Annotated in this window: 55 protein-coding genes, 1 tRNA gene, 1 pseudogene, 1 CRISPR repeat array and 5 riboswitches (2 of these 63 running past the window's edge); of the genes and pseudogenes, 36 read left to right on the forward strand and 21 right to left on the reverse strand. The window is 26.8% G+C overall.

Translation table 11 applies throughout. From position 1 onward, the window contains the following. Window positions 1-738, forward strand: partial view of a cysteine protease StiP family protein gene (locus ACTG44_RS08665; protein WP_479918620.1) — the 3' portion only. 351 nt of this gene lie to the left of the window's left edge; only the last 738 of its 1,089 coding nucleotides appear in the window; the start codon falls outside the window, past its left edge; the stop codon is at window positions 736-738. 27 nt (window positions 739-765) lie between these two features. After that, window positions 766-1,557 carry an HAD family hydrolase gene (locus tag ACTG44_RS08670; protein ID WP_479921591.1) on the forward strand — a complete coding sequence of 264 codons (792 nt, stop codon included), beginning with the start codon at window positions 766-768 and terminating at the stop codon, window positions 1,555-1,557. 116 nt (window positions 1,558-1,673) lie between these two features. Here ACTG44_RS08670 and ACTG44_RS08675 read toward each other — a convergent pair whose 3' ends face one another. After that, entirely contained in the window at window positions 1,674-2,228 is a 555-nt protein-coding gene (locus ACTG44_RS08675) for a cupin domain-containing protein (RefSeq protein ID WP_021384394.1), read from the reverse strand. A gap of 193 nt (window positions 2,229-2,421) precedes the next feature. Between ACTG44_RS08675 and ACTG44_RS08680 the strand changes: the two genes are divergently transcribed. The 7 genes from ACTG44_RS08680 to ACTG44_RS08710 all read left to right on the forward strand — a co-directional run bounded on the left by ACTG44_RS08680 (window position 2,422) and on the right by ACTG44_RS08710 (window position 10,948). Next, complete coding sequence (locus ACTG44_RS08680) at window positions 2,422-3,624, forward strand: DUF819 family protein (protein WP_021384389.1); 1,203 nt, start codon at window positions 2,422-2,424, stop codon at window positions 3,622-3,624. 58 nt (window positions 3,625-3,682) lie between these two features. Continuing rightward, entirely contained in the window at window positions 3,683-4,663 is a 981-nt protein-coding gene (locus ACTG44_RS08685) for a dipeptidase (RefSeq protein ID WP_479918622.1), read from the forward strand. Between the two features lie 255 nt (window positions 4,664-4,918). Beyond that, the gene (locus ACTG44_RS08690) at window positions 4,919-5,872 is read left to right on the forward strand and encodes an ABC transporter permease (RefSeq protein ID WP_021384424.1); all 954 of its coding nucleotides are present in this window, start codon (window positions 4,919-4,921) and stop codon (window positions 5,870-5,872) included. Continuing rightward, window positions 5,862-6,818, forward strand: a complete 957-nt coding sequence (locus ACTG44_RS08695; RefSeq protein WP_021384417.1) for an iron chelate uptake ABC transporter family permease subunit — start codon at window positions 5,862-5,864, stop codon at window positions 6,816-6,818. The genes ACTG44_RS08690 and ACTG44_RS08695 overlap by 11 nt, the downstream gene beginning before the upstream one ends. Beyond that, complete coding sequence (locus tag ACTG44_RS08700) at window positions 6,815-7,570, forward strand: iron ABC transporter ATP-binding protein (RefSeq protein WP_021384418.1); 756 nt, start codon at window positions 6,815-6,817, stop codon at window positions 7,568-7,570. The genes ACTG44_RS08695 and ACTG44_RS08700 overlap by 4 nt, the downstream gene beginning before the upstream one ends. Window positions 7,571-7,651: 81 nt before the next feature. Then, window positions 7,652-8,620 carry a siderophore ABC transporter substrate-binding protein gene (locus ACTG44_RS08705; protein WP_479918623.1) on the forward strand — a complete coding sequence of 323 codons (969 nt, stop codon included), beginning with the start codon at window positions 7,652-7,654 and terminating at the stop codon, window positions 8,618-8,620. A gap of 468 nt (window positions 8,621-9,088) precedes the next feature. After that, window positions 9,089-10,948 carry a putative bifunctional diguanylate cyclase/phosphodiesterase gene (locus ACTG44_RS08710; RefSeq protein WP_479921592.1) on the forward strand — a complete coding sequence of 620 codons (1,860 nt, stop codon included), beginning with the start codon at window positions 9,089-9,091 and terminating at the stop codon, window positions 10,946-10,948. A gap of 65 nt (window positions 10,949-11,013) precedes the next feature. Here the strand turns inward: ACTG44_RS08710 and ACTG44_RS08715 are convergent, their stop codons facing one another. The 3 genes from ACTG44_RS08715 to lplA form a co-directional block, all read right to left on the reverse strand. After that, entirely contained in the window at window positions 11,014-11,613 is a 600-nt protein-coding gene (locus ACTG44_RS08715; RefSeq protein ID WP_479918625.1) for a TerD family protein, read from the reverse strand. A 102-nt stretch (window positions 11,614-11,715) separates the two neighbouring features. Next, entirely contained in the window at window positions 11,716-12,513 is a 798-nt protein-coding gene (locus ACTG44_RS08720) for a MetQ/NlpA family ABC transporter substrate-binding protein (protein ID WP_021384416.1), read from the reverse strand. A 111-nt stretch (window positions 12,514-12,624) separates the two neighbouring features. Further along, window positions 12,625-12,730: riboswitch (SAM riboswitch) on the reverse strand. Between the two features lie 90 nt (window positions 12,731-12,820). Continuing rightward, entirely contained in the window at window positions 12,821-13,807 is a 987-nt protein-coding gene (gene lplA / locus ACTG44_RS08725; RefSeq protein WP_021384423.1) for a lipoate--protein ligase, read from the reverse strand. Between the two features lie 259 nt (window positions 13,808-14,066). Continuing rightward, window positions 14,067-14,243, forward strand: a riboswitch (Lysine riboswitch). Window positions 14,244-14,379: 136 nt separating this feature from the next. Here lplA and ACTG44_RS08730 point away from each other — a divergent pair. From ACTG44_RS08730 to ACTG44_RS08750, 5 genes are all read left to right on the forward strand, one after another. Continuing rightward, entirely contained in the window at window positions 14,380-16,110 is a 1,731-nt protein-coding gene (locus ACTG44_RS08730; protein ID WP_479918626.1) for a Na+/H+ antiporter NhaC family protein, read from the forward strand. A 109-nt stretch (window positions 16,111-16,219) separates the two neighbouring features. After that, window positions 16,220-16,300: transfer RNA gene (locus ACTG44_RS08735), tRNA-Leu, on the forward strand. 650 nt (window positions 16,301-16,950) lie between these two features. Continuing rightward, a riboswitch (glycine riboswitch) is annotated at window positions 16,951-17,055 on the forward strand. A gap of 3 nt (window positions 17,056-17,058) precedes the next feature. Next, a riboswitch (glycine riboswitch) is annotated at window positions 17,059-17,147 on the forward strand. 117 nt (window positions 17,148-17,264) lie between these two features. Next, window positions 17,265-19,739: an aminomethyl-transferring glycine dehydrogenase subunit GcvPA gene (gene gcvPA / locus ACTG44_RS08740; RefSeq protein WP_479921593.1), complete on the forward strand. Its 2,475-nt coding sequence runs from the start codon at window positions 17,265-17,267 to the stop codon at window positions 19,737-19,739. Then, entirely contained in the window at window positions 19,739-21,196 is a 1,458-nt protein-coding gene (gene gcvPB / locus ACTG44_RS08745; protein WP_479918628.1) for an aminomethyl-transferring glycine dehydrogenase subunit GcvPB, read from the forward strand. The genes gcvPA and gcvPB overlap by 1 nt, the downstream gene beginning before the upstream one ends. 413 nt (window positions 21,197-21,609) lie before the next feature. Continuing rightward, on the forward strand, window positions 21,610-23,967 hold the full coding sequence (locus ACTG44_RS08750) for an HAD-IC family P-type ATPase (protein ID WP_479918629.1): 2,358 nt from the start codon (window positions 21,610-21,612) through the stop codon (window positions 23,965-23,967). Between the two features lie 86 nt (window positions 23,968-24,053). Here the strand turns inward: ACTG44_RS08750 and ppnP are convergent, their stop codons facing one another. Then, the gene (ppnP, locus tag ACTG44_RS08755; protein ID WP_021384444.1) at window positions 24,054-24,371 is read right to left on the reverse strand and encodes a pyrimidine/purine nucleoside phosphorylase; all 318 of its coding nucleotides are present in this window, start codon (window positions 24,369-24,371) and stop codon (window positions 24,054-24,056) included. A gap of 305 nt (window positions 24,372-24,676) precedes the next feature. On the opposite strand from ppnP, the gene ACTG44_RS08760 reads away from it, so the two are divergent. After that, complete coding sequence (locus ACTG44_RS08760) at window positions 24,677-24,913, forward strand: response regulator (protein ID WP_021384475.1); 237 nt, start codon at window positions 24,677-24,679, stop codon at window positions 24,911-24,913. Window positions 24,914-25,077: 164 nt separating this feature from the next. Further along, window positions 25,078-25,338 carry a hypothetical protein gene (locus ACTG44_RS08765; RefSeq protein ID WP_479921594.1) on the forward strand — a complete coding sequence of 87 codons (261 nt, stop codon included), beginning with the start codon at window positions 25,078-25,080 and terminating at the stop codon, window positions 25,336-25,338. A gap of 274 nt (window positions 25,339-25,612) precedes the next feature. Here ACTG44_RS08765 and ACTG44_RS08770 read toward each other — a convergent pair whose 3' ends face one another. Then, on the reverse strand, window positions 25,613-26,890 hold the full coding sequence (locus ACTG44_RS08770; RefSeq protein ID WP_479921595.1) for an amidohydrolase family protein: 1,278 nt from the start codon (window positions 26,888-26,890) through the stop codon (window positions 25,613-25,615). Window positions 26,891-27,634: 744 nt separating this feature from the next. After that, window positions 27,635-28,319: a CRISPR direct-repeat array (repeat unit 29 nt; unit sequence GTTTTATATTAACTAAGTGGTATGTAAAG). Window positions 28,320-28,343: 24 nt separating this feature from the next. Here ACTG44_RS08770 and ACTG44_RS08775 point away from each other — a divergent pair. From ACTG44_RS08775 to ACTG44_RS08795, 5 genes and pseudogenes are all read left to right on the forward strand, one after another. Next, window positions 28,344-28,526, forward strand: a pseudogene (locus ACTG44_RS08775) (hypothetical protein); the annotation flags it as partial. Window positions 28,527-28,948: 422 nt separating this feature from the next. Then, window positions 28,949-29,083 carry a hypothetical protein gene (locus tag ACTG44_RS08780; protein WP_479918631.1) on the forward strand — a complete coding sequence of 45 codons (135 nt, stop codon included), beginning with the start codon at window positions 28,949-28,951 and terminating at the stop codon, window positions 29,081-29,083. A 51-nt stretch (window positions 29,084-29,134) separates the two neighbouring features. Beyond that, a complete protein-coding gene (locus ACTG44_RS08785) occupies window positions 29,135-29,323 on the forward strand; it encodes a phage holin family protein (RefSeq protein WP_234781106.1) in 189 nt (62 codons plus the stop codon). 62 nt (window positions 29,324-29,385) lie between these two features. Further along, window positions 29,386-30,204 (forward strand): N-acetylmuramoyl-L-alanine amidase, encoded by an 819-nt coding sequence (locus ACTG44_RS08790; RefSeq protein ID WP_021384432.1) that lies wholly within the window; start codon window positions 29,386-29,388, stop codon window positions 30,202-30,204. A gap of 273 nt (window positions 30,205-30,477) precedes the next feature. Further along, window positions 30,478-32,094 carry a DUF6765 family protein gene (locus tag ACTG44_RS08795; protein WP_479921596.1) on the forward strand — a complete coding sequence of 539 codons (1,617 nt, stop codon included), beginning with the start codon at window positions 30,478-30,480 and terminating at the stop codon, window positions 32,092-32,094. 382 nt (window positions 32,095-32,476) lie between these two features. On the opposite strand, the gene ACTG44_RS08800 is transcribed toward ACTG44_RS08795, so the two are convergent. The 3 genes from ACTG44_RS08800 to ACTG44_RS08810 form a co-directional block, all read right to left on the reverse strand. Beyond that, a complete protein-coding gene (locus ACTG44_RS08800) occupies window positions 32,477-32,680 on the reverse strand; it encodes a helix-turn-helix transcriptional regulator (protein ID WP_021384460.1) in 204 nt (67 codons plus the stop codon). Continuing rightward, a complete protein-coding gene (locus ACTG44_RS08805; RefSeq protein WP_021384471.1) occupies window positions 32,680-33,039 on the reverse strand; it encodes a DUF3796 domain-containing protein in 360 nt (119 codons plus the stop codon). Before ACTG44_RS08805 ends, ACTG44_RS08800 begins: the two co-directional genes overlap by 1 nt. A gap of 982 nt (window positions 33,040-34,021) precedes the next feature. Then, on the reverse strand, window positions 34,022-34,573 hold the full coding sequence (locus ACTG44_RS08810) for a helix-turn-helix domain-containing protein (RefSeq protein WP_021384451.1): 552 nt from the start codon (window positions 34,571-34,573) through the stop codon (window positions 34,022-34,024). A gap of 190 nt (window positions 34,574-34,763) precedes the next feature. Between ACTG44_RS08810 and ACTG44_RS08815 the strand changes: the two genes are divergently transcribed. Continuing rightward, window positions 34,764-35,726 carry a PLP-dependent cysteine synthase family protein gene (locus ACTG44_RS08815; RefSeq protein ID WP_021384445.1) on the forward strand — a complete coding sequence of 321 codons (963 nt, stop codon included), beginning with the start codon at window positions 34,764-34,766 and terminating at the stop codon, window positions 35,724-35,726. Window positions 35,727-36,464: 738 nt separating this feature from the next. Here the strand turns inward: ACTG44_RS08815 and ACTG44_RS08820 are convergent. From ACTG44_RS08820 to ACTG44_RS08835, 4 genes are all read right to left on the reverse strand, one after another. Then, window positions 36,465-36,785: a TIGR04076 family protein gene (locus ACTG44_RS08820; protein ID WP_021384470.1), complete on the reverse strand. Its 321-nt coding sequence runs from the start codon at window positions 36,783-36,785 to the stop codon at window positions 36,465-36,467. 415 nt (window positions 36,786-37,200) lie between these two features. Further along, a complete protein-coding gene (locus ACTG44_RS08825) occupies window positions 37,201-37,509 on the reverse strand; it encodes a hypothetical protein (protein ID WP_479918634.1) in 309 nt (102 codons plus the stop codon). Between the two features lie 1,276 nt (window positions 37,510-38,785). Beyond that, window positions 38,786-38,962: a hypothetical protein gene (locus ACTG44_RS08830; protein ID WP_009889562.1), complete on the reverse strand. Its 177-nt coding sequence runs from the start codon at window positions 38,960-38,962 to the stop codon at window positions 38,786-38,788. 574 nt (window positions 38,963-39,536) lie between these two features. Further along, a complete protein-coding gene (locus ACTG44_RS08835; protein WP_021384454.1) occupies window positions 39,537-39,785 on the reverse strand; it encodes a hypothetical protein in 249 nt (82 codons plus the stop codon). Between the two features lie 261 nt (window positions 39,786-40,046). On the opposite strand from ACTG44_RS08835, the gene ACTG44_RS08840 reads away from it, so the two are divergent. The 6 genes from ACTG44_RS08840 (at window position 40,047) to ACTG44_RS08865 (ending at window position 45,819) form a co-directional block, all read left to right on the forward strand. Beyond that, window positions 40,047-41,069, forward strand: coding sequence for an ABC-2 transporter family protein (locus ACTG44_RS08840; protein WP_021384468.1), 1,023 nt, complete (start codon window positions 40,047-40,049; stop codon window positions 41,067-41,069). 12 nt (window positions 41,070-41,081) lie between these two features. Further along, entirely contained in the window at window positions 41,082-41,969 is an 888-nt protein-coding gene (locus tag ACTG44_RS08845) for an ABC transporter ATP-binding protein (RefSeq protein ID WP_021384439.1), read from the forward strand. Between the two features lie 5 nt (window positions 41,970-41,974). Beyond that, on the forward strand, window positions 41,975-42,748 hold the full coding sequence (locus ACTG44_RS08850; RefSeq protein WP_021384442.1) for an ABC-2 transporter family protein: 774 nt from the start codon (window positions 41,975-41,977) through the stop codon (window positions 42,746-42,748). Window positions 42,749-42,859: 111 nt separating this feature from the next. Continuing rightward, the gene (locus tag ACTG44_RS08855) at window positions 42,860-43,585 is read left to right on the forward strand and encodes a response regulator transcription factor (protein ID WP_021384466.1); all 726 of its coding nucleotides are present in this window, start codon (window positions 42,860-42,862) and stop codon (window positions 43,583-43,585) included. 3 nt (window positions 43,586-43,588) lie between these two features. Beyond that, a complete protein-coding gene (locus tag ACTG44_RS08860; RefSeq protein WP_479921597.1) occupies window positions 43,589-44,992 on the forward strand; it encodes a sensor histidine kinase in 1,404 nt (467 codons plus the stop codon). A gap of 11 nt (window positions 44,993-45,003) precedes the next feature. Next, window positions 45,004-45,819 carry a TraX family protein gene (locus ACTG44_RS08865; RefSeq protein WP_479921598.1) on the forward strand — a complete coding sequence of 272 codons (816 nt, stop codon included), beginning with the start codon at window positions 45,004-45,006 and terminating at the stop codon, window positions 45,817-45,819. Between the two features lie 220 nt (window positions 45,820-46,039). Here ACTG44_RS08865 and ACTG44_RS08870 read toward each other — a convergent pair whose 3' ends face one another. Further along, window positions 46,040-46,660, reverse strand: coding sequence for a flavodoxin family protein (locus ACTG44_RS08870; RefSeq protein ID WP_479921599.1), 621 nt, complete (start codon window positions 46,658-46,660; stop codon window positions 46,040-46,042). A gap of 266 nt (window positions 46,661-46,926) precedes the next feature. Between ACTG44_RS08870 and ACTG44_RS08875 the strand changes: the two genes are divergently transcribed. Further along, complete coding sequence (locus tag ACTG44_RS08875) at window positions 46,927-47,259, forward strand: winged helix-turn-helix transcriptional regulator (RefSeq protein WP_021384459.1); 333 nt, start codon at window positions 46,927-46,929, stop codon at window positions 47,257-47,259. Window positions 47,260-47,373: 114 nt separating this feature from the next. Here the strand turns inward: ACTG44_RS08875 and pcp are convergent, their stop codons facing one another. From pcp to ACTG44_RS08910, 7 genes are all read right to left on the reverse strand, one after another. Further along, window positions 47,374-48,015 carry a pyroglutamyl-peptidase I gene (gene pcp / locus ACTG44_RS08880; protein WP_021384434.1) on the reverse strand — a complete coding sequence of 214 codons (642 nt, stop codon included), beginning with the start codon at window positions 48,013-48,015 and terminating at the stop codon, window positions 47,374-47,376. Window positions 48,016-48,035: 20 nt separating this feature from the next. Continuing rightward, window positions 48,036-48,968 carry a DUF979 domain-containing protein gene (locus ACTG44_RS08885; protein WP_479921600.1) on the reverse strand — a complete coding sequence of 311 codons (933 nt, stop codon included), beginning with the start codon at window positions 48,966-48,968 and terminating at the stop codon, window positions 48,036-48,038. Between the two features lie 21 nt (window positions 48,969-48,989). Next, window positions 48,990-49,655 carry a DUF969 domain-containing protein gene (locus tag ACTG44_RS08890; RefSeq protein ID WP_021384476.1) on the reverse strand — a complete coding sequence of 222 codons (666 nt, stop codon included), beginning with the start codon at window positions 49,653-49,655 and terminating at the stop codon, window positions 48,990-48,992. 213 nt (window positions 49,656-49,868) lie between these two features. Further along, window positions 49,869-50,465, reverse strand: coding sequence for an N-acetyltransferase family protein (locus ACTG44_RS08895; RefSeq protein WP_479918638.1), 597 nt, complete (start codon window positions 50,463-50,465; stop codon window positions 49,869-49,871). Between the two features lie 204 nt (window positions 50,466-50,669). After that, window positions 50,670-51,146: a flavodoxin domain-containing protein gene (locus ACTG44_RS08900; protein WP_479921601.1), complete on the reverse strand. Its 477-nt coding sequence runs from the start codon at window positions 51,144-51,146 to the stop codon at window positions 50,670-50,672. Between the two features lie 2 nt (window positions 51,147-51,148). Continuing rightward, on the reverse strand, window positions 51,149-51,559 hold the full coding sequence (locus ACTG44_RS08905; protein WP_479921602.1) for an FMN-binding protein: 411 nt from the start codon (window positions 51,557-51,559) through the stop codon (window positions 51,149-51,151). After that, entirely contained in the window at window positions 51,543-52,163 is a 621-nt protein-coding gene (locus ACTG44_RS08910) for a TetR/AcrR family transcriptional regulator (RefSeq protein ID WP_479921603.1), read from the reverse strand. The genes ACTG44_RS08905 and ACTG44_RS08910 overlap by 17 nt, the downstream gene beginning before the upstream one ends. A 342-nt stretch (window positions 52,164-52,505) precedes the next feature. After that, a riboswitch (PreQ1 riboswitch) is annotated at window positions 52,506-52,549 on the forward strand. A 101-nt stretch (window positions 52,550-52,650) separates the two neighbouring features. Between ACTG44_RS08910 and ACTG44_RS08915 the strand changes: the two genes are divergently transcribed. The 7 genes from ACTG44_RS08915 to ACTG44_RS08945 all read left to right on the forward strand — a co-directional run. Beyond that, the gene (locus tag ACTG44_RS08915; protein ID WP_479921604.1) at window positions 52,651-53,619 is read left to right on the forward strand and encodes a nucleoside hydrolase; all 969 of its coding nucleotides are present in this window, start codon (window positions 52,651-52,653) and stop codon (window positions 53,617-53,619) included. A 1-nt stretch (window position 53,620) separates the two neighbouring features. Next, window positions 53,621-54,184, forward strand: coding sequence for a hypothetical protein (locus tag ACTG44_RS08920; protein WP_021384441.1), 564 nt, complete (start codon window positions 53,621-53,623; stop codon window positions 54,182-54,184). Between the two features lie 6 nt (window positions 54,185-54,190). Beyond that, the gene (locus ACTG44_RS08925) at window positions 54,191-54,880 is read left to right on the forward strand and encodes a radical SAM protein (protein ID WP_479918640.1); all 690 of its coding nucleotides are present in this window, start codon (window positions 54,191-54,193) and stop codon (window positions 54,878-54,880) included. Window positions 54,881-55,041: 161 nt separating this feature from the next. Continuing rightward, entirely contained in the window at window positions 55,042-55,770 is a 729-nt protein-coding gene (locus tag ACTG44_RS08930; protein WP_479921605.1) for a DNA alkylation repair protein, read from the forward strand. 13 nt (window positions 55,771-55,783) lie between these two features. Continuing rightward, a complete protein-coding gene (locus ACTG44_RS08935) occupies window positions 55,784-56,437 on the forward strand; it encodes a DNA-binding protein (protein ID WP_479918642.1) in 654 nt (217 codons plus the stop codon). 25 nt (window positions 56,438-56,462) lie between these two features. Further along, complete coding sequence (locus ACTG44_RS08940) at window positions 56,463-57,332, forward strand: hypothetical protein (RefSeq protein ID WP_021384455.1); 870 nt, start codon at window positions 56,463-56,465, stop codon at window positions 57,330-57,332. A gap of 15 nt (window positions 57,333-57,347) precedes the next feature. Then, window positions 57,348-57,671, forward strand: the beginning of a protein-coding gene (locus tag ACTG44_RS08945; RefSeq protein WP_479918643.1) for a response regulator transcription factor. The gene runs 348 nt beyond the window's last position; only the first 324 of its 672 coding nucleotides appear in the window; it begins with the start codon at window positions 57,348-57,350; its stop codon lies off the right edge, out of view.

Genomic DNA, 57,671 nt, shown 5'->3' on the forward strand with positions numbered 1-57,671 from the left:
CCTCACTATACAATCTCTATAATAAGAGATAAAGGAATAGATATGAATGCAATTGAATATATAGTAAAGAATCATCCAAACTCAGAAATTCAATTCTTAGATGGGTGGACTGGAAAGGGAACTATATCAAAAGAACTTGAAAAAGCATGTGATGAGCTTAATGCTAAATTTAAAAAGCCTTTTGACTCAACTCTTGCTGTATTAGCTGACCCTGCTGGATATTCAGGACTTTATGGAATTAGAGAAGACTTCTTAATACCAAGTGCATGTTTAAATTCAACAGTTTCTGGATTAATAAGCAGAACTGTATTAAGAGAAGATTTAATTGGTAAAGATGATTTTCACGGAGCTAAATTCTATAAACATTTAAAAGACAAAGACGAATCTATAAATTATATAGAGACTATAGAAGCATGTTTTAAAAATCAATTTAAGAACATATCTGATGAAGTTGATAAATGGCAAAGTGATAATATAACAAAAGATGGATATTTTGATGTTTTAAATATAAAGGAAAAGTACAGTATAACAGACATTAACTTTATCAAACCAGGTGTTGGAGAAACAACAAGAGTTTTACTTAGAAGAGTTCCATATAAGATTTTAGTTAAAGACTTAAATGACAAATCTTTAGACCACATACTTATATTAGCTAAAGAGAAAAATGTTGAAGTTGAACAAATGAACTTAAAGGCTTATAAATGTTGTGGAATAATAAAAAATATGAAAGATATTTAAAAAATATATTAGACAGGAGAATACTGAATGATTGTTTTTTCAGATTTAGACAGGAGTATTATTTACTCTGATAAATTTTTAGATACTGATAAGGAATATACTAATATAGAAATTTATAGAGAAAAAGAAATATCTTATATATCTTTAGATACTATAAATCTAATAAAGCAAATACAATATTATGGTATGTTTATACCGACAACTACTAGAACAGTGGAGCAATTTAGGCGTATAGAATTTAATAAATATGGGATTCATTTTCCTTTTAGTATAACTTCAAATGGAGCAATTATACTTAAAGATAATAAAATATTAAAATCGTGGAGTGAAGAAATAGATAAATTAAAATCTAATTATGAACCTATTGAAAGTATGATTGAAAAATTTAAAGATTATTTAGATATAGAAGGAATAACTAACTTTAAAGTTGCAGAAAATACATTTTTTTATATAGTTGTGGATTTTGCAAAATTTAATTTGGATTCAATCAAAGAATATCTAAATATATTGGAATCAAAAAATTGGAAGTTCTATGTGAGTGGTAGAAAAATCTACTTTATACCAAAAGAAATCTCAAAAGAAAATGCTATAAAATACTTAACCAAAGAATTACAAATAGAGTCTTTTTATGCAATTGGAGACTCTGTTATGGACTATGGTATGCTCAATATTTCAAATAAAGCATATGTATTAAAGCATGGTGATATAAATAAAAATGAAACAGAAAACTCATTTATATCAAGTACTTTTAATGGAATGAGTGGAACTGAAGAGATACTATCTAATATTTTAGATGAAAGTTGTCTACTTAATATATAATGACAAATATATATAATTAATAAACCAGAAAAATCTGAAATAAATTAGAATAAAATTTATCATACTAATTTATTTCAGATTTTTATTAATTTATATTTAAGTGAGAATTTAATATATTAAAATGAAGGTGGAGTCATTGCCCAGACTGATATACATATATCATCGTCATAATTTTCATATACATGTGGAATGGTACTGTTAAAATAAAAACTATCTCCTTCTTCCAATACATATTCCTTATTTCCAAGTATTATCTTCATTTTTCCCTTTATTATATATCCACATTCCTCGCCTTCATGCGTTACAAATTCACTACTTTTTTTTGTATGACCATCTAGTGTAACAAGTAAAAATTCTATTTTCTTGCCAGATAAATTAGGAACAAGAAGTTCATAAAATTTTGTAGAATCATTAGTTACTATTTTTTTTCTATTGTTTTTCTTTACTATTATATTAGAGTCTTCTTTTTCAATCTCATCAAAGAAATAACCTATATTTATATCAAGAGCTTTTGATATTTTCCACATTGCTACAATTGACGGAACAACCATATTTCGCTCAATTTGACTTATTAAACCCGTACTTAAATCTGAGTTTTTTGCTAAAGTAGATATACTGATATTTTTAGATTTTCTAAGAGCTCTAATTTTGCTTCCGACATCTATATTCATTAGATACAAACCCCCTCAGACATGATTATAACATATAATTTGTAAAGAGTAGTAAAATAAAAAAAGTTTTATTATACATGTATTTTCCCTGTTTTATTGAATTTTCTGAAAAGATGAATTATAATAGTATTAATATTCAATATATTGAATATTAATATAGATATTTTAATTTAATGAAATGGAGGTAGTTAAGATGAAGAGTTTTGTAAGTCCTGATAATATTTGGGTATTATGGGCAGTTATAACTGGATGGGCAGCATTTAGTATTTATTTGGAACAAAAGTACAATTGGGCATCGAAAATATCAGGAGCAATAATAGCTCTTGTAGGAGCTATGTTACTATCAAATCTAAATATCATACCAGTAGAGTCTGTTGTGTATGACCAAGTATGGGGATATGTTGTTCCTTTAGCTATAGCTTTACTGTTATATCAATGTAACATTAAAAAGATATGGAAAGAAAGTGGAAGATTACTCGTAATATTTCTTGTAGGCTCTGTCGGAACTGTGATTGGGGCTATGGTTGGATTTTTACTATTAAAAAATGCAGTACCAGATTTAAATGTTGTTGCAGCTATGATGACAGGTTCCTATATAGGTGGAAATGTAAACTTCGCAGCCATGTCAGGAGCATTTAATGCACCTGGAGAATTGGTATCAGCAACAGTTGTAGCAGACAATCTTTTAATGGCATTATATTTCTTTGTTTTAATAGCTATCCCATCAATTGGATTTTTTAGAAAACATTTTAAACATCCACATGTAGATGAGATGGAAAGTATGGATGTAACTGAAGGAGAAACAATAGCAGCAAATTATTGGGGAAGAAAAGAAATATCTTTAAAAGATATAGCAATAGCTATTGGTAGTGCCTTTATAATCGTTGCAGTATCTGTAGAATTATCAACTTGGTTTAAAGCTATAATACCAACATCAAATCCTTTTTTAGCAATGTTAAATACTCTATTTGGTAATCAATATTTAATAATAACTACTTTGACTATGTTATTTGCTACATTTATGCCTAAATTCTTTAGTGATATAAAAGGAGCACAAGAGATAGGTACATTTTTAATCTATATATTCTTTGTGGTAGTAGGTGTTCCTGCTTCTATAACATTAATAATCCAAAAATCACCATTATTGCTTTTATATTGTGGAATAATGGTACTGATAAACATGTTAGTTACATTTATAGTTGCCAAAATATTTAAGTTTACTTTAGAAGAAGCTATTCTTGCATCTAATGCAAACATTGGTGGGCCTACAACAGCAGCAGCTATGGCAATATCAAAAGGATGGTCTAAACTAGTAGGACCAATACTTATAGTTGGAACATTTGGATATATAGTTGGCAATTATTTTGGCCTTTTAGTAGGAAATATTTTAATATAATTCTATACGAACTAAAAAGTTTATTTTAAGAAAGACTTTTATTTAACTGGAGGTTGTTATGATTTTCGATGGACATTCAGATACTTGGGCAGATGTAACAATAAGAAGACTCAACGGGGAGAAAGATGTATTTAGAAGAATTCATCTTGATAATTTTAAAAAAGCAAATATAGAAGGAGCTATTTTTGTAATATGGATAGACCCTCCATATGATAAAGAACCTGAAAAAAGAGTTAAACAAATTATAAGCTCTATAAAAGATGAAATTGAAGATATGAAAGATATTGTAAATATAGTAAAAAGATATTCTGATATAAACAAAGGTATAAGTGAAAATAAAATAAATATTTTAATTGGAATTGAAGGATTAAGTCATATTGGAAAAAATATAGATTTGATAGATTATTTTTATAAGGATGTCGGTGCAAGACATGCATCATTAACTTGGAATGAGCAAAATGAACTTGCTACAGGTTGTTTAGGAGATAAAAACAGAGGTTTAACTCAGATAGGGAAAAAAGCAGTAAATAAGATGGAAGAATTGGGAATGATAGTAGATGTATCACATTTAAATGAGAAGTCATTTTGGGATTTGATGTCTATTGTAAGTAAACCAGTAATAGCCTCTCATTCTAATGCAAGAAACTTATGTGATGCTAAAAGAAATCTTACCGATAATCAATTAAAAGAAATTTCAAAGACAGGTGGATTAGTAGGAATAAATAGTTTTAGAGGGTTTACTAATAGTAATCCAAAGAAGCAAGATTTGATACACTTAGTTGACCATATAGATTACATGGTAAATCTCATAGGTATAGAGCATGTATCTTTTGGTTTTGATTTTAGTGATTACTTAGGAGTAGAGACTATAGGTTCTTTTACTGAAAATGCCAGTATCCCAAGTGTAGATGGTCTTGAAAGTACACATACAGCACATAACATAATAATAGAACTTGAAAATAGAGGTTATAAAAAAAGAGATATAGATTTAATTTCTAGTGGTAATTTTTATAGACTCTTTAGAAATATATTAAAATAATATAATAAATAACTTAAATTTACAAAATATTTATTATATTTAATGGGAATACTTACATATTTAAATTAGCATTTATAATTTATTTTATTAAATTAAATTTTAATGTTACTAGGAGTTTCAATTCTAGTAACATTTTTTATGTAAAAAACAAATATATATACATATTGACAATGATAATTATTATTGATAAACTATAAAAGTAAAAAATGATAATAATTATCATTTTAAATGAAGAATAGTTTTTGAGGAGGGAGAATGAAAAAAAGGTATTTAGTCATAGGAATAATAATTTTGTCTTATTTTTCTTTATTTATAGGAGCCGAAGATATAAATATAATGCATATATTTGCAAAAAATCAGCATAAACTTATGATATTTATCATGAGTAGAATACCAAGATTGATAAGTATATTGATTGCAGGTGTAGGGATGAGTATAGCGGGTCTTATAATGCAACAGATAAGTAAAAATAAATTTGTATCACCTACAACAGGAGCTACAATAGATGCAGCTCAATTTGGTATAGTAATCTGTATGCTTTTAATACCAACTGCATCTATTTTTACAAAGACCATAATAGCATTTATATTTTCTCTTATAGGTACTTTTATGTTTATGAGAATAATAAGAAAGTTGCAATTTAAAAATATAATATTCGTGCCATTAGTAGGTATAATGTTTGGAAATATAATAGGCTCTATGACTGATTTTATTGCATATAAATATGATTTGAGTCAAAATGTAAGTTCTTGGATGCAAGGCGATTTTTCTATGATACTTAAAGGCAATTATGAAGTATTATATATTACAATACCTCTTATAATATTAGCATATATTTATGCAAACAGATTTACTGTTGTTGGTATGGGTATGGATTTTGCAACAAATTTAGGTCTGAGCTATAAAAAAGTTGTTAATATAGGTTTGGTAATAGTGGCACTTGTCACAGTATGTGTAGTAGTTACAGCTGGTAATATACCTTTTATAGGTCTAATAGTTCCAAATATTGTGTCCTTATATATGGGAGATAATATAAGAGCGAACATATGGTATACTGGTTTATTTGGAGCTATATTTGTGCTTATATGTGATATTTTTGGAAGAATAGTTATTTATCCATATGAAATATCTATAGGACTTACAGTTGGAGTTATAGGAAGTATGCTATTCCTTTATTTAATACTAAGGAGGAATATAAATGAAGCTTAGTCTTAATCAAAAAATTTATTTTATTAGCACATTATTATTAATATCAATAGCACTTTTTATAATTTATGGTATAGACATGAATAATGTAGATTATGCACTATCACAGAGGATACCAAAGATACTTGCTATGATATTAGGTGGAGGATGTATAGCATTTACCACTGTAGTGTTTCAAACAATTACAAATAATCAAATATTGACACCAAGTGTACTGGGATTGGATTCATTGTATGTAATGATTCAAACTATAATAGTATTCATATTTGGCTCAACTAGTAGTTTAATTATTAATGAGAATTATAATTTTATTATTAATGTTACTATGATGATTGGAGCTTCAATGTTATTATATAAGACATTGTTTGAGAAAAATAAACATAATATTTTCTTTTTAGTCCTAGTAGGGATGATATTTGGAACATTATTTAAAAGTGCAACAACATTTATCCAAGTAATGATAGACCCAAATGAATTTCTAGCTTTACAAACTAGCATAATGGCAAGTTTAAATAATATAAATACTAATGTACTTTTAATAGCATTTATAATAATTATTGCCATAATACCTTTTATATATGACGAAATAAAGTATTTGGATGTATTATCTTTAGGTAGAGAGCAGGCAATTAATTTAGGTGTAGATTTTGATAAAGTAGTTAAAAAGATGATAATACTAATAGCAATTTTAGTTTCAATATCAACAGCACTTATTGGTCCAATGACATTTTTAGGACTTTTGCTTGCCAATATAACTAGAGAAATTTTTAAAACGTATAAGCATACATATTTAATTTTTGGTTCCATGTTGATAGGAATGATTACATTAATAATTGGTCAATTTTTTATACAGCATGTATTTAAATTTGATACTACTTTAAGTGTAGTAATAAATTTTATAGGAGGAATTTACTTTATTCAGTTATTGTTAAAGGGGGCAAATAGGTGATAGAGATAAGAAATATATTTAAAAAATATAAGAATAAAAATGTTGTAGAGGATGTCTCTTTTAATATAGAAAAGGGAAAAATAACATCTTTTATAGGGCCAAATGGAGCTGGGAAAAGTACTGTATTATCAATAGTAACAAGGCTTATAGGAGGTGATAGTGGAGAGGTAATAATAGAAGGAAAGAGCTTAACTAGTTACAGCAACAAAGAATTAGCCAAAAAAATAGCTATTCTTAAACAATCTAATAATATAACTTTAAGACTCACAATAAGGGAACTGGTTGGATTTGGAAGGTTTCCATACAGTGAAGGAAACCTAACTAAAGAGGATGAAAAGTATATTGATGAAGCGATAGAATATATGAAATTGACTGATATACAACATAAGTATCTAGATGAATTGAGTGGAGGACAAAGACAAAGAGCTTATATAGCAATGGTAATAGCTCAAGATACAGAGTACATATTGCTTGATGAACCACTTAATAATTTAGATATGAATCATTCAGTTCAAATGATGAAAGTGCTTAGAGGTCTTTGTGATGACCTAGATAAGACTATAGTGTTAGTAATGCACGATATAAACTTTGCATCATGTTATTCAGATAATATAGTTGCATTAAAAAATGGAAAAATTGAGAAAGTAGGTCGTACAGACGAGATAGTCAATGAAAAAGTTTTAGAAGATATTTACGAAATGAGCTTTAATATTAAACATATAAATGGAAATCGAATCTGTATTTATTTCTAAATTATGATATATAAAAATAAATAAACCTTATAATAAATTCAAATTAAAATAGAGATTAACAAGAAAGAGGGAGATATCATCATGAATAAAAAAGTAGCGATAGTAGCCGCAGTAGCCATAGTAGGATTAGTGACAGTATTTGCATTAGGTGGAGGTAAAAAAAATGAGCCTAAGACATTAGAAAATTCAAATGATACTATAAAGATAACTCATAGCTTGGGAGAAACAGATGTAAAGTTAAACCCTAAGAAAGTGGTAGTATTTGATTATTCAGCTCTAGATACAATGGATGCATTAGGTGTAGGGGAGAATTTAGTAGGGCTTCCAAAGTCAAGCTTACCAACATCTTTAGAAAAATATAAGGATGAAAAGTATGCAGATTTAGGAGGGTTGAAAGAGCCAGATTTAGAAGGTATAAAGTCAGCAAATCCAGATTTAATTATAATAAATGGAAGACAAGAAGATTTTTATGAGCAATTATCAAAAATAGCACCAACAATAAGTACAAGTAAAGATGATAAGAAGTATTTGGATTCTGTTAAAAATAATATAGATAAAATAGGAAAAATATTTGGAGTAGAAGAAAAAGCTAATCAAGAATTTAGTAAAATTGAAAAAAAGATAGAGGCTCTAAATAAAAAAGTAACAGAAAAAAACTTAAATGCTTTAACGCTAATGGTGAATGAAGGTAATTTAAGTGTATTTGGTGAAGAATCAAGATTTAGTGTATTATACAAGAGTTTTGGATTTGAAAATAAAGATAAAAATATAAAAGAATCAAGTCATGGTCAAAACATTACTTTTGAGTATATAGCAAAACAAAATCCACAAGTTATGTTTGTTATAGATAGAGGAATAGCTACAGGTAGTGATGTAAAAGCAGGCTCAACAGCAAAAGCTGTTTTAAACAATGATGTAATAAAATCTATGGATGCATATAAAAATGATAACATAATATATTTAGATTCGCCAACATGGTATGTAAATGATGGAGGTCTAACCTCTTTAAATAAAATGATAGATGATGCGTCACAAGCAGTTAATAAATAAGTCTATTATTTACGATGAACATGTTTTATTTATTGCTATTTAATCAGCCACTTAAAGTGGCTGATTTTTTATAGTTTAAATAATAATGTGAATTATAATAATATAAATATATTCAAAATATAATAAAATACAAAGTTATACTAGACAAAAAGAATAATTTTTAAATATAATTGAATTATATAGATATATAGGTTGTCGCAATTATATAATTTTAAGCAGAGTTTTATAACTAAAAGTAATATAAACTGTATCTAAAAAAAGAGTGATTTCTATAAAAACGTTTTTGTAAATAGATATAATACTAAAAATAAACTATGTAAAATAAGCATTTCTATATCTTAATTGTATAGAAATTTTTATTGGAATTTCATGCTTCTTATTTGAAAAAATGATTATACACAACTTTGTTGAGTTGATTATAAAGAATATCTAATACATGAAAAACTACATAGAGGATAGGGGTATTTTATGAAGAGAGTTTTGAGGGTAACTATCTTAGTCTTATTTATTTTATTAATTTCTATAAGCTCCATTTCGATTAAATTGATTCGTAATATTGCGGACTATGGAAAACTAATTAATTATGTTGGTATCGTCCGTGGAGCGAGTCAACGTTTAAGCAAATTAGAGATGGACAATCAACCAAATGATGAGTTAATCGACTATATAGATGGAATTTTACATGAATTAATTACAGGGGATGGAAAGTACGGTTTGGTAGTTACCGATTGCAAAACATATAACGATTATTTATTTTTACTAGAAAAAAAGTGGAAAGATTTAAATAGTGAAATAGAAAAAGTAAGAATGAATGAAGAAAACAATCATTTATTAGACACAAGTGAAGACTTTTTTTATCTTGCAAATAATACAGTGTTTGAAATAGAAAATTTTTCTAAAGAGAAAAGTGATTATCTAATGACTTTAATAATCATTATATCTATTATAGGTATGTTAGCATGGATTATATTGATTATACAATACAATAGAAAATTGATTAGTTTGGAAAAATTAAATGTAGATTTAAAAAACATTGCGTATAAAGATGAGCTCACAGGAGCAAATACTATAGAAAAGTTTAAGCTAGATGCAAATCAAAATATTTATAAGTATAAAGACAAGAAATTTGCTGTATTCTATATTGATTTTGAAAATTTTAAATACATTAATGACATATTTGGATATGATTATGGTGATATGATATTAAAACGATATGCTAATCTTATGATGAATGATATTGGAAAATATGAGATATTTGCAAGGGAAATTGCAGATAGATTTATTGCTTTAAGGTGCTATGTGGATAAGGCAGACTTAGTGATACGACAACGAGTTGTAGATGAGAAACTGATTAATATTACGAACGAAATTAAAAACAAATATAACATTACGATTGTCAGTGGAATTTGTTGTATTGAAGATGTAATTGAAAAACTAAACATAGATGATTTAATAAATAGAGCAAACTTTGCACAAAAAACTGTTAAAAATAAACCAGGTACTAATTATGCTTTTTACAATGAAAATATTCGTAAAAAAATGATTGAAGAAAATACAATCAAAAGTAGAATACATGAAGCCATTGAAAATAAAGAATTTATAGTTTATTTTCAACCCAAAGTTAATTTACATAATCAAAAGATAGATTGTGCAGAAGCTTTAGTACGTTGGTTGACTCCAGATAAAGGTATCATATCTCCTGCAATATTTATTCCAATACTGGAAAAGGATTTTTTTATTGGTTTGGTAGACAAGTATGTTTTTGAAGAAGTTTGTATATGGATTAGAAAGAGATTAGATGAAAATAAACCATTTGTTCAAATATCAGTTAATGTTTCTAGAATACAGTTTTATAATACCAACTTTGTGGAAACTTATTCAGAGATAAAAAAGAAATATAATATACCTCAAAACACTATAGAAATTGAATTTACTGAGAGTGTTGCTTTTGAGAATCAAGAACACTTTTTGGAAATTATACATGACTTACATAAAAATGGATTTACTTGCTCTTTAGATGATTTTGGAAAAGGGTATTCATCTTTGGGTGTCTTAAAAGATTTACCATTTGATGTTTTAAAACTTGATTCTATGTTTTTTAATGCTAGCTTAGACAAAGATAAAGAAAAAACAGTAATAAAAAATATTATACATATGCTAAAAGAATTGAATATTACAACAGTTGCAGAAGGTATTGAATGTAAGGAACAAGTTGAATTTCTAAAAGATGTTGGATGTGATTTAGTACAGGGATTTGTATTTTATAGACCAATGCCCATGTTAGAATTTGAAGAAATATTGGATAAAGAATTTGTTCATAATAGTTAGAAAGTAAATAATTATAAAAAAAAGAGACTGTGAGTGAATTTACTCATAGTCTCTTGATAATGTACTTATTTTCTTCCTGCAACCCATTTTAAGCCCCAATGAAACTCATTGTCCATTTCTTTATGGCCTTTAAAGTATTTAATGACTTTTTCAACACTGAATGTCTCATCATTTACATTTTCTATCAATGCTATTGAACACATGTTATAGCCATTTTTATGTTCATCAAGTTTAACAACTAAATCTGAATCTTGTTTTTGTTTGATTGTTACAATTCCATCAGCCTCAGACCAATTAGCTACACCTTCATAGATAAAAGCATAAATAAGTATTCTCTTTATTTCTTTTATTTTATTACCATTTATTCTTATATTTTCTCCTTGTGTATTGCTACCTGTTCTGTCATCTCCATCTAATTGAGCAAAAGGGGGATTCTCTAAACTACCAAAAGAATTACCTAATGCTTGTACAGCACCTTTTACACCATTTTTCATTTCAAACAGGCAACCTAAATCTAAATCTATATTACTGCTTTTTAGAGAGCCAAAAAAACCTTTTTTTTGTATTTTTTGATTCCAATTTAAATTAACTAAGATTTCACCTAAATCACTATTTTCTTTTTTTGTAAGGTTTATTTTTTGTCCCTTTTTTAATTCTATAGCCATAGTAATCTTCCTCCATAAACATAGATTTACTTAAATGGTAGCACTTAACAAGTCAATATTCAACAAGATTAGAATAATAATATTAAAATTATACTAAATATACTAGAAAACAGGAATTACAATTCCTTTGTATTTCTCTTCAATTATACTTCTTGCTTTATCTGATGTAAGAACATCTTGTAGAACTTTAATTTTTTCACTATCTTTATCTTCAGTTCTAAATGCCAAAAGATTTGCATACTCATCATTTATAGGAGCTGTATAAAGTCCATTTTTCTTAGCATCAAGACCAGCAGGTACTGCGTATGTAGTATCTATAAATGCAGCAGTTACGTCTGGAAGAGAAGATGGAATCTGAGCAATATCCAATTCTTTAAATTGTATGCCTTTTGGATTTTCGATTATATCTTTAGGACTAACTAGTCCATCATCTTTAGGTAAAGTTAAAAGCCCAATACTTTCAAGATATCTAAGGTCTTTAGAACAAGAAGATGGATTGTTGCTTATTGCAATTGTATCTCCTTTTTTAAATTCATCAATAGATTTTATCTTGTAAGAGTAAAGTATTGCTGGGCATACATATAGTTTTTTTCCAGCCATTATTTTATATCCTTTAGCTTTGACAGCCTCTTTTAGATAAGGTTCATGTTGGAATAGATTTGCATCAATTTCTCCATTATTTAAAGCTTCGTTTGGAAGTATGTAATCATCAAAATTCTTAATTTCTAAGGTATAACCTTTTTCTTCGATAAGTGGCTTTAATTCTTCTAATAATTCTCCACCTGGTACTAAAGTAGCACCAACAACAATTTTTTTGTCATCGTTAGCTTTAGAGCATCCAACTATAGATAAAGTGAAAACTAGACATAATAATAAACTTAATAATTTTTTGAATTTCATATAAATTCCCTCCTGAATATGATTGATTAGTTAAAAATAAAATACCCTCTTTTATCACACTGCAAAATAAAATAAGCCTGAGTTTAAACTCAGGCTTTAAAAGCTAATTTAGACTCATCTTTCAGTATAATACTGCAGGATTTAGCACCAATGTATATAAAAATATACTGGTTGCTGGGTTTCATAGGGCCAGTCCCTTCACCACTCTGGATAAGAAGTATCAATTTTTAATTATGTTATAAATATTATCATGATTTTTTATATATGTAAACACAATTTTATAAATATTTTAAAATCTTTAGTATTTCTATTTAACACCTAAGATTCCAGAAACTAAAATATCAGTATCAGCACCTAAGAAATAATCATTTATTTCAATTGAATTTAAAACATTTCTTAAAGCATTTTCTTCATGCTTTGTGCCAACAAGTTTGTCTTCCACAAATGAAACATCACGTTTTCCAAAAAAATCTCCAAAAAATTTTATAGTTGTTATTATGCCTTTATCAACATTTAGATTAAACTCAACATTTCCACCAGAATATTTTAACTCATTTGAAAGAGTATATTTTGGTGAATTACCAAAGTTCCAATCCCAAGTTTCATATTTTAATTTAGTAAGTTTTTCTATTTGTTCTATGTCATACTTACTTAAACAATAATTAGTATTATCAATATTAGTTTTAGATAAATAATCCATAATTGCATCTTTAAATTCCAGTATATCCATTTTAGATTTTAGATGTTCACTTATATTAGTTACACGAGATTTTACAGATTTTATTCCCTTTCCTTCAAATTTTATAGGCTTTACTTTTAAAGCTTTTGAAAGGTCGTTTATCTCAGATGAAAATAACAACGTACCATGGTGCATTACCTTGTTTTTGTAGTTGTACTGGGCATTTCCAGAAAATTTCTTACCATCTATAAGAAGGTCATTTCTTCCAGAAAATTCAGCGTTGACATCTAATGTTTTAAGCAAGTCTATTATTGGTTGAGTGAATCTTCTGAAATCACTAAAGCTATTATTATTGCAAGCTATGAATGTAAAATTTATATTTCCTAAATCGTGAAATACAGCTCCACCACCAGATTGTCTCCTAACGACAGGTATAGAATTTTCTTTTATATATTCTAAATTTATTTCAGAAAGTGTATTTTGATTTTTTCCAACAATTATAGAAGGTTCATTCCTCCATAAAATAAATAAGTCTTCGTCAAGATTTTTAAGAAGATACTCTTCCATTGCTAAATTGAAGTAAGGGTTTGTCTTTTCATTGTAAATTAATAACATTAAAGTAATTCCTCCATATAATTGATAAAATTTTTTTGTTGGTCTTAGTACAATTAATTTTATAATTCGACAATAACTTGAAAAGTCCTTTAAATTAGAAGTTTTAAACAAGAAGATAATCGTGTGTTAATAGAAGTGTCCATTAAACAAAATCAGAATAAAATGGAATTTCATGTAAAAAATAAAAAGGATTTTTAAAAACCACCTTGCAAAGTTTAAATAAATAATATATACTCAAAATATACTTAATAAAAGTGAATAGAAGGGTAGAGGCGCAATAATCTATCAGTACTAATAATGAGTTAAGCACAGAGATTTATTAGGAAAGGAGATATTGCCGAAGTTTTATAATCGATGCTTTAAGATTATATTGCTGGGGGTACATAGAAAATATGTACAACTGTCACAGGTTTATTTGTGGTGAGCTATCATTTAAGGAATTATATTATACTTATTTTAATATTGTTGATGTATTGTAATTTTTAAGCCTTGAGTGTTTAGCACTTAAGGCTTTTTTAGTTTTATCAAATACCCTGTACAATTCACAAAACTAAAAAGAGAGGGAGATTTATATGAGAAATAAAAAAATTAATATTATTTTTCTGACGACAATTATGTTCATAATGTCAACCGTAATGGTTTTTGCGGAGGAAGATATAGACACTATTGCACTAGCTAATGCAGAAAAATTTGGAATTTTAACTTTAATACCACCATTAGTTGCTATAATACTTGCATTTATAACTAAAAACGTAATAATTTCCTTACTTATAGGAATTCTTTCTGGTAGTTTTATAATTAAAGCTAGTGGTATAAATGTGTTTGCCACACTTATACAATCATTTTTAGATTTAGTGGACAGAGCTTTGGTATCGCTATCAGACCCATGGAATGCAGGAATAATACTACAAGTTCTAGCAATTGGAGGAGTAATAAATCTTGTTGCTAAAATGGGAGGAGCTAAGGCTATAGCTGAAGCACTTGCCAAAAGAGCGAAATCAGCAAAAGGTACACAACTTATAACATGGTTTTTGGGTCTTTTAGTATTCTTTGATGATTATGCTAATTCATTAATAGTAGGTCCTATGATGAGACCTGTTGCAGATAAAATGAAAATATCAAGAGAAAAATTAGCCTTTATAATAGATGCTACAGCAGCACCAGTTGCTGGATTAGCCATAATATCTACATGGATAGGTCTTGAAGTTGGTTTAATACATGATGCTTTTGAAAGTATAAGTGTGGATGTTGATGCATTTGGTATATTTTTAAATACAATACCATTTAGATTTTATAATATATTAATATTAGCGTTTATTGTAATATCAGCATTATTATTAAAAGAATTTGGGCCAATGAGAAAGGCTGAGATAAAATCTAGAAGTAGAAAAGTTGGTACAGACCTTGATGAAGGCGTAGAAGAATTAGATGATTTAGCTCCAAAAAATGGAGTGAAATTGAGTGTGTGGAATGCTATAATTCCAATTGGAACATTAATAATAGTTGCTTTAGCATCATTCTATTATAGTGGATATACATCTATAATGGAAGGTGAAGATAAAGCTCTAATACAACTATTTACAAATTCACCATATTCTTTTGGGGCAATAAAAGAAGCATTTAGTGCATCTGATGCATCTAGAGCATTATTCCAATCTGCACTTGTTGCAAGTTTAGTTGCTATTATAATGGCTGTAGTAAAAAAGATTTTTACAGTATCAGAAGCAATTGATGTCTGGATAGATGGAATGAAAAGTTTAGTAATTACTGGTGTAATATTAATACTTGCATGGTCATTGAGTTCAGTAATAAAAGAATTAGGTACAGCTAAATTTTTAATACACTTATTATCAGGCTCACTACCTCCATTCTTATTGCCAAGTTTAATATTTGGTTTAGGAGCAATAATATCTTTTGCTACTGGAACAGCTTATGGAACTATGGGTATACTTATGCCACTTGCAATACCACTAGCATACTCATTAAACCCTGATATGTCCTATGTAATAGTAAGTACAAGTGCAGTTTTAACAGGTGCAATATTTGGAGACCATTGTTCTCCAATTTCAGATACAACAATACTTTCTTCAATGGGAGCTGGTTGTAATCACATAGACCACGTTAATACTCAAATGCCATACGCTATATTTACAGCAATAATCACTATTGTATTTGGATATATACCAGCTGGATTTGGATTACCAATATATATAGTATTACCAGTGGCTATAGCTGCGATATTTGTGGGTATTCAAATAATTGGTAAGAAAGTTGATGAAGCAGAGATAGAACTTGCAGAATAAGGATATAAATAAATTTCACCTTTTATTATCATTGTTTTGTTAGTTTTTAGATAATTTTAAAAAGTTATTGAAAATAATAGCGAAATATAGTAAAATAAAAGAGTGATAAGCGGATGTGGCGGAATTGGCAGACGCACTAGACTTAGGATCTAGCGCCATTGGCGTGGGGGTTCGACTCCCTTCATCCGCACTCTACAGTGCTTAGTTGTGCTGAAAAAAAAACTGGGGTTGCTGGCTTTCGGAGTGGGCTATCCCGTTTTTATTTTTTGAGAAATAAACCAAAATACAATATGAATATATTTCTAAAGATATTTTCTAATAAATATACAAAAGCACATTAAGTGCTTTTTTTTGTTGTCTGAAAATGTGTTTACATATAAATTTTAAGACATTTGTTAAGAATATAAAATCTATAATAACGTATTTCTAATAAACAATTTAAAGTCACAATATAATCTGTTTTTTATAAACTTATAAAAAATATATCTGTTTAATAAGTTTAATTTTATTTAAAAATGCTCTATTTCAAAATCTTATTTTTCACAAAGATAAAATTGCAAACGATTCTATTGTGTGTATGAATATATCTTTAACATAATATAGTAAATTACAATATAACTTTACTTTTAGTGTTTTGTATGACATATTAATAATAAATTAAATAAATATATTATTTTACATTAATATATAACATATATGTATAAAAGTTAATAATATAAAAGTAATATAATTGATAATAAAAACTTAACAAAAAAATTAATACATAAAAAAAAATAAATATAATGTGTTGACATTTAATTGAAATATTCATACAATAAAAATGAAAATAAATATTTCCAAATGAGATTAGCGAGAGAGACCTTTATATAAAAAGGCGCCGAAGAAGAAATTTAAGAAATGCCAATTCTTAGAGAAACTTTCAGGCAAAGATATCGCTAGTTGATGGGACTCTGGAGAGACTTAAGTTAATATACTATAAGTCACCGAAGAAGCAAAATAATATTAAATTATTAAATCTTTCAGGTATACAAACAGGGATATATAGGCTAGGATTATTTTCTATGCTAATATATCTTTTTTTTATGAAAAAGTATAGGACATAATATCGAAATTGCTTAAATATAGTGGGTCTAATTTTATAGGGAGGGTTATATATGAATGAATTGAAAAGAGTGCCTTTGTATAATATACACAAAGAGCTTGGAGCAAAACTTGTTGAGTTTGCTGGCTGGGAAATGCCTTTAGAATATGAAGGAATAAATAAAGAGCATGAAATGGTTAGAAAAAGTGCAGGTATCTTTGATGTATCTCATATGGGAGAGGTACAAATAAAAGGTGTAGATTCAGAAAAATTTATACAAAATTTAGTTACAAATGATATAAGCACATTAAAGGTAAATGACATTATATATACACCTATGTGTTATGAAAACGGAGGAGTAGTTGATGATTTATTAATATATAAATTTGGTGAAGAAGATTATTTATTAGTAATAAATGCAGGGAATATAGATAAAGATGTGGCATGGATAATAAAACAAAGTAAAGGTTACAATGTAGATATAAAAAATGTTTCTAATGAAGTTAGTCAACTAGCAGTTCAAGGGCCTAAAGCAGAAGAAATTCTTCAAAAAATCACAGACATAGATTTAAAATCAATAAAATTTTATAAGTCAATTCCATCAACAAAAATATGTGGTTTAACTTGTTTAGTTTCAAGAACAGGATATACTGGAGAAGATGGATTTGAGATATATTGTAAAAATGAACATACAGAAATAATTTGGAATGAAGTTTTAAAAGCTGGAGGAGAAGATATATGTCCTGCTGGTTTAGGTTGTAGAGATACTTTGAGATTTGAAGTAGCTCTACCTCTATATGGTCATGAAATAGGCGAACATATATCTCCAATTGAAGGAGGCCTATCCATTTTTGTAAAAATAAACAAGGAAGATTTTATTGGAAAAACAATCTTATCAGAAGAAAAAGAAAATGGAGCTAAAAGAAAATTAGTTGGATTTGAAATGCAAGGCAAAGGGATGCCTAGAAATGGATACGATATAAAGATTGGTGACAAAATAGTAGGCTTTGTAACAACAGGATGTGCTTCTCCAACAACAGGAAAGATTTTAGGTATGGGAATTATAGATTCTGAGTATGCAAAAGTAGGAAATGAAATAGGTATAGCAATCAGAAAAAAAGTTGTTCCTGCCATGATAGTTAAGAAACCTTTTTATAAAAAGCAATATAAAAAAGATAATACTGTATTAAATGAAGAAAATAAATTTTCATATATACCTGCCACAAGTGAAGATAAATCAAAAATGTTAAAGGTAGTAGGATTAAATTCAGTTGATGAATTATTTTCAGATATACCAGATGAAATAAAGTTAAAAAGAGATTTAAACTTGGAAAGTGGGAAATCTGAATTAGAAGTAAGTAAAATAGTAAAAAGGCTATCAGAAGAAAATTTAAGTTTAGAAGACTTAACTTGTTTTCTTGGAGCTGGTGCATATGACCATTATATACCATCAATTATAAAACATATAACTTCAAGGTCTGAATTTTATACAGCATATACTCCATATCAAGCTGAAATAAGTCAAGGGACTTTACAAGTAGTGTTTGAGTTCCAATCTATGATTGCAGAAATTACTGGAATGGAAATTGCAAATGCATCAATGTATGATGGAGCAACTGCTGCAATAGAAGCATGCATAATGGCTATGAATCAGACTAGAAAAAGTAAAATAGTAGTATCAAAAACTACACATCCTGAAACTTTATCAGTACTTAAAACTTATCTACAATACAAAGATTGTGAAATAGTAGAAATTGATTTTTGTAATGAATATGGAACTACAGATATAGAAAAATTAAGGGCTTCAGTGGATAAAGATACAGCATGTGTTCTTATACAGACTCCTAACTTCTTTGGTATTATTGAAGAAATGGAGGAAATAGAAAAGATAACTCATGAAAATAAAGCTATGTTAGTTATGAGTGTTGACCCAATATCATTAGGTGTTTTAAAGACGCCAGGTGAGATAGGAGCAGATATTGTTATTGGAGAAGCTCAATCACTAGGAAATCCTCTTAACTTTGGAGGACCTTATGTAGGATTTTTGGCTAGTAAATCTAAGTATACGAGAAAAATGCCAGGAAGGATAGTTGGGCAAAGCTTGGATACAGAAGGAAAAACTGCATATGTGTTAACTTTACAAACTAGAGAACAGCATGTGAGAAGAGAAAAAGCAACTTCTAATATATGTTCAAATCAAGCTTTAAATGCTCTTGTAGCTTCAATATACATGGCTACTATGGGGAAAGAAGGATTTAAAGAGGTTGGTATGCAATCTATGAAAAAAGCACATTATGCTTATAATAAGCTTATACAAACAGGAAAATATAAGCCAATATTTAAAGGTAAATTTTTCAAAGAATTTACTGTACAAGGAAATCTTAATATAGAGACTATAAATAATAAGCTTTTAGAAGAAAATATATTAGGTGGTTATAACTTAGAGCACAATTACCCAGAATTAAAAAATTCAACTTTACTTTGTGTAACTGAGAAAAGAAGCAAAGAAGAAATAGATAAGTTAGTTGGAATAATGGAGGGATTATAATGAAAGAATATAATAGTTTGTTGATAGATATATCTAAAAAAGGTAGAAAAGCATATTCGCTTCCAAAGTTAGATATAGATGATATAAAAGTAGAAGATATGATTGACCAAAGTATGGTTAGACAAAGTGAATTGAATTTGCCAGAAGTTGGCGAATTAGAATTAGTTAGACATTATACCCTATTATCAAATAAAAATTTTGGAGTTGATACAGGTTTTTATCCTTTAGGTTCTTGTACTATGAAATATAATCCTAAAATAAATGAAGATATGGCAGCACTTCCAAACTTTACTGGAATGCATCCATACCAATCTTCATACACAGCACAAGGTTCTCTCTCTTTAATGTATGACTTATCAAATCGACTTGCAGAAATTACAGGTATGGATGAAGTTACACTACAACCTTCCGCAGGTTCACATGGTGAATTTACAGGTCTTATGATTATAAAAGCATATCATGAAAATAGAGGAGACCATAAGAGAACTAAAGTAATAATTCCTGATTCTGCACATGGAACAAACCCAGCAAGTGCAGCTATGGCAAACTTTGATGTGATTCAGATAACATCTGATAAAAATGGAGCTATAGACATAGATGCGTTAAAAGAAGCTTTAAGTGATGAAGTAGCAGCTCTTATGCTTACTAATCCAAGTACTCTTGGATTGTTTGAAAAAAATATAAAAGAAATAGCAAGTCTTGTACATGAAGCAGGAGGACTCTTGTACTATGATGGTGCAAATATGAATGCCATTATGGGAATAACAAGACCTGGAGATATGGGATTTGATGTAGTTCATCTTAATCTTCATAAGACCTTTTCTACTCCTCATGGAGGAGGAGGTCCAGGAGCTGGTCCTGTTGGAGTTAAAAAAGAATTGGTACCTTTTTTACCAATACCAGTGATTGAAAAACAAGAAGATAAATATGTATTAGATTATGATAGAGAAAAATCTATTGGAAAAATTAAAAACTTCTATGGCAATTTTGGAGTGCTTGTAAGAGCTTACACATATATATTAACTATGGGAAGAGATGGGCTTAAAGAGGCTAGTGAAATGGCAGTTTTAAATGCAAATTATATCAAAGAGAGTATAAAAGATGACTATATATTACCAATAGATACCTTATGTAAACATGAGTTTGTATTAGGTGGGTTACCAAGAGGAGAGTCAAATATAAAAACTATAGATATAGCAAAGAGATTACTGGATTATGGATATCATCCTCCAACAATGTATTTTCCTCTTATCATAAATGAGGCACTTATGATAGAGCCTACAGAAAGTGAGAGCATAGAGACATTAGATAGTTTTATAGAAGCTATGAAAAATGTTGCTAAGGAGGCAAAAGAAGAACCAGAACTATTGAAAACTGCTCCACATAATACCCTAGTTAAGAGAGTGGATGATGCAAGGGCAGTAAAGAAACCTATACTTACATGGTCGCAAAGATAAATAATTAAAAATAGAGATTATAAATATAAAGGAATTTGTATTTATAACAAAAAGCTATCTAACTTGATATAGTTTAGATAGCTTTTTTTGTATATATAATATTTACTACTGAAGTTTTAAATTATATTAGTGCTTATATAAGAATATTAACATGATGATTATTATACCAATATTCATAAAAATTATAGAAATTTATTTTGATACAACTTTTACTCTTTTGGTTTAAGAGAAGCTTAACTAAAATATATCGAAATTTATAAAAATTTAGGAAATCTTAAGAATTATATTATTAAAATCTTTAGATTTATATTTTATTATATAAACTATAGAATAATAAAATATAAAAATTGAGAATTTTATAATATATTTGTAGATTTAAGTATAAAAAAGGGTTAAGTTGAAAGGAGTAGAATATGGATAGTGTTAATTTAAAAAGGTATAATTGCGATATAAACATGGGATTAAGTAGCGTACAACTTCAAAGTAGAATAGATGATAATTTAATTAATGTATTTGATAATGGAAAAACTAAAACATATAAACAAATTTTTAAAGATAATGTGTTTACACTTTTTAATCTCATAAATATTGTTTTAGTTTGTCTATTGGTATCAGTTGGTTCTTTTAAAAATACTTTATTTATATTTATTGCTGTAATTAATACTATTATAGGAGTAATTCAAGAAATAAGAGCCAAAAGATTGTTGGACAATCTATCTGTCATAGTTTCAAATAAGGTATCTGTTATAAGGGAAGAAGAGAAAAAAGAGATTGATGTACAAGAATTAGTATTAGATGATATTATGATTTTAAAAACAGGGAATCAAATTTGTGCAGATTCAAAAGTTTTAGATGGAAAATTAGAGGTAAATGAATCTTTAATTACAGGCGAATCTGATATTATTATAAAAAATGAAGGTGATTTCTTATATTCTGGTAGCTTTGTAGTTTCTGGAGAGGCTTTTGTGAGAGTTGAAAATATAGGAAAAGATAACTATGCAAATAAGATAGCCAATGATGCCAAGATTTCTAGAAAACATAATTCTCAGCTTAGAAATTCATTAAATACAATATTAAAAGTTGTAGGTATAATAATTATTCCTCTAGGGATTATATTATTTGTAAAGCAACATTTTGGAAATGGAGATTCTATAACGACATCTGTAGTAGGTACTGTGGCAGCTGTAAATGGAATGATACCAGAGGGATTGACATTGCTTACAAGTATTGCTCTAGCTGTAGGAACTATAAAGCTTGCAAGTCATAAAACTTTAGTGCAAGAATTATACTGTGTAGAGACTCTTGCTAGAGTTGACACATTGTGTCTTGATAAAACAGGTACAATTACAGAAGGTAAAATGCAAGTTGATGATGTAGTAATGTTAGACGAAATAGATATTGATGATATAATGGGGAATATATGCAATTCCCTTAAGGATGATAATGCAACAATAAATGCAATAAGAGATAAATACAATATTTTAGATACTTATAAAGTTAAAAGTTTAATACCATTTTCGTCAGAAAGAAAATACAGTGGAGTAGCCTTTGAAGATAAAGGTACATATTTACTAGGGGCATTTGAGTTTATTTTTAAGGATAAACATAAAGAACTTAAAACAGAGGTTGAAAAATATTCTAAAAAAGGCAATAGGGTAATAGTTTTAGCTCATAGTAATTCTTATATGGAAGAAAATCATATACCTGAAGATATAAAGCCACTAGCTTTTATTTTAATTTTGGACAAAATTAGAGATGAGGCTAAGGAAACTTTAGAATTTTTTTATAATGAAGGCGTAGATATAAAAATTATATCTGGAGATAATCCAGTAACAGTAAGTGAAGTGGCTAGAAAAGCAGGTCTTAAAACGGCTAGTAATTTTATTGATGCAACAACACTTAAAAGTGATGAAGATATATATGAGGCAGTTGATAAATATAGTGTTTTTGGAAGGGTAAGCCCTCAACAGAAGAAACAAATGATTTTGGCATTAAAAAAACAAAATCATACAGTAGCTATGACTGGAGATGGTGTAAATGATGTGTTAGCGCTTAAAGAAGCTGATTGTAGTATAGCTATGGCGTCTGGAAGTGATGTTACTAAAAATGTTTCTAATTTAGTATTGTTGGATTCAAATTTTGCATCAATGCCAAAAGTTGTTATGGAAGGAAGAAAGGTAATTAATAATATTCAAAGAGCATCCTCTTTATTTTTAGTAAAGACAATTTTTTCATTCTTCTTGTCGCTATTAACATTATTTTTCTTTAGTAGACAGTATCCATTCGTACCTATACAATTATCACTAATTGGAGCTGTAACAGTTGGTATACCATCATTCTTCTTGGCTCTTGAAGCAAATAAAAGTAGAATTTCAGGAAGTTTTCTACTTAATATATTAAAAAATGCTTTGCCAGGAGCACTATGTGTGACAGTAAATGTAATTATTGTTTACAATATAGTTGAATACTTAGGTTATAGCTCAAGTGTATTTTCTACAATGTGTGCGATATTAACTGGTGTATGTGGTCTTTTAATATTAAGACAACAATGTTTACCATTTAATAAAGAAAGATTATTTTTAATTGTAAGTATGACCATTGCATTTGTTATTGGAATTCTATTTTTAGGTGGATTATTCTCATTTGTAGCATTAAGTAAAGAATTAATTCTTATAACGATGGCATTAGCAGTATTAATGCCAATTATGATAAAAGTAATGCTGTTCGTATTAGATGAGATATTAGATACAATAGTTCCAGATTTAAATTAATTTTAAGATTATATAAAAAAGAGCAGTTTTTCAATAAACTGCTCTTTTCAGATGTGTTTAATTTTATGTAAGAATATGTATGTTTATTAATCGACTATATATGAGCAACAGTAGTCAACAACTTCGTTAACCTTTAAATCGAAACTTGAATCGCTAGGAACATTAAATTTTTGACCTTCTTTATAAGTTATAAACTCATTACTTCCAGGTAACTTTACATCCATACTTCCAGCAAGCATCTCCATTATTTCTTCTTCTCTAGTAGAAAAAGTATATTCTCCAGGTAACATTAATCCTAAAGTTTTTCTTTCTCCATTAGGGAATATTATTACTCTACTACTTACTTTACCATCAAAATAAACGTTTGCCTTCTTTACTGCAGTAACATTTCTAAACTCACTCATTAGATAAAACCTCCAAAATTATTTGTACATATATATTATATAAAAATACTGCAAAAAATGCTACATATTTACAAATAAAATTTAGTATTTCTTAAAAAAATTAATAAAACTAAAAAATGAGGAAAAATATAAATATTTATGGAGAAATTTACATTAGATTATGCTATTGACCCTATATTTTTCCAAATATATAATATGAGAAGTGCTTAAGGTATTAACTTTACACCACACATTAAAAACATAAAGATAAGATATAATCTAAATATGCAATCTAAAATTTATAGATATAGAAATGGGGTATAAGTTTGTCAAAAAGGATATTAGTTATAGAAGACGATATAGATATTCAAAATATAATAAAAACATTTTTAGAAAATACAGGATACACTATTATAACAGCAAAAGAGGGGCTTGATGGTATTGAAAAGTTCAAAAAAAATTACTTTGATTTAATTTTAGTAGATATACTTATGCCAAAGATAGATGGTTTTGTAGTTTGTGAAATGATAAGGAATGAATCTAATATTTCTATTTTTGCTTAAAAAGTCTTACAATAGCAGTTGCATATCTTTTAACAGTTACAGTTGTAATTGCAATAAGTTTTATTTTTTACAATAGATTATTTCAATTTAATGATTTTGAAACTCTTGTAAAACCAATACTACTTATTTTAATACCGTCAGTATTATTTGTATCATGTGTAGGTATGTTTATTGGAAATATAAATGGAAACTTACTATATATTTTTATTCCAATAATATTTCTTTTAACAAATTCCAATGCATTATCTATTATATCTGGCAAGAATCTTGTAAATTCTGTAATAGAAAATAAAGTTGCAAATAGGATGGCGAATCTTGCATTTGATGTGCCAGTGGAGTTTTTAATAAGTAGAATAGTTCTTGGGGTTATAGGTTCAATCTTAATACTTAGTGTATGTAAAGCATACAACAAAAGTAAAGCTTAAGATTACTTATAAAAAGAGTTATTAATTCTATAAGAGTATAAGTAATCTTGCTCAATATCTAGATGAATATAGATAATCTTAAATGTGAAGAGTAGATTATAGCAAAGAAAATTATATTAGTGAAGAGATGTTACACTCACTAAAATTTATAAATAAGCTAAAAAAGAGTATATTTTAACCTATAGTTTTAGGTTTAAAAGATACTCTTTTATTCATAGTAGTTATGTAAATCAAACAGTTTATATGAACAAGTTTCATATAATTAAAATTTTTGTTATATTTCTATATTAGGTTCTTCAATTAATTGTCCACATACATATCTATGAATGATATTTCTATCATCGCCAACATAGATAAATCTTTCAAGTCTTTCAAGTATAGAATAATCGGCATGATTTAAATCTGAATCATCAATAATTAATGCATCAAAATCGTAATCTTCTTCAAAGCTACCAACTTTTCCAAAAAAACTTCCTCCACTTTTAGTTGCAATATAAAAAGCTTCAGATAAAGATAAGAAATTACACTTCTTACCAGAATTTACCCAATATAATTTAGATAACTGTATTGCAGATACTATAGTTTTAAATATTGACAAGGTATGCCCACCACTTATATCTGAACCAAGAGCTAATCTAATATTATTATCAAGTAGTTTTCTAATAGGCATAGCTCCACTACCAACATTAAAGTTAGAAGCTGGGCAGTGAACTGCCATAACATCATTTTCTCTCATTAAATCTATTTCTTCCTGAGAGCAATGAATGCAGTGGGCCATTAGTGTAGGAGTCTGACCAAATAAATTATATCTATTGTAGGCATCTCCATAAAATTTAGATTTAGGCTCTAAACTTTTAACCCATTCAATTTCATCATGATTTTCAGATAAGTGTGACTGTATAGGAATATTATGCTTTAAACATAAATCTCCTAAACCTTTTAAAAGTTCACTTGTACAGCTTGGTATAAATCTAGGAGTTATTATTGGTTTTACAATAGAATCTGTATCATTGTATTTGTTTATAATTTCTTCTGTATCAGCAATAGAATCATAAGTATTTTCTAGTAAGGTGTCAGGGCAATTCATGTTCATATTTACTTTACCAACATATGCTCCAAGTCCAACCTCTTTAAATATATCCATAAGTTTCATAGAAGCTTCCTTATGCACTGTAGCAAATACAGTTATTCTTGTAGTTCCAGATTTCCAAACTTCTTTTACAAATTTTTTATACATTTTTGTGGCATATTCTATATCTGCATAGTTTGATTCTTCTGGAAATGTATAAGTTTCAAGCCATGGTAGAAGTTCTTTATCCATAGCCATTCCTAGATTTTTAAATTGAGATGCATGACAATGAAGGTCATTCATGCCAGGTATTATGAGCTTATCAGTGTAATCTACAATTTCTAGATTATTATATTCTTTAGGTATTTCTTTAAATATTCCTTTTACCTTGCCTTTGTCCAGTATAATGTAACTATTTTCAAGCACTGTGAAAGTGTCTGAAGTTTTTGTGAAAATTATATTCCCTTTTATTGCCTTTAACATATAAGTCTCCTTAGTTTCAAATTTGTTAATTTTAATATATGTAGGTTATTTTTGGTTTTATAAATTAAAATTTTACCATATGTATTATATCAAATCTGAGATATAAATACTATTATATAATATTAAATAGTAGCGAAATACAGTTGTTTACTAGCATATCTTAAGATACATATCACTGACATTTGGCTGATATTTAAGAAAAATATGACATTAACTGATATTTGACTGACACAAAACTGAACATTATTTGCAGAGAATATTGTTTATATTCTCAGATGTTTCTTTATCTATTTCATCTAAAATGTGAGAATATCTATTCATAGTTATTTTTATATCTCCTAAGTATTTGATGTATCTATCAATTACAGCGATATTGTTTGGAGTAACAAATTTATTGTTGCTTATAGTCGATTTTAATTAAATGTTTTTCAGTATCTTTTTTCTTATGAAGTCTAATTTAACATACATAAGAACACCATCTTTTAAGTTAAAAGGATTGTTTAATTATATTTTATAACAAGTGCAAAATTTTTTCATAGTTTATTAAAAAATAATCTATTTATGATATAATAAAAATATAAAAGTTTTGCAGTGTTCGATTTTTTCGATGTTTTGTTTGTAGTCATTGAAATTACTGCACTATAGAAGTTTTTATGAAGTGTCAAAAAACACTATTGGTCGGTCACTGCAATTTTAAAAAAATTATGTGGATTGAAGTATTGAAAATGCTCAATTTATTTTGGGGTTTTATATTAACTAAGTGGTATGTAAAGTGAAAAATTGGCAAAAAACATTATCTAAGTATTGATAGTTTTATATTAACTAAGTGGTATGTAAAGTTTCGGGTCTAAAAGATGTGGCTGGAAATGTAATGAGTTTTATATTAACTAAGTGGTATGTAAAGCTCTTTTTTTAAATATAGATTGCTTTCTCTTGCTAAGTTTTATATTAACTAAGTGGTATGTAAAGGTCATAAGAGATTCGAGCCTTTTTGCGGGGCTTAATCGTTTTATATTAACTAAGTGGTATGTAAAGAATAAAGTAATAATTAATGATTCAGCAAAGGAAGCTAGTTTTATATTAACTAAGTGGTATGTAAAGTTTTTTCTTCCAAAAGTTAAATTTATTATATCTAGTGTTTTATATTAACTAAGTGGTATGTAAAGGCAATCATTCCGACTAAGTATGGCATTGAAAAACTAGGTTTTATATTAACTAAGTGGTATGTAAAGGGCGTACCAGAATAAAAATAAATCAAATTTAAACCCCGTTTTATATTAACTAAGTGGTATGTAAAGTCTTTCAGAATATCGCTTAATTCTTTTTCAAAGACAAGTTTTATATTAACTAAGTGGTATGTAAAGATTCAAAATAAAATGAATTTTCTTGAATTAATAAAGGTTTTATATTAGCTAATTGGTATGTAAATTCAAGCAAAATTAAATATGGATTGATAAATAGTAAAACATCTATCATAAATATATTAGTATTAAAAAATATTGAATCAAGTCTAAACAATACATTAGTGGAATTGCCAGAAAAGATAAAACAATCTATTGAGAGTGGAGATACCAGCACTGAGAATTTAACAAATCAATTAACTTATGCTAATAATTCTATAAGTCAGTTAAATACGGAAATTTCTAAACGTGCAAAATTTGCAAAAAGTAATTGTAATTCTTTTGGTGGTTATGCGAGTTTAAATGTTTCTTTAAACTTCACACCTAATTTTTTATTATTTGCTATATTAATAAGAAATATTATGTATATGTTTATTCTAGTTATACTGCTACTATTGCTGGAGAAATTTATCAAAGCAAAACAGGTGAGATATTTCAAGTTCCACTTAATGATAGTGGATTTACATATAAATTAACAAGTGATTATTCTCAAACTCTAAGTAATGTTGAGTGGATAGCTATTAGAGTATAAAAATCAATATTCTAATGAATAAAAATTAATACTAGAAATTTTTTTATAAGGTTTAGATAATCTCTAAGTCTTATTTTAATACAAAATAAGGTGGTTTTCATGAATTAAGAATTTTTCAAAGAAAACTTGAAACGATATGAGATAACAATAAATAAAAATAATGATGAAATAGATAAATTAAAAGTATTGTGTGAGAATTTAAACACATTTACAAGTATGTTAAAGTTGCTGATTGGTAAAATGATTATAACTCTTGTATGATTCTTTATATTTGCAATACAGAGAGGAACATTTTAATTAAGATGTTAAGAAATGTATCATTTAGTAAACTTCATACCCGAGCATTTACTAATTTTAGTTGCGGCTCCTTATGTTTTACGAATTGGTTGTAAGAAGTATAAACAGTTAGATAACAAGTATATTCCAGCAGTGTTATTAATACTTGATACGTTTTTCAGTGTAATGTTAGAATTAAATGCTACTGAGTTTTACAAGGTGTAATTTATTGGGGTATATCAATAGGTATAAATCAAACTTACAAATGGTTAAAGGAGGAAAAAACAATGAAAATAGCAATAGTACCAGGGCATACACTAACAGGTAAAGGAACAGGAGCAGTTGGTTACATAGATGAAGGAGCAGAAAACAGAATACTAACTGATTTAATTGTTAAATGGTTGAAACAAGGTGGAGCAACTGTATATACTGGGAAGATAGATAAATCGAATAATTATCTATCTGAACAATGTCAAATAGCGAACAAACAAGACGTAGATTTAGCAGTACAAATTCATTTTAATGCAAATAACACAACTCTAGATCCAATGGGTACAGAAACGATATATAAAACTAATAATGGTAAAATATATGCTGAGAAAGTTAATTCAAAATTGTCAATAGTGTTTAAAAATAGAGGTGCAAAATCTGATGTAAGAGGTCTTTATTGGTTTAGTCATACCAAAGCCCCTGCAATATTAATCGAAGTATGTTTTGTAGATAGCAAAGCAGATACAGATTATTATATTAAAAATAAAAATACGATTGCAAAGTTAATAGCAGAAGGAATATTAAATAAAAATATAAATGATAATTCAGAGGATAAGCAGATGTTTAAACATACAATAGTATATAGTGGAGATGATAAGGTATCAGCAGATATCTTAGGATTATATTATAAGAGAGCAAAAGAAAATTATCTAGTTATAGATATAGAAGACTATAAACCATATAGAACACAAAATTTGTATGTAATTGGCGGGATAGCTTGCAATAAGATGAAAGAGTTGGGTAAGACTACAGGAGAAAAATTCACAGAGATTTATTCTGATGATGTATGGTCAACAATGGATAGAACTAGAGAGTTTATAAAAGAAAAATTGTAAGTTATAAATATTTATTTAAATATATATGCGGAGAAGAAGAATTTATATTAAAATAATTTTATGCACTTTTAATTATAAGTGTGATTATTAAAATTATAAAAACACATATTTCTAGAAAAAAACATGGGTTTTGACCATTTATACACTTTTGATGACAAATTAGACTGAAAATATTGAATATTTTGAAAATTTTATTTATTATTAAAGATAAAGATAAACATATATAAATAAATATATATTTAATTTTTTTTAATAAAATTAAGAGGTGATTTTATGAATTTAGATTTTCACTATTATGGTACATATCTTGCAGCTAAAATAGCTGGCTATAATGATTCTGAAGCAAATACAATAGCTTATTCTGCTCAATATGTGGATGAATCAACTAAGAGTATGATTCTTGAAGGTGTAAATTTTACACTCCCTACAGTACAGACAACTTTAGAATTTGAAAAATATTATGCAGACTTTACTTCATGGGGTTATAAATGGAATCTTGATAGTTTGAATGAAATAAGAAAAGTATGGATACCATTTCATTTTTTACCTGGAAATTTAAACAACCAATATAACTATAATGGAGTTAAAGAAAGCACAGGATTTACAACAAACTGGAAATTTAAAGATGGAGATGAAAGAAGATTTAGATTAATGTGTTTACCAAATAGTGAGACTGTGTCTGCTATTATAAATGACCTTATCTATTTTCATAGTACTGAAGAATATAAATTACAATTTATTGGAATGAGAATGCATGTACTTGCAGATACATGGGCACACATGTATTTTATTGGAAGACCTGAATGGTATATTAATGATGTTAAAGAATTTATAGCAGAAGAAAGTAAATACATAGAAGAAACTAAATGGACTAAAGCAGAAGAATATCGTAATGGTAGCTGGCATGCTATTAATGTTTCTGGTACTCCTGGAGTTGGTGGATATGAAGGAATTGCATATCTTGGACATGGAAGAATGGGTCATATACCAGACTATGGATATCTTAATTACAGATATGTTCCAAATTGGAGTTGTACTGATGATAAAGTGAAGGTACAAAAAAATAATCAAGATAATTTCTTTAAAGCATTTTGTCAAATGGTATATGCACTAAAGTGTATTAAGAATGGTACTGATTTTAGCCTAAATCAATATGAGAGTTTAACAGAAAATCAGAAAACAGAAGTTAAAAAAGTAATAACAACTAGAAAAGATGACCAGTCAGATGCATGGAAAAAAGCAATAAAAGCTTTAGGATATAGTTCTTTAGATAAATTTGATAAAAACAAATGGAAAAATGAATTTGAAAAATCTTCTAATAAGCAAAAAACAAACTATTATTATTTTAATCTAGTAGCCAAGAAACATATAGATTATGTAAATAATTTCTTAGAAGAAAATAGATTGAAATTAGATGAAATGTGTAGTGAATATTGTGAATTCAAGACTTTTGATGACAACCAATTTGCTAAAAATAGAAATAAATTAACAAAGATTATACTTAGAGGAGCTTTTATAGTTGATGCTATACAGTTTGTGTATGATGGAAAATACAAAACTCAACTACATGGAGAACCTTTTGGAGGTAGCATAGTATCTATGGATTTAGATACAGATGATTACATAATTAAAATAAGTGGTTCTATAGGATGGTTTACTGGTTTATCTATACCAGCTAGAACAATAGGTAAAATAACTTTTTTAACTAAAAAAGGAAAAACTATAACAGCAGGAGAAGAAAGAGCATTTAAGAAATATGGAAACTTTACTCTGGAACCAGAATCTGGTAAACAAATATTTGCCCTTCAGGGCTCATACTCAGTATATAAATTTAGTTCAGAGTATAGCAAGAGATATTTAGACTGTCTAGGGATTGCTTGTATGAAATAATTATATGAGACAATGTTTAAAAGCCATATTAGAAATTTTTATCTAATAGATAGATTAAAGGGTAACAACTATTGTTCAGTTGCTACCTTTTAGAGTGTAGGTATATAAGAAACTAGGTATAGCAATTTTCCAAATAGCAATGATAGTATAAAACATGAGAGAAATATACCTAATATATACCATAATAAAGCATTTAGATTTTTCATAAGTAATCACCAACTCATATGATATTTATTTTTCTTAATCTAAGTATATCAGTAACATAAGTATAAAAAGTATCTAAAATATTACAAATAAAATAATAAAACTAGAAATATGTTTTTTTGTAAAATAAAACAAGAGAACTATATTTTTATTATTACAATTCTCTTGCTTTAAGTTGTTAATCCTTTATATATTCAAAAATTTCTTCTATACTTACATTAAATACATTAGCAATATCAAATGCTAGTTTTAATGAAGGATTATATTTTCCATTTTCTAAGTTACCAATAGTTTCTCTTCTTACTCCTACTAATGATGCAAGTTCTTCTTGATTCATATTATACCTTGCTCTGTATTCCTTAGTTTTTGAACGAATTATCATTATTCTAATCCTTTTCCTTCTATATGCTGTAAGTATGCAAAAATTCCTATAAAACTAATCATTGCTACAGAAAAACTAATTCCTAGTCCATTTTCTATATTAGAACTTTTGTGTGAAACAATAGATATAATCATAGATGCCGATAATGATGTAAGTGTTAAGAAGAATGCTGGAGTTGCTGCTTTTCTTAAATTTTCTTTAAATAATTCATCTGGCATTATATTAAAGTATCTAAAAAAAACAAAAAATGCACAGAAGCTAATAGTATGTATTTCACCAGTATATAATATACCGATTAGACCTAGAAAACCTAAGAATCCTAAAAATCCAAGCTTATTTAGTTCTTTAAAATTTTTCATTAATAATTCCTCCTATATTATAAAATGTGATGTATTTTTAACTTCTTGTTAAGAATATATAACATTTTATAAATGTTGACAATATAAAAAATAAATTTTGCATAAAAATAAAATATTAAATGGTGTATAGTAAAATATTTTATAAACATTACTTATTTATGTTATTAATAAAATAAGTAGTTTTTTTATTATTTAAAAAGAAATACATAAAACTATAGTAAAGGTTGTAACAATAAAATGAACCAAAATTATCATACTAAAATACGAGAGATAATTATATGTATAAGATGTAGGGAATTCATATAAAATATGTGGATAAAATATTTTACTGACAATTAACTTAGGAAAAAAATATAAGTGTAAAACGTTGAAAATAAACATTTATAGAGATATATGTTTTATAGTTATTACAATTAAATTTATATTAAAAGAAAAAAATTATAATTTTATTAAAAATATGCTAAAAATCCATCTAGAATATATAAAAGAATTAAAAAATAAAAGTGCATTAGCTATATTTAGTATTTTTGATAACTATAATAATAATATAAAAATTGAATCTTGAAGAATCTATATATTTTGCTAGTAAAGGTATATTTTAAAAAGATAAGCAAACAGTATATAAGCAATAATAATAAGTATTAAAAAAGAGTGCAAAAGCACTCCAATTGTGAGAAATATATACATAAAATCATTATTACAACAATAAAATGTACATATAAGAGACATTTTGTATTTATTTTACATGATAACATATTAATGTTAACTAGATGTTTATCATAGTAACATAAAAGAAAAAAGGAGTACTTCATACTCCATTTGTCAAAAATATAAAACTTTTATATAAGATTATTATAACATAATTAATAAAAGTGTAAAGATATATAATAAATTTGTAATGTTAAAGAAAAAAGATAAGTCCTATTTAACAGGAATTATCTTTTTGTATAAGGAATCATTATCCGATTCTTAAACAACTTCTCTAAACTGGGTAATAATTTATTATTACTGTTTTCAGTGTTTTTTCCCCTTTATTATGGTATGTATGTACTGATTCAGCTGAAAAACAAATAGAGTCATTCTCTTTAAGTTTATAAATACAGTCATTTACTTCTAATTTTAATTGCCCCTCTAAAATCATAATGTATTCTTGTGATTTTTCAGAATGACCAACAGATGTGTAACTATGACCTTCTTCTAATTCCATTTGAAATAACTCGAAGTTTCTAACTGGTGTATTGGGATAATAACAATAAAGACGATAATCTTTATTTTCTGAAACTTGTACATCTATATCAGCTTTTGAAACAATGAAAGTTTCATTTTGAGGTTGGTCAAGTATTGCAGTATATGGAACGTTTAGTCCACTTGCAATTTTCCAAATTGTATTTACTGTTGGATTAGAGTCACCTTTTTCAATTTGTGATAGCATGACTTTACTTACACCAGATAATTCGGCAAGTTGACCTAGACTTAGGTTACGTTCATTACGTAATCTATTTAAATTTTTAGCAATAATAGTATTAATACTCATATTAACTCCTTAAAATGTAAATTATTGACAAATATAATTTACGAATGTATAATTTATTTAACGTTATTTATAATTTACAAAGGTATAATATAACGAACGTTAAATATACTACACATCCGTAATATAAATTATACTGCATAAAGGATTGCTTTTCAACGGATGATAGTTGAGAAACTAAGGGGGAATTGTAATGCGTGTACTTAACAATGTTACAGAGGCTATAGGCAATACTCATATGTTATGTTTGTCTAAAATAACAAAGGAATTTGGAGTTGAAGGCAAAATTTATGCAAAGATGGAATATTTAAATCCAGGATTCAGTAAAAAAGACCGTGTAGCGTTACAGATGATTACAGAAGCAGAAAATGCAGGGTTATTAGCTCCAGGTCAAGCAGTTGTGGAATTAACAAGTGGTAATACAGGAACAGGATTAGCAATAGCTTGTGCATGTAAAGGTTATAAATTTATAGCATGTATGTCAAAAGGAAATTCTATGGAAAGAGCAAGAATGATGAAAGCTTTAGGGGCAGAAGTAGTTCTTGTAGACCAAATGCCAAATTCAGTTCATGGACAAGTATCTGGTGAAGATTTAGCACTTGTAGAAATTGAGGCTCAAAAAATAGCAAAAGAAAGAAATGCATTTAGAGCAGACCAATTCAATCTAGAAGCTTGTAACCATGCACATGAATGTTATACAGCAGAAGAAATGTGGGAGCAATTAGATGGGAATATCGATGTATTTGTAGATTTTCTTGGAAGTGGTAGTACTTTTGCTGGTTGTTCAAAAACACTTAAAAAACACAACCCTTCTATTAAATGCTATGTAGTTGAACCTGAAACGGCAGCAATTTATTCAGGTAAAGAAATAACTGACCAAGGGCATAAAATACAAGGTGGAGGTTACTCTATGGATTTGCCACTAGTAGACAAAAAACTTATTGATGGATATATTCAAGTTACAGATGATGAAGCAACTGATGTGGCAAGAAAATTGGCTAAATTAGAGGGCGTATTTGCAGGTTTTTCTTCTGGTGCAAATGTATGTGCAGCAATTAAGCTATTAAAAAGTACAGAAAAAGGGAAAAGTATAGTTTTAACTCTTAATGATAGTGGTCTAAAATATTTAAGTACTGATTTATATGAAGAATTATAATAATATTAGAACGATTGATTCTTAAATTAAATATATAGATTTAAATTATAAAAAGTATCTCAATATAATTTTTTGAAATTATAAAGGAGATGCTTTTTATTTTATAAATATATAATATTATAAGTGTAATAGTAAAAATATTGGAAAATGAATTTAAGTTACAGAGAGGTATATATTGCAACTATTGACTTAGTCTGAGGATGGTTACATAAAGTTATGAATAAAGGTATTACTATACAATATACTTATCTATTTATATTTATGTTCAAATTTTGGTGAAATAATTAGAACTTATGAGAAAGATAAGAATAATAAAAACTGTTGTAAAGATTAAGTAAAAAAATTACTAAAAAGATTTTTATATAACTAACTAAAAAAAGGCATCCTGTAGATGTAAATTAGTTTTTGAAAGACATTAACTTCTAAATCAGATTTATACTGTGGCAATATGAAAGTATATAAATTTAGCTAGATAAAAGGCTTATAAAATAATTAAGTTAATAAATTAATGTGAGTTTATATAGACCTTCATGATTATTTACTTTTTTTATGCCTGTTTTATCTAATAAAAAATAGATATTATTAGGAGTAGAACATCTATTTTTTATTAGATGTTATAATTAATTATTAGTATAAGTGTATTTTATCTTACAATAATAATCATACAAAATAATAGACTAATACTATAATATTGATGTAATAGTTATAAATTATAAGTTCTTATATAACAAGTTTATATTACATTTCAGATTCTTCATCTGTTCTCTCAATTTTGAAAATAACAGGACGAATACCATCATTACAAGAACATATAGCAATACCTTCCTTATCTATCCAATCTCCATAGTAAAATAATTCACTACCATGAGATAAAGCAAATACATACTGATACATCGCCTTCCATGCTTCATCACATAATTTCTTGGGTTTAGCAAAATCTCCAAAAAATACTTCTCCTACTTTATGCATAGGACATTTTCCAATACCTTTACAGCCATATTTATCTGCTAAATCTTGATGGAATGTAGTTTTTATCACTTCTATTTTACACTTTTTCATAAAAGTCATCTCCTTATAGATTTGTTTATATAAGTATATGTTCTATTTTATATTTAAACAAGTACTTACTTTTAAGTAAAGTACTAACATTTAGGATAGTGTTTTTATTATAAGAGGGGATTAAATGGGCATGAAGACTATAACAACAGGAAAGAAACTAGCATTTAAAAAATATGGAAGTTTTACTTTAGAGCCAGACTTAGGTAAACAAATATTTGTACTTCAGGGTTCATATTCAATATAGAAATTTAGATAAGAATATAACAAAATATATTTATATTGTTTAGGAATTGCTTGCATGAAATAATTATATGAGAGAATTTTAAAAAATCAAATTAGAAGTTTTTATTTAATAGATAAATTAGAAGGTAACAACTAGAGTTAGTTATTACCTCCTTTTTGATAAATTTAAAGTTTATAAAACAATATATTTTTTCCTAATTAAATAATATGACACTATTGTTATAATAGATACTAATATTATTGCAGTTTCAAATTTTCTTATTAATAAACCCATTACTATGTATTCGAATCCTATTAAATAGTGATAAAACATTTCTAGTTTATTAGCTTTTTCTCTATCTATATTTTCATATTTTAATTCTAATTTATCTAAATATTTTTTGTTACAATAATTGGACTTACGTTTAATTAAATATCTTATGGTAATTGCTATTGTAAATGTTATTCCATAACCTAAAAATACAATGCTCCAAGAATTCATAGTATACACATTCTTTAAAATATATTTTGTTAATGTGAAAGTTTTAAAAAATAGTCATTTAATGTTACCTACTTGTTTTGTTTAAAGAATAAAATATTATGCGTATTAGGCTACCTATAAGCACTCCACCAAATAAAAAAGTAAATATCCTAATTGTATAAAAGCTTATTTCTTTTGTGACAATAAATTCATAAGATACACACAAAAGGGCACCAATAAAAAAACCTAGCATAGTACGAAAAGAACTCTTTAAAATATTTTTCATAAATAACCACCAACTCATATAGAATTTATTTTTCTTAATAAAAGTATAGCAGTAGAATAAGTATAAAGAGTGTCTAAAATATTACAAATAATATGTAATAGGCTTTAATGATAACATATTAAAATAAAAAATGATAACTATTGTTTTAATAGCTATGTTTTTCATGTTACTATTAATTCAAAATGGAGTATTAAAAATAGATTATCAATATAAAGCTACCACTTTACAATGAAGAATTTTCATGTGTAGGTGATTTAGGAACGAATCATGGGATTTATACTGGCATAATGTATAAAAATTTATTAATCATCTAGAATTATTTTTAGTTTTTGCTTTCCAGTTTTAGATATTTATTATTTTACTTTAAAAACCTTTTTAATATTTTTTAAAAGAAAGTGAATGAGTTAGAAGACTATTTCAATAGTTTAAAAGGAAGATAAGAAATAAAGAACAGTATTATTATATGAAAAATTAGGTAGTAAATTATTTTTAACACCATACTAATTTAATAAAATAAAACAAATAAATTGTCTTAGATTAATTATAAATAGATGAATTCGTAAAAACAATAAATAAACATAAAGAAAAGATAAGAATTTTGTCTAGTTATACGTTTTTATTGACCAGTTACGCAGTTGATATTGAATATTCTAAATATTGGTGTTATTTTATAGATGGTTTAAACATACTAGGGGGCTTTATAAATGTGATTTATAGGATTTATAGAGAATGTATAAAATAGTAAAAATTTAGAACTATATTTGATGATATTACAGAGTATATGTATAGAATAATGCTTATACATTAAGTTAGATATAAGGAATGTGCAATTTGTATTGGATGATTCATTTTTATAGTGTATGCTTTTAACTTATTTAATAAAAAAGTAAAGATGTACTCCCAATACATCTTTACTTTAATAGAAGTTATAGTTACTTATAAAGTACGAAAAAATTATATCTTTATTAAGGTAGATAAATCCAAAAAGGTTTTCCTAGAAAAAACTTAATTTTAATTATATCGACTTACTAACAATAAAACTTGATGTAAGCATGTTTCAACTACAGTTTCTCCATATTCTGATATAAAATCATCTAACTGTGTATCTAAAAAATTACAATAATCATATGAACTACTTATATAAGCAGTTAATATATGTGTACATTTGTCTATTTCTCCAATAAACATATTATTCATCCCCCTAAAAAATTTAGTAAAAATAAAAATTGTATTTTAGTAATCAAATAACAAAACTTATAAAATTTTTTAGTACTAGTTCCTATAACTCTATAAAACTAAATATTCCTAGTTTTACCAATTTAGTTTTATTCTACAAATATATAATACTAGAAGTTGCTTTATTATTCAACATGCTTGTTTGAAAATGAAAATTATTATAAATTTATACTTGTTTTTTAAAAAAGAAAATCTAATGATAAATGAGTATATCTGTTATTATTTAAATTAAAAATTGTTTGGTTAAACTGACTAGTTTTTGTTTAAATGAGTAAATGTAAAAAGGCGTTAGATAAAATATTATAAATAAAAAAATAGAAAAATTATTTTACTATTAGCAAAAATTTTAAGATATATGTGATAAAAAAGTTATATAAAGTATTTATAAACACCAAAAGATATAGAGAATTGTGCGTTACAATTCTTTATATCTTTTTAACATATTAAAAAACTTTATAATCTAACAAGAAATGTACATAGAATAAATGCTATTAATTAATATTAAATAAACAAAGTAAAATAATTGCTATTTAATAATCTTTCCACAATAAGGACAATAAGTACCACTCTTTAAAAGTTCCATTCTTGAATCTAAACAATGATTACAGTTTGGACAGCGATAAAATTTCCAATCAATAAAAATACCAAAAAGAGTAAAAATAATCGAAAATGTATAGTTTCCCCTAAAAATAATAAATGCAGCAGCAATCATAAACATGCTTATGGATACTAAAAAGCTTATTTTCAATTTTGTATAAGTATCTATACTTCTCATATAATCACCAACTTATTTTAAATTTAATTCTACTAATAAAAGTATAGCAAGTCTATTATAAAAAAGATAAACTAAAAGATTACAATAAAAAATAAACGTATTATAAACTACTTTCTAAAATAGCCAATTTAAAAGTATATTTCTGAGGAGTTTTTGATAAATCAAATAATTTAAGCTTTATTTAAGGTTAAGACTATATTGATATAAGATTTAAGTTTTAATATATATGTGTAATCAAAATAATTTAGGAGGATTAGTATATTGATAAATTGGGAAATAAAAAAACTGATTAAATCTAAAAGCATGTTTATATCTATAGGAATACTAATGCTAATACTATCAATCAATATCTTTATTAAGCCTGTTTTAGAAACAGAAAATTACTATATAGATAAAGAAAGAGGGCGTATAGAAGATATAAGAAGTAGTAGTGATATAGGCAATTATAAATTTCAAAATAAGATTAATATTTTAAAACAGCTTTCAAATCAAACAGATACAGATGAATTTTCTAAAAGAATTAAATCAATGTCAAATAACAAGCTTTATAATCTAAGAGTGAATGAATATAAAGACATTAATTTTTGGAAAGTGTTTAATTATAGAGCTACAAATACACTTATAAACATAGGTATATTAATTATTATCGCTATAATTATATCAAATATTTATATAGATGAGGTGGTTTGTTCAGTAAGAGATATTATACTCTCATCAAAAGAGAAGAAAAAATCATTAAAATCAAAAATAGTTGTTGCTTTATTAATTCCATTAATAATTTATTCTGTTTATTTAATTGGAGTATTCATTATAACTTGTATTCAACAAGGTATACCAATTAACGGAGATTTGGAAGCTTTTAGGATAGTAGATAACATAGCTACTTTGAAATCCAATCCAAGTATAATAAATTACGTAATATCAAATATAGGTATCGAGCTTTTAATGTTTGAAGGATGGGCCATGATAGCCATATTAGGTTCATTTATAAGTAAATCTTCAATATCATCAATAAGTTTTTTTATATTTATTATAGCTATAACTAAGATAATGTCAGTAATTCATGTATTACCTAAAAAATTACTTTTAGTTATTTCTACTGTAAATTATTATGATTTGATATTTGGATTTAATAAAATAATAGGAAATTATTTAGGAGAGATTATGATATTTAAAATGCATATAGATATTGTTAATCTATCAATAGGGTTTTTGATAGCAATATTCGTAGGTGCTATGTCATTATGTTTCTTAGTAATAAAGTCAGATTATATAAGTAAATAAAGGAGAGTTAAGATGAATAAGTTAGAAATAAAAAATCTTTCAAAGATATACGGTAAAAAAGTAGTAAATGATAATATTACAATAACTCTAGAAAATGGAGTTTATGGTCTTTTAGGACCCAATGGAGCAGGAAAATCTACTTTAATGAAACAAATAACAACATTGATAAAACCTAACAATGGTCAAATTCTCTATAATGGTAAGGATATATTTAAGATGGATGATGATTATAGAAATATTTTAGGATACTTGCCACAAGAGTTTGGAATTTATAAAAACTTTACAGCAAAACAATTTTTACAGTATATAGGGGCATTAAAAGGTTTAAAGGGAAAAGATTTAAATAGGAATATAGATGAGTTATTAGAATTAGTAGGACTCTATGATGTAAGAAATAAGGCTATAGGAAAATTTTCTGGCGGTATGAAGAGAAGAGTTGGTATAGCGCAAGTCTTATTAAATAACCCAAAAATAATAGTACTTGATGAACCAACAGCAGGTCTTGACCCACAAGAAAGAGCTAGATTTAGAAATCTAATAGCCAAAATATCTAGGGATAAGATAATAATTCTTTCTACTCATATAATTTCAGATATAGAATCAGTTGCAAAAGAAACCCTAATGATTAAAAATGGCAAACTTCTAATGAAAGGAACACACAAAGAAATATTAAAGCACATGGAAAACAAAGTATATAATATTCAAGTTAAAAATGAGGCTGAAATTGATAAGATTCAGTCTAAGTATAAGGTTATAAGTATTCAAAGTGATGTTAATTCAATAGTACTTAGAATAGTTTCAGATGATATTCCAACTGAAACTAATACACAACAAGTTCAAGCAAGATTTGAAGATGTATATATGTTTTATTTTGATTTAGAAAATGTAAAGGAGATATAGTATAAATGATATATTTAGTTAAATCTGAAATGATAAAAATACTAAAATCAAAGAGTATCTGGATGATTTGGATATTTCTACTACTTTTTGGGTTTGTTCTTATTAGAAAATTTGATGTTTTAGATACGTATGCAGATATATTTTATAAAATAGAAGGGTCTATACCTTTAATAGGTTTGGTAATGTTTATAATAACTTCTGGAAATTATACAAAAGAATATGATTCTAACCTGACTGGTTTAATAAATACAACTAAAAATGGTAAGAAATCAGTAGTATTATCAAAAATAATGGCTAGTGGTTTAATTTTATCTATGATTAATATTTCTTTTGTATTATTAGTAGGAATGAGAGGATTTAGTTTTTTTGACTTTAAACATTTAGATGAGCCAATTAAAAACTTATGGTATTTTGGAAATAGTAATTTTAATATTACAGTAATACAAATGTATCTGATTGTTATAGTAACTACTGTTTTTGCTTCTTTTATATTTGCACAAATAGGTTTAACACTTTCCTCTATATTTAAATCATCTATAATACCATTTATACTAGGTGGATTAATAATGGCAATACCATATTTTAGCGTAGGTTTTATTCCAGCTAAAGCCATAAAATTTATGTCAGTAACTCCAAACTGGATTATGATGAGCCAACAAATTGTTAGATATAATGTCCCAAGCACATTGATTGGTTTATCCATAGTAATCTCAATTATATTAATGATACTATTAACTAAAATAACATATAAAAATTTTACATCAAGTGAAAGGTTTTAACTAAAAATAATAGTGACTTTATTTGTATATTAGTTTAGTTTAAAATAATATAAACAAATTTTAGAGAAAATATATGCTAATATATAAGTAAATTATCATAGGAGGTTATTTATGGAAAATAGTATTTTAGTAATAGATGACGAGGTAGAAATATTAAAACTTTTAGAAACTGTATTAAAAAAAGAAGGTTTTAATAATATATATACAGCAAAAACTAGAAGAGAAGGGTTAGAAATATTTAAAAATATTAACCCTGATTTAATTATACTAGATATTATGCTACCTGATGGTGAAGGTTACGATATTTGTAAAGAAATAAGAAAAATCTCTACTTCTCCAATAATATTTTTATCAGCTAAAACGGAAGAATTAGATAAATTACTTGGGCTTGCAATTGGAGGAGATGATTATGTTACAAAACCGTTTAGTCCTAAGGAAGTAGCTTTTAGGGTCAAAGCTCACTTAAGAAGATTAAGTTATTTTAATGAGAGCCAAAATGGAAGTATGAATTTAGACAATGATAAAGAAAAAATTATATCATTTGGACCATATAAATTAAATGAAAGTAGAGCAGAACTTATAAAAGATGGGCAGTCCATAGGATTATCTGCAAAGGAATTAAAAATATTATCTTTATTTGCACACAATCAAAATCAGATTATAAGTAAAGAGAGGTTATGGGATAAGGTGTGGGGAGAAGATTATGTTGGTTTTGATAATACTATAATGGTCCATATAAGAAAAATTAGAGAGAAATTGGAGGATAATCCCTCAAAACCAGAATATATTTTGACAGTAAAAGGTCTTGGATATAAATTGGCAGTAAAGGAAGATTAGAATATGAGATGGAAGATTACTAGAAACTTTATGCTCACAATCGTATTTGTAGTTATATCAGTAGTTATTATAAATATCATTTCTATACTGTATGTTGTTTCAACTAATAGTTTTTTTAAAGCTGTGGATTCTAAAAATAATCCTGAAAAATTTGCACGTTCTTTTGAAAAAGATTTGTATGAAAAAGATGGAGAGCTTAGGCTAGCAAAGAGTGGAATTGATAAACTAGAAAAATCAGATTCTTGGATACAAGTTTTAAATGATTCAGGTGAAGAAGTATATGGAATAAATGTTCCAAAGGATACTCCTAAAAAATATACACTATTTCAGATGGTTAATAATTACAAGTATAGAGAAACAAATTACATTAATTTTGTTTTAGAAAAAACTCTAAACAAAAAACATTTAAATATAATAATTGGAATGCCTAGTAGAGACACATCAAGAACAATTTTAACTTATTCTAAAGATAGTATTAAAGAAACTTTAAATAAAATCATTATTATAACACTTGTGATTGATGGAATGGTCGCATTGGGTGTTGGCTACTTATTTAGTAGAAAGCTTACAAAACCAATATCAAGTGTGTTATGGAGTGTTGAGACTATGGCCAATGGAAATTATAGTTTATATCTTAAAGATAGAGGTATATATGAAGAAGTTTTTGCAAATATCAATATGCTGGCTGATACTTTGAGAATAAATGAATCAAAGAGAAAAGAAAATGAAGAATTAAGAGAAGAATGGTTAGCAAATATAACACATGATATAAAAACGCCTTTATCATCTATACAAGGATATGCAGAAATAATCAATGACAAAGATTATGAGTTTGTAGAAGATGAGTTACGAGAGTATACGGAAATTATATACAATAAGTCTAAATATATAAAAGATTTGGTTGATGACCTAAATTTATCTACTAGACTAAAAAATAATAATATAGTTTTGAATAAGAAAAAAATAAATTTAGTTGGTTTGGTTAGAAATATAATAGTAGATATTTTAAATGATAACAGATATAAAAACAGAAATATTGAATTTGAATGTTGTGAAGATTCAATAGAAGTATATGCAGACCAAATCTTGTTAAGAAGAGCCATAACCAATCTTATATTTAATTCAATAGTTCATAATAGTGAGGATGTTTTGATAGAGATAAAAATTGTAAAAAAAGATAATATAGAAATTATAATAAAAGATGGTGGAGTTGGGATAAGTGAAAATGATTTAAAACATATTTTTGAGAAATATTATAGAGGTACTAATACAGGCGAATTGCATAAAGGTTCAGGGCTTGGGATGGCTATTTCTAAAGAGATAATAGAGATTCATAAAGGAAATATCTATGTAAATAGTAAAATTGGAGTAGGGACAGAAATTATTATAGAAATAAATCAAAATTAGGGGAGAATAATATGGATTTTTTAAAAAAAGGAATAAATGGATTTACTATTAAGATATTGGCATTAATATTTATGACATTTGACCATATAGCAGCATTTATGCCAGAAACAATGCAAATACCTATTTGGTTTCATTGGATAGGTAGAATATCAGCACCTTTATTTACGTTTATGGCAGTGGAAGGATTTTATCACACTAGTAACAGGAAAAAGTACATAACTAGGTTGTATATTTGGTCTGTTATTATGGCAATAGGAAATCAAATAATTAATAGTGTATTTCCACATCCAGAAGGGGTAATAATTATAAACAATATTTTTTCAACAATATTTTTGATAGCAATTTATTTACAAGCAATAGAATTTATAAAGAAATTTAGAAAAGAAAGAGAAGTAAAATATCTTATTATAGGGCTAGCAATGATAATAGCCCCTATAATATTAGGAATATTTACAATAACTATACTTTTCAAATCATTTAATGAGGTTCTAGCTTTATTTATGACTTTAGTACCAGTACCATTTTTAGTAGAAGGTGGACCAATTCTTATTACACTTGGAATTATTTTTTATTTGTGTAGAGAGAAGAAGCTTAATCTAAGTATTTGCTATATTTTAATGTGTATCTTTATATTTATAACAATGGCAAATGGAGATTTTAGTTTAAAAAATTCTACTTTACAAAATTACCAATGGATGATGGTTGCTTCTCTACCTTTCATGTTGCTTTACAATAGAGAAAAAGGTAAGAGTATGAAATATTTATTTTATTTATATTATCCAGTCCATATATATGTGTTGTATATTTTAGGGATATATTTAATATAATTTTAAAATATAAAATGTGTGTAGTAAAACACTTCTGCTTAAAAATAACATTGGATATAAGTATAATATTACTGGAACTTGAAACTTTTTAATAAAAAATAATAAAACAGAGATTTGATATATACATCTAATAACTCTGTTTTATTATTTTTTGTAATATATATTTTTATTTATAGATTAGTACTTTCATTATTAATAAATTCCATTATATTTTCATTATCTATTTTATAAAATTAGTCATAACTTTCTCTTCATATTGTGGTTCTTTAATTCCAGATTTCTTACCAGCTGAAATACATTTAAGAAGCCATGCCATATTTTCGCCTAAAGTTCGCATGGTTTGTAAGCCTTCTTCATCCTTCATAACATCTTCTGGTGTAAAACCATGTACCTGATTCCAATACTGTGATGATACAATAGGCATATTGCTGATTGAAAAATATTTGTTAAGTTGGTCAAATGTTGCAGTTGCACCACCACGTCTACAGGATACAATTGAAGCACCTAATTTTGTAGCCATGCGACTTCCAGCTATGAAAAATAGACGGTCAAGAAACGAAGTTAATTGACCACTTGCACTAGAAAAATAAACAGGAGAACCAATAATAATACCATCAATATTATCAAGTTCTTCAACTAATTCATTAACCTTATCATCACAAATACATTTTCCAGTTTCAAAACAAGATGAGCAAGCAATACATCCTGGGATTGCTTTTTTACCTAAATACAGTATTTCTGTTTCAATATCGTGTGTATTTAATACTTTAGTAATCTCAGTTAATGCTGTGTAAGTACATCCATATTGGTTTGGGCTACCATTTATCAATAAAACTTTCATTATAAATTTCCTCCAATAAACTTTATTTAATAGATTTTTTAGATAGATAGATTTTTGTAAAGTGGGATTTCTATGAATATCACGATTAGTATAATAACATGTAATCTTAGACATCCACCTAAAATAGCAATTTTTTGTCTATATAGTACACCTCCTATTATCAAATTGACTTTCAATTATTCTTACACTATAATTTTATTATAAATTGTCTTAAAAACAAGTACGCACATTTTTGTTCAATACTAACTAGAAGGAGAGTGTAACATATGGGTATGGATTGTATCTCAAATAAAGATTTAAATGAAACAGGATTTAGTTATACACTTTCATTGATTAACGGCAAATATAAAATGATAATTCTTTATTGTCTTGTAGAATTTAAGGTTGTCAGATATAACGCATTAAAGCGTTATATAAATACAATTTCCTATAAAACATTGAGTTTATCATTGAAAGAATTGGAGGCAGACAACTTGATTATTCGTACTGAATATCCTCAAATACCTCCTAAGGTAGAATATAGTCTATCAGAAAGAGGAAAATCTTTGATTCCAATTTTAGATGCAATGTGTGAGTGGGGAGAGAAGAATAGAATTTAATTTTATATTTGTATGTATTATAAAAAGACTGTAAGTAAATATCTAAACAAATTTACTCACAGTCTTTATTTGAATAACTCCTATTTGAAATTTATAAAAATACTCAAAGAGTCATTATGAAATTTCACCACCAATTTCCTCTATATCATTTTTATAGATAGTACAAGCTTCCACAGCTAATTCTAAACCTTTCACTATTTCCTCTAGAGACATAAATGGTGTATTCTTTTTATCTATTATCTGTGAAGTCATGTATGGTATGTGTATAAAGCCACCTTTTATATTAGGATATTTTTTGTCTATCATGTAAAGAATTCCATACATTACATGGTTACAAACAAATGTACCTGCAGTGTTTGAAACACTTGCTGGAATTTTATTTTCATTCATATGTTTTACCATAGCTTTTACAGGTAATTTTGAAAAATATGCAGGTTGACCATCTTCTTTTATAACAGTATCTATTACTTGGTTACCTTCATTATCTTTTATTCTAAAGTCATCTACATTTATAGCAACCCTCTCAGGTGTAATATCAAATCTACCTCCAGCTTGTCCAACTGATATTACTATATCTGGATTGTGCTGTTGGATAGCTTTATCTATAGCTTCAACAGATTTTGTCATAACTGTTGGTATAGTTATTTTTATAATTTCTGCACCATTTATATTATCATTGACCCTTTCAACTGCTTCTTGAGCTGGATTTATTGGTTCTCCACCAAATGGGTCGAATCCTGTTAACAAAATTTTCATTATTTTACCTCCTAATTCTATTAAAATCCTAAAAAATACATTACTAATATGTGAGCTATAATTAATACTAAAGCAACTGGTGCTTGGTATTTTATAACAATATAGTCGTTTTTACATTCAAGTAAAGCGGCTGGAACTATATTAAAATTAGCAGCCATTGGAGTAAGTAAAGTTCCACAATATCCTGCTGTTAATGCTAGTGCTCCAATTATAGCAGGATTTCCACCTTGAGACAATACGAAAGGAATTCCAATTCCTGCCGTTATGACTGAAAACGCAGCAAATGCATTTCCCATTATCATAGTAAATATAACCATACCTAATACATAAGCTATAACACCAAATAATCTGTTATCAGCAGGGACTACACCGGATATCATATTTGATATAACCTCACCAACTCCAGCTTGAGTAAATAAAGCTCCTAATGCAACCAAAAGTTGTGGTAACATACTAGCAGGTCCCATTTGTTGAAGTAATCTTGAGCCATCTTGAACTGAGGTAGTAGGTTTTGCTTTAGTTATTATAAAAGCTGATATTAATGCAATTATTGAACCCACACCTATTGCGAGCTGTGAAGAATTGTCAAAATTAGTAAGGCTCATAGCTACAACTACTGCAGCAAATGCTAATATTAATGATGGTATAAATATTTTGTTTTTAAGTTTATCTGCTTGTTCTTTCCCAAAATTCTCATTTGGTTCTTCATATTTTGCAAATACAACTTGTTTGGAAAGTGTCAATAAGCTAGATAATATTAGTATTATTCCGATTATATTAGCTGGAATCAGTCTACCAAATATGAAGGGTAATGATATCAGTATCCAAAATAATGATGTACCATATTTCTTATTGTTATCTATTGTAGTAAAAGACTTATATGCTATTACAATCATTAAAAACCCCATTAATGCGTAAAAAACTTCTAATAATATATTTATAAAATTTTGCATTTTTATTCCTCCTAAATAAATCTATCTCTTGTGACTCTTATTTAATTTTTTATCATATAAAGTAAATTGAATTGTAGCAACTACAAGTGCTATTACTGCCATGATAATATTGGCCTTTACAATGTTAAGCCCAGTTACATTGTATCCGAATTGAGTCAGCGTAGAGGCTATAAGCAATACTCCACTACTACCTGCAAATAGATTTTGACCATAAAAGTTTCCATAGTTTTCTGATGCAGCAGACAATGCTTTTATAGCTTCTTCATCAGATTCTTTTAGTTCATCACTCTTACTCAAACCAGCAGCTTGTGCCATAGGATTAACAAGTGGTCTCACGAACTGAGGATGTCCACTCATTCTTATAGATAGAGCACCAGCTATTTGTCTAGCTACCATGTATATAGTAAGCACTTTTCCTGTTGTAAGTTTCTTTAATTTTTCTATTAGAGAAACAGCTCTTTGTTTCAATCCATATCTTTCTAATACACCAATTACTGGCAATGTTAGTATGAATAATGATACACCTCTATTTGAAACAAAAGAGTCTCCTAAGATTGTAAAGATTTGATTAAAATCTAATCCTGCAACAATACCTGTTGCTATACCTGCTAATAATACAGTAAATAGCGTATCCATTTTAAGTATAAAACCAATTACGACTATCAATATACCAATCAATTTTATCATATATTATTCTCCTTCCATTTTTCTATATTTTTAATTTAAATTTACTTAGCAAATAAAGATAAACTCTTTTTATAGTATTTGCTTTAATAAGACTATTATTATAAAATTTAAGAAAAAAATAGGGAAGATGTCTTAAAATATCAAAATAAATATTTTAAAACATATTCCCTATTTTTTCTTTTGTTCGTATTTATAGATTTAACTACATCAAATTTAAAGTGTTATTATATTAATATTTTTATTCAAAATAGTATCTATTTCCTTTGAATTGATTTGTTTAATTGTTTTTATAGAATTAGGATTTGTAGAGTGATTACCTATGTGTTTTTCAAACAACATAACATCATGCCAACAATCAAATTTATATCCTGTATTGTGATAAACTCCACATAGTTTGAAACCAAATTTTTGATGAAGTTTTTCACTTTTTATATTTGGTGATGTAATACTAACATATAAGTTTTGAATATTTTGCAACTTCAATATATCTATGATTGAATTATAAAGAGCAATTCCTATCTTATGACTGATAAATTTTTTATCAACATAAATTGATAATTCAACATTCCATTGATAAGCAGTTCTTTCATTATGTTCATGAGCGTAAGCATATCCAACAATTTTTTTATCAATTAAACAGACTAGGTAAGGATATTTTGAGCAAATTCTTTTTATTCTACTTTTAAAATCATCAATGCCTGGAATGCTATATTCAAAGGTAATTGCTGTATCAGTAATATATGGAGTATATATTTCTAATATTTCTTCTGCATCCGTTTCATTAGCCATTCTGATTTCAACATATTTCATAAATATCATCTCCAATATAGTAAATGTAGTAGAAATTTCTTATATAAGACCTAAATCTAAATAAATATAAGAAAATTTTATTTATTATATAATATTTTATAGCTATATAGCTACTTTATCAATATTTATAAATTTCAGAATATATTTACAATACTACATTGGAGATAAATTTATATTCTGTAAGGGGATTTGAAATAAATAATTTTAGTTATTAAGATTTATTACAAAATCATCTATTTTGTCTTGTGATATTTTAAAACTGTCGTAATTACCTTTTGCAACAGATTTCATAACAAGTTTATCTAAAAATTTCATTTTTTCTAATCGAGCTTCACTACCAAAAATTCCAATTGCATTTGCATTTTCCAATAAAGATGATGGAAAGTTTGATTTTAAATATTTATCTGCTTGTTCAGAGAAACCACAACAAAGAAATATACCAACTCGTTTTTTATTTAATAATTCTATATTATCATTACACAATACACGAATCTTTTTTGAAACTGAGCCAACATATATAGAGCTTCCAATAATAATTGTATCAAATTTTGATAATTCAATTTTAGTATTATTATCATTAATATCAACAATAGTAACACTATCTGATAGTTTATTTTTTAGTATATTTGCACAGTCTTTTGTGCAACCATATTTACTTGAATATATAATAACAGTATTCATATTTATTCTCCCTTTCGTAAAGCATTTTCTATAGCCTTTCGTATAGTATCACTGCTATAAGTTGCAGAAGTTATAGCATCCACTTCTAAAGATTGTTGTTCAACTACGCTTTTTATGATTTTTTCAGCAGGCTTACCTAAAAGAGTGTCGTGTTCTAGTATCTTAATATTTTCAATTTTGCCATTAGTAACTTTAACAGATACAGTAGCTTTTACCAATTTATTATCTGCACTTCCTGTATAAGTACCATTTTTCACACTAGCTGGATTTATATTTTTTACTACTAATTTTTCTGGTTTTAAGTTAGTTACAATTAAGATAATAATGCATATAAAAATAAGAAATAGTATTATAGATATTTTAAAAACTCTTTTTAAAAATTTCTTCTTATTAGTTTCATTGTGGCTTTTCATTGTAAAGTCCTCCTACTAAAATATCTAAGAAATTCTCTATAATTTGAGTGAAATTATCTAAAGAATACAATTGATTTTCAACAATACATAAAACAAATCCTAATAAAGCACTTATAAGCATCCATGAGGTTTTATCTACGTTTTGTTTAAATACACCTTGATTAATTCCAAGGGAAAGAAGTTCATCGAGTATTTTTATACCATTATTAGTAGGTTCACTATTTGTATTTTCAGATGCGAATATAATGTTCATCCTACTATGCATTATAGCTTTTGACATTTCTGGTTCACTAGAAAGAGTTTTTATAAAACTAGTCATAATTTCTATGATTTGTTTATCTATTGGGAGAGATGAGCAATTATGTATAATGTCAATAGCATTACTTTCTATAGTGCTATAAAGTTTTTTTGTCATATCACTGATAATCTCTGCCTTGTCTTTATAGTAGAGGTAAATTGTAGTTGGAGAATAATCTATTTTTGAAGCAATTTTTCTTATTGATAAATTTTCATACCCATATTGATTGATAATTTCTATGCTAGCATCCATAATTTTTTTCTTCATTTCTGCTTTTTCATTTTTTCGTCTTTCTTTAATACTCATATAATCACCTCGTAACTTAACAGTGTTAATTTAATTTACAATGTAATTATATTCTTTATATTTAATATTGTCAATAAACTATTAATAATATAATTTAATAAATTTTTATAGCTGAAATATTGAAGTTATTAATTGTAATATTTCAACTATTGTTGTATAATAATAATCGGTTTAAGGTGCCACATTTTGTTAAAGCTGATTTATAATTGTAAATAAACTTTAATAAGACACATTAAAATATAATAAATTCTTTTATACTACAAAAGACCTTTTGTAGTTATTAAATCAGATGGGAATTTTTTGATAGGGTATAATAAATAGTCTAAAATCATAAATTTAACATCTGTACTTGTTCGAGAACTCCAAGTATAAAAAACTAAGGAATTATATAGTGGCAGTATATAATTAATACCCTTAGACACACCTTTTTGAAAGTGGAAAAAAGATGTGTAGTTCTCCTCGACCACAAATCAAGGAGGATAAAAGTATGGAAAAGAGAAAAGTAATAATTGATTGTGACCCAGGAATTGATGATTCTTTGGCCATCCTTTTGGCTTTAAACTCACCAGAGCTAGAAGTACTTGGAATTACCACATGTTGTGGAAATGTTCCAGCAAACATAGGTGCAGAAAATGCACTAAAAACACTTCAAATGTGCTCTTCACTAAATATACCAGTATATAAAGGAGAGGAAGCACCACTAAAAAGAAAACTTGTAACAGCTCAAGATACACATGGAGAAGATGGTATTGGAGAAAACTTTTATCAAAAAGTGGCAGAAGCTAAAGTAAAAGATGGAGCAGTAGATTTTATAATAAATACTTTACATAATCATGAAAAAGTATCAATAATAGCACTTGCGCCACTTACAAATATAGCTAAGGCACTTATGAAAGATAAAAAAGTCTTTGAAAATATTGATGAGTTTGTATCTATGGGAGGAGCATTTAGAATTCATGGAAATTGCTCTCCAGTAGCTGAGTTTAACTATTGGGTAGACCCACATGGAGCAGATTATGTTTACAAGAATTTATCTAAAAAAATTCACATGGTAGGTTTAGATGTAACTAGAAAAATTGTACTTACTCCCAATATTATTGAGTTTATAAATAGACTTGATGAAAAAATGGCAAAGTATATAACTGAAATAACTAGATTTTATATTGATTTCCATTGGGAACAAGAAGGAATAATTGGTTGTGTGATAAACGACCCTCTAGCAGTAGCATACTTTATAGATAGAAGCATATGTAAAGGGTTTGAATCATATGTAGAAGTTGTAGAAGATGGAATAGCTATGGGCCAATCTATAGTAGATTCTTTTAATTTCTATAAAAAGTATCCTAATGCAATTGTTCTAAATGGAGTTGATGAAAAGAAGTTTATGTATATGTTTTTAAAGAGACTTTTTAAAGGTTATGAAGACATTATAGACTCTGTGGAAGGAGTGATATAGTGTGAAAAGAAAAATCTGTGTAAAAACTATTACACTTATAGCTTTTGGCATCTCTATAAATATAATAGGAGCTTTTATAGCTATGGGGTTAAGGTTACCTATATACTTAGATTCAATAGGAACTATAATGATAGCCTCACTTTTAGGTCCTAAATATGCTGTTATCACAGGTGTATTTGGAAGTTTAATAAGTGGAATCACCTTTGATGTGTATTCTCTCTACTTTGCACCAGTTCAAATATCAACAGGTTTACTTGCTGGAATAGCATTTAAAAAGAATTTTTTAAAGGGATTAAAAACTCCATTAGGAGTGTTGTTATTTGCTATTCCAACATCTATAATAAGTTCAATAATTTCAGCTTTTCTATTTGGAGGCATGACATCATCAGGCTCTTCCTACATAGTACAAATTTTGAAAGTATTAGGACTAGGAGATGTACTTAGTGTATTTATAACTCAAGTATTCACTGACTATACAGATAAATTTGTAGCAGTTATTTTAGTGAACTTAGGATTAAATGCAGTTCCAAAGACTTTAAAAGTATCATTAACTGGAGGAAGATAGTAAAAAATGGATAGATATAGTGAAATAACAAATAAGAATCAAAGAGAAATTGTTTTACTTAAAGGATTTCCTTGTATCTGGGGAAAATGTTCTTTTTGTGATTATATAGATGATAATTCTAATTTAGAAGAAGAAATGAATAGGTTAAATATAGAGGTTTTGAAAAATGTAACTGGAAAATATGGAGTTCTTGAAGTCATAAATTCTGGTAGTTGTTTTGAATTACCTAAAGATACCTTAGAAAAAATAAAATGTATTATAAAAGAGAAGAAAATAAAAAAATTATTTTTAGAAAGTCATTGGTCTTATAAAAATAGGATTAAAGAGATGAGAGACTATTTTGAAATTCCTGTAGTATTTAAAATAGGTGTTGAGACCTTTGACAATGATTTTAGAAATAATGTTTTAAATAAAAATGCAAAATTTAAGACACCACAAGATGTAAAAGACTATTTTGATTCACCTTGCATTATGGTAGGGATTGAAGGACAAACAAAAGAGATGATAGATAGGGATATAGAAATTATACTAAATGATTTTGAAAAAGCAACTGTGAATGTTTTTATAAATAATTCTTCTAGCATTAAAAGAGATGAAGCATTGGTTAAGTGGTTCACTAATAAATATAAATATTTAGATAAAAATCCAAATATAGAGGTTTTATATAACAATACAGATTTCGGTGTAGGAGATTAGTAAAGTTTTTAAAGCTATGTTATATTGCAATAAGTATTAGTTTAGTTTAAATTTTAAATTTGAAAATTTAGTATGTTTTTGGAAAAGCTTCTGATAGTTGGAAGCTTTTTTTTATAGATTTTTATGTTACAATAAGAAAAAAGGAATTAAGGAGTAAATAAATGATATTTAGTAGGGAAAAATGGAATAAATTAGATTATAAGAAACTCCTAGAATATATGAAATCTATGCAAGATACAAAATATAGAGACTTTAATAGAAAGCTCATACCAAATACAGAAAATATAATAGGTATTAGGATTCCTATTTTAAGAGAACTATCGAAAGAAATAAGTAAAGGGAATTGGAAGGAATTTTTAGATATAGCAGAGGATACATATTATGAAGAAACTGTATTGCAAGGTATGGTAATTGGCAATATAAATAACAACTTTGAAGAATCTCTATACTATATAGAAAGGTTTGTACCTAAAATTAATAATTGGTCAGTTTGTGATGGATTCTGTAGTGGTTTAAAATATACGAAAAAATATAAAGAAAACATGTATGATATACTTAAAAAATATGTTTATTCAAAAAATCCATGGGAAATTAGATTTGCATTAGTTATGTTTTTAATATATTATGTTGATGATAAACATATTAAAGAAATCTTTGAATACTGTAACAATATACAAAGTGAAGAATATTATGTTAAAATGGGTATGGCATGGTTGCTATCAATTTGTTTTATTAAATATGAAGAAGAAACATTTTTCTATATAAAAAATAATAATTTAGATGATTTTACTTACAATAAAACGTTGCAAAAAATAATTGAATCCAATAGAGTAGATTTAGAAAAGAAAAATATAATAAGAGGTATGAAGAGAAAGACAAGAAGATATTGACGGAGGAGTATTAATGAATAACAACGAGGAAAGAATTGACAAATTTTTAGAACTACAAAGTAAAGGAATTAAGTTTACAGAGATAGCTCAAAGTCTAAAAATTAGTCAAAGTACTTTAAGAACTTTTTTAAATAAAAAAGGATATAAATCAGAAAAAGGTAAATACATATTAAAAGACGAATTAAATTATAATGAAAATCTGGATAAGATAAACTTAAAAGAAGAAAAAATAGAAAAAAATATAAGTAATAGAAAAAAAGTAAGCACCAAAAAAAAGATTTCTAATGAAAAGGTTTTAAGTAAAGACATTGAACAAATTAAGTTTAATGATACAGATTTAAAAAATACAAAATCAAAAAAAAATGTTAAGCCTAAAAAAGATAGAAAAATAAATATAACTCAAGAAGACTTAGATAAGCTCTGTGAAGTATATGATTGGTATCTAGAAGTAAAAGATTATAATATAAAGCCAAAAAAAATATATAATAAAAAAGATGTACATATAGATAATGAATCCATAGATGAATTAAAAACAACAAGAATACGTATAGATAAAGAAACATGGAATGATTTTGAAAGGCTTTGTAGTAATTCCAATTTTGAAAAACACCAAATACTTACACAAGCATTGAAAGAATTTATGAAAAAATATAAAAATCTACTATAAAATATTACTATATGAGGTGCTTAATATGAATAAAATAGTAAAAAAATCAATTTTTTTAATGATTACATTAACAATATTTATTTTTACACTGACAGCATGTGAAAAAGATGAACAACCTGACTCAGCTGATATTCAAGCTGAAGACAAGGATGATTCAGCTGATATCCAAGTTGAAGATAAGAATGAGGTAAAAATAGACAAGGAAAATGCAAAAGCATTGAATATAGGGAAATCAGAAATTACAAATGTAGATGAAGGAGATAAAGTAGACACATCAACAAAGATAGAAAATAATTCAACATTTAATATATCAAATATTGAATTAATATATAATGAGTATGATGAGAATAAAAAAATTATTTCCTCAGATAGTAAGGCTGTGCTAGACATGACTTTAATGCCTGGTAAAGTTGCTTATGTAGAGTGTGGGCATAAAACTTTTACAAAGGGTGTAGAAGTTTATGCATATGAGTATGAAGCAGAGGGTAAGATTGTATATGTTAATTTAAAAGAAAATACTATTGATATAAGAAAAAATAATATTAAGCTAGAAAATAGTAGTCAGTATGAGGTATTATCTACATCAGAACTTAAAAAAGTAAATGAATCAAAAGAGGGAATTACATATCAAATAAAAGTAAAAAATTCATCATCAAAAGATTTAGGAAATATTATCCTTAAGACAGCAGAAGTTAATGAAAATGGAGAATATTTAGTGGTAAATCGTGTACCATCATATAAAATTTTAAAAGCTTCAGAAGAAACAGATATAGATATATTGTGCTCAACAAAAGCAAAAAGTGTTGAAATAGTAGGATACACATATGATGATATAAAAGAAAAAGCCAATGTAGATATTGATTTAAAATCTCATAAAGTTAAGATAGACAAATAAAGGTAGGGGATATTTATGAAGGTTTTGATAGTTGAAGATAATAAGGTACTTTTAGAAAGTGTAGTAGAAGAACTCAGTAAGCATTTTGAAACTGAAAAATGTGAAGATGGAGAAGAAGCCTTATACTTGGTTAATCAAAATATATATGATTTAGTTATTTTAGATTTAATGCTTCCTAACATAAATGGAATTGACATTTTAAAGAAGATGAGGGTGAATAATATAGATACACCTGTGCTTATATTGACAGCCAAAGAAGCATTAGATGACAAAGTAGAAGCATTTACCATAGGAGCTAATGATTATTTGACAAAACCTTTTTATATGGAAGAATTAGTA

The sequence above is a fragment of the Clostridioides sp. LIBA-2809 genome (assembly GCF_056688965.1).

Coding starts and splice junctions, on each gene's coding strand:
- ACTG44_RS08670 (WP_479921591.1), top strand. CDS start 766: ATGATTGTTTTTTCAGATTTAGACAGGAGTATTATTTACTCTGATAAA.
- ACTG44_RS08675 (WP_021384394.1), bottom strand. CDS start 2,228: ATGAATATAGATGTCGGAAGCAAAATTAGAGCTCTTAGAAAATCTAAA.
- ACTG44_RS08680 (WP_021384389.1), top strand. CDS start 2,422: ATGAAGAGTTTTGTAAGTCCTGATAATATTTGGGTATTATGGGCAGTT.
- ACTG44_RS08685 (WP_479918622.1), top strand. CDS start 3,683: ATGATTTTCGATGGACATTCAGATACTTGGGCAGATGTAACAATAAGA.
- ACTG44_RS08690 (WP_021384424.1), top strand. CDS start 4,919: ATGAAAAAAAGGTATTTAGTCATAGGAATAATAATTTTGTCTTATTTT.
- ACTG44_RS08695 (WP_021384417.1), top strand. CDS start 5,862: ATGAAGCTTAGTCTTAATCAAAAAATTTATTTTATTAGCACATTATTA.
- ACTG44_RS08705 (WP_479918623.1), top strand. CDS start 7,652: ATGAATAAAAAAGTAGCGATAGTAGCCGCAGTAGCCATAGTAGGATTA.
- ACTG44_RS08710 (WP_479921592.1), top strand. CDS start 9,089: ATGAAGAGAGTTTTGAGGGTAACTATCTTAGTCTTATTTATTTTATTA.
- ACTG44_RS08715 (WP_479918625.1), bottom strand. CDS start 11,613: ATGGCTATAGAATTAAAAAAGGGACAAAAAATAAACCTTACAAAAAAA.
- ACTG44_RS08720 (WP_021384416.1), bottom strand. CDS start 12,513: ATGAAATTCAAAAAATTATTAAGTTTATTATTATGTCTAGTTTTCACT.
- lplA (WP_021384423.1), bottom strand. CDS start 13,807: ATGTTATTAATTTACAATGAAAAGACAAACCCTTACTTCAATTTAGCA.
- ACTG44_RS08730 (WP_479918626.1), top strand. CDS start 14,380: ATGAGAAATAAAAAAATTAATATTATTTTTCTGACGACAATTATGTTC.
- gcvPA (WP_479921593.1), top strand. CDS start 17,265: ATGAATGAATTGAAAAGAGTGCCTTTGTATAATATACACAAAGAGCTT.
- gcvPB (WP_479918628.1), top strand. CDS start 19,739: ATGAAAGAATATAATAGTTTGTTGATAGATATATCTAAAAAAGGTAGA.
- ACTG44_RS08750 (WP_479918629.1), top strand. CDS start 21,610: ATGGATAGTGTTAATTTAAAAAGGTATAATTGCGATATAAACATGGGA.
- ppnP (WP_021384444.1), bottom strand. CDS start 24,371: ATGAGTGAGTTTAGAAATGTTACTGCAGTAAAGAAGGCAAACGTTTAT.
- ACTG44_RS08765 (WP_479921594.1), top strand. CDS start 25,078: ATGTTTATTGGAAATATAAATGGAAACTTACTATATATTTTTATTCCA.
- ACTG44_RS08770 (WP_479921595.1), bottom strand. CDS start 26,890: ATGTTAAAGGCAATAAAAGGGAATATAATTTTCACAAAAACTTCAGAC.
- ACTG44_RS08785 (WP_234781106.1), top strand. CDS start 29,135: ATGTATCATTTAGTAAACTTCATACCCGAGCATTTACTAATTTTAGTT.
- ACTG44_RS08790 (WP_021384432.1), top strand. CDS start 29,386: ATGAAAATAGCAATAGTACCAGGGCATACACTAACAGGTAAAGGAACA.
- ACTG44_RS08795 (WP_479921596.1), top strand. CDS start 30,478: ATGAATTTAGATTTTCACTATTATGGTACATATCTTGCAGCTAAAATA.
- ACTG44_RS08800 (WP_021384460.1), bottom strand. CDS start 32,680: ATGATAATTCGTTCAAAAACTAAGGAATACAGAGCAAGGTATAATATG.
- ACTG44_RS08805 (WP_021384471.1), bottom strand. CDS start 33,039: ATGAAAAATTTTAAAGAACTAAATAAGCTTGGATTTTTAGGATTCTTA.
- ACTG44_RS08810 (WP_021384451.1), bottom strand. CDS start 34,573: ATGAGTATTAATACTATTATTGCTAAAAATTTAAATAGATTACGTAAT.
- ACTG44_RS08815 (WP_021384445.1), top strand. CDS start 34,764: ATGCGTGTACTTAACAATGTTACAGAGGCTATAGGCAATACTCATATG.
- ACTG44_RS08820 (WP_021384470.1), bottom strand. CDS start 36,785: ATGAAAAAGTGTAAAATAGAAGTGATAAAAACTACATTCCATCAAGAT.
- ACTG44_RS08825 (WP_479918634.1), bottom strand. CDS start 37,509: ATGAATTCTTGGAGCATTGTATTTTTAGGTTATGGAATAACATTTACA.
- ACTG44_RS08830 (WP_009889562.1), bottom strand. CDS start 38,962: ATGTTTATTGGAGAAATAGACAAATGTACACATATATTAACTGCTTAT.
- ACTG44_RS08835 (WP_021384454.1), bottom strand. CDS start 39,785: ATGAGAAGTATAGATACTTATACAAAATTGAAAATAAGCTTTTTAGTA.
- ACTG44_RS08845 (WP_021384439.1), top strand. CDS start 41,082: ATGAATAAGTTAGAAATAAAAAATCTTTCAAAGATATACGGTAAAAAA.
- ACTG44_RS08850 (WP_021384442.1), top strand. CDS start 41,975: ATGATATATTTAGTTAAATCTGAAATGATAAAAATACTAAAATCAAAG.
- ACTG44_RS08855 (WP_021384466.1), top strand. CDS start 42,860: ATGGAAAATAGTATTTTAGTAATAGATGACGAGGTAGAAATATTAAAA.
- ACTG44_RS08860 (WP_479921597.1), top strand. CDS start 43,589: ATGAGATGGAAGATTACTAGAAACTTTATGCTCACAATCGTATTTGTA.
- ACTG44_RS08865 (WP_479921598.1), top strand. CDS start 45,004: ATGGATTTTTTAAAAAAAGGAATAAATGGATTTACTATTAAGATATTG.
- ACTG44_RS08870 (WP_479921599.1), bottom strand. CDS start 46,660: ATGAAAGTTTTATTGATAAATGGTAGCCCAAACCAATATGGATGTACT.
- ACTG44_RS08875 (WP_021384459.1), top strand. CDS start 46,927: ATGGGTATGGATTGTATCTCAAATAAAGATTTAAATGAAACAGGATTT.
- pcp (WP_021384434.1), bottom strand. CDS start 48,015: ATGAAAATTTTGTTAACAGGATTCGACCCATTTGGTGGAGAACCAATA.
- ACTG44_RS08885 (WP_479921600.1), bottom strand. CDS start 48,968: ATGCAAAATTTTATAAATATATTATTAGAAGTTTTTTACGCATTAATG.
- ACTG44_RS08890 (WP_021384476.1), bottom strand. CDS start 49,655: ATGATAAAATTGATTGGTATATTGATAGTCGTAATTGGTTTTATACTT.
- ACTG44_RS08895 (WP_479918638.1), bottom strand. CDS start 50,465: ATGAAATATGTTGAAATCAGAATGGCTAATGAAACGGATGCAGAAGAA.
- ACTG44_RS08900 (WP_479921601.1), bottom strand. CDS start 51,146: ATGAATACTGTTATTATATATTCAAGTAAATATGGTTGCACAAAAGAC.
- ACTG44_RS08905 (WP_479921602.1), bottom strand. CDS start 51,559: ATGAAAAGCCACAATGAAACTAATAAGAAGAAATTTTTAAAAAGAGTT.
- ACTG44_RS08910 (WP_479921603.1), bottom strand. CDS start 52,163: ATGAGTATTAAAGAAAGACGAAAAAATGAAAAAGCAGAAATGAAGAAA.
- ACTG44_RS08915 (WP_479921604.1), top strand. CDS start 52,651: ATGGAAAAGAGAAAAGTAATAATTGATTGTGACCCAGGAATTGATGAT.
- ACTG44_RS08925 (WP_479918640.1), top strand. CDS start 54,191: ATGGATAGATATAGTGAAATAACAAATAAGAATCAAAGAGAAATTGTT.
- ACTG44_RS08930 (WP_479921605.1), top strand. CDS start 55,042: ATGATATTTAGTAGGGAAAAATGGAATAAATTAGATTATAAGAAACTC.
- ACTG44_RS08935 (WP_479918642.1), top strand. CDS start 55,784: ATGAATAACAACGAGGAAAGAATTGACAAATTTTTAGAACTACAAAGT.
- ACTG44_RS08940 (WP_021384455.1), top strand. CDS start 56,463: ATGAATAAAATAGTAAAAAAATCAATTTTTTTAATGATTACATTAACA.